Below are 55,430 nucleotides of genomic sequence, written 5' to 3' on the forward strand. Positions count from 1 at the left end.
ACGTACCTCGTGCGCCGCGGCGGCTCGCTCGTGCCGGGCCTCGGCGGCGACCGGCCGCTGCGCCCCGAGCCGACCGGCAGCTTCCCGGCCCAGGGCCTGCCCAGGGACCCGGCGCCCCGCCGGTAGGGTCTGAGCCCATGCGACGTTCCCGGGTGGTGGCCCTGCTTGCGGCCGGTGGGTTCGCGGTGGCCGGCTGCTCGGCACCCGGCCCGGCCGAGGTCACGTTCTACGCCGACGGCCACACGATCAACACCGCGCCGGTGCTGTCCTGCGACTACTCGCGGCAGCTGGCGCAGCCGTGCAGCGCCAAGGGCGACACGAAGACGCTGAAGGTCCGCCCGGGCAAGCCCGTGCAGATCTCCGTGCCCGGCGAGGTCGCGGACGCGCCGTGGCAGATCGTCTACGAGTACGTCACCCCGCAGGGCGAGTACAAGCAGAGCGACCCGATCCCGTTCACGTCGCTGGACCGCTACGCGTACACGGTCACACCGCCGACGCCCGCCGACCGCATCTCGGCGGTCGACGTGCAGAAGTACACGGCCGTGCTGAACTCCAGCACCGGTGAGTCCGGGCTGCTGCCCAGCGACGTGTGGGGTCTCCGGCTGGAGGCTTAGGGATCGAGGTCCCGAGCCACCGCGCGCATGATCTCGCCGATCTGCTTGGTGTGCTTGCGGTCCGGGTAGCGGTTGCGCCGCAGGTCCGGCTGCACCTTCAGCTCGAGGAGCTTGATCATGTCCTCGATCAGGCCGTGCAGCTCCTCGGCCGGGCGGCGACGAGCCTCGGCGACGGACGGCGGCGGGTCGAGCAGCCGGACGGAAAGCGCTTGCGGACCGCGGCGGCCGTCGGCGACGCCGAACTCCAGCCGCTGACCGGCCTTGAGCCCCTCGACGCCCTGCGGCAGCGCGGCCTTGCGGATGTAGACGTCGGCGCCACCGTCCTGCGTGACGAACCCGAACCCCTTCTCCGCGTCGTACCACTTGACCTTGCCGGTCGGCACTTCCCTCACCAATCCTTCTGCTGTCCCGCTCACGACGAACGCGCCCGGGGGCGTACCCAGGGCGCGCTCCTGAAAGGGTATCTCGCCACACGCCCTGGGGAGAAGTCGATACTCTGCCGTTCGGTACCGATCCGACTTCAGCCACGGCCGATGGCACTCGCACCAGCGGTTTCTTATCGCTGGGGGGGTCGGCCTACTTCCGGTCGGATCGGTACCGGCGGATACCCTCTGCGTCATGACGACCGCGACGAAGGAGGCCACCGTGGCCGCCCCCGGCAAACCGTTCCTGATGCGCCTCGGCATCGGCTTGTTCGGCATCGGCATGCTGGCCGTGCTCGCCGTGTTCATCATGTTCGCCGCCGGCCTGGAGAACCTGCCGATCTGGCTTTCGGTCGCCGCCGGTGTCGTCACCCCCCTCGGGCTGCTGCTGGGCCTGATCGCGCTGGTCCGCGAGGCACGCGCCAAGAACTAGGAGACGGCCGCGAAGGTCTTCTCGAACCAGTCCGGGAACTCGGTCAGCGACTCGAACACCACCTCCGCTCCTTCGCTCAGCAGGAGCGCGCGATCGCACGGCCCCGTCGTGACGCCGACCGCGATCGCGCCGGCGGCCAGCGCGCCGCGGATGTCGCCCGCGTGATCTCCGACATACACGCGGGCGTCGTGCGCCAGGAGCGCTTCGGCCTTCCGCGTGGACCACAGCTCGCCGACGACCTCGTCGACCTCCAGCCCGAGCGCGTCGACGTGCAGCTGCGCGTTGGGCCCGTACTTGCCGGTGACGACGAGCGTGCGGCCGCCGGCCCGGTGTACCGCGCGCAGTGACTCGACCGCGCCCGGCAGCGCGACCGTGCTCGGCACGACCATGTCGGGGTACAGCGCGCGGAACCGGTCGACGAGCCCCGGGATGCGTTCTTCCGGCGCCTCGAAGCCGCGCAGGATGTCGTCGAGCGGCGGGCCGAGGTTGGCCGCGAACGCGGCACCGTCGAGCGGCAGGCCGGATTCGGCGCCGAGCGCGTTCATCGCCGCGGCCATGCCCGGCCGCGCGTCGATCAGTGTCATGTCGAGGTCGAACCCCACCGTGATGCCCACGCCCGACACGTTAGCCGGAGGGTCCGACAGTTTTACACGAAAGACGATCATGTACAGCGTCTTGACAGCGGAGCGATCTGTGTCAAGGTGAGGGTGTGACCAGCTTCACTGACCGGACGAAGGCGTCCCTGCGGGAAGCGCTGCTGGACGCCGCCGCCGAACTGCTGCCGGACCGCGGGCACGCGGGCCTGCGGATGGCCGACGTGGCGGCGCGGGCCGGGGTGAGCAGGCAAACCGTCTACAACGAGTTCGGCAACAAGGCGGCGCTGACCCAGGCGGTGGCGCTGCGCACCGCGTCGGAGTTCCTCGACGGGATCCGGCAGCGGTTCGAAACGGCGGACGGGCTCCTCGCGGGCATCCACCACGCCGTGGTCTACACGATCGAGCACGCGCGGGAGAACCGCCTGGTCGCGGCGGCGCTCGGCACGGAAGCGGGCGAGGACCTGCTGCCCCTGCTCACGACCAGGGGCGAGCCCATCCTCACCGCGGCCGCCGACCTCGCCGCCGGGCACTACCGGGACTTCGAGCCCGGTCTCTCGGCGGAGTCCGCGGCCCTGCTCGCGGAGACCGTCGTGCGGCTTTCCCTGTCGCACCTGGTGCTCCCGACGCACTCCGCGACGGAGGCGGCCGACGCCGTCACCGCCGTGCTGGCCCCCGCCATCCGCCAATTCGTCCACAATGGAGTGACACGATGACCGACACGCTGCCCGAGCTGCGGACCGGCTTTTCCTCGCTGCGCAAGGGCGGGCTCAACTGGGACTCCTTCCCGCTGCGGCTGTTCGTCAAGGGCAACAAGAAGTTCTGGAACCCCGCCGACATCGACTTCAGCCGCGAACGCGAAGGCTGGGACACGCTCAACCCGGAGCAGCAGCGGAGCACGACGTACCTGGTCGCGCAGTTCATCGCCGGCGAAGAAGCCGTCACCGAGGACATCCAGCCGTTCATGCGCGCGATGTCGGCGACCGGCCGGTTCGGCGACGAGATGTACCTGACGCAGTTCTGCTTCGAGGAGGCCAAACACACGGAAGTGTTCCGCCGGTGGATGGACGCCGTCGGGCTGACGGCGGACCTCCACCCCTTCGTCGCCGAAAACCCGCACTACCGCAAGCTGTTCTACGAGGAGCTCCCGCGGTCGCTGCGCGCGCTGGAGGACGATCCCAGCCCGCTCAACCAGATCCGCGCGAGCGTGACGTACAACCACGTGATCGAAGGCAGTCTCGCGCTGACGGGCTACTACTCGTGGCAGCTGATCTGCACCCAGCACGACATCCTGCCGGGCATGCAGGAACTCGTCCGCCGCATCGGCGACGACGAGCGCCGCCACATGGCGTGGGGGACGTTCACGTGCCGCCGCCACGTGGCCGCGGACGACTCCCTGTGGGACGCGGTGCAGCAGCGGATGGGAGAGCTGCTCCCGCACGCGCTCAGCATGATCCAGTGGGTGCAGGACCAGTTCGAGGAACTGCCGTTCGACAACGACCCGCAGGAGATCATCCAGTACGCGGCGGACCGGGCGCAGCGCCGGCTCGGCGCGATCGAGTCGGCGCGGGGGATGCCGGTGGAGCAGATCGACCTGGACTACTCGCCGGAGCACCTCGAGGAAACGTTCGGCGAGGAAGACGCGAAGGCGATCGCCGAGGCGGCCGCGGCCGTCGGCTGACGTGCCTTTCGTGAAGGCCACCTTCAGGAAATTATAGTCCCTCAAGGTGGGGTGGATTCACATGATGGTCGCGACACGATCGTTTGCTGACCAGACAGTAGCGCTGCGAGGGCCTCGGCTGGTGTGCCAGTCGAGGGTCTCGCGTGGCCACCCATTGAGTTCGGCTGCAACCCGCCCCAGCTCGGTTGCGCTGCGCCGGGAGAGGTCCGTGCCCTTGGGAAAGTACTGCCTGAGCAGCCCGTTGGTGTTCTCATCGCTGCCCCGCTGCCACGGTGTGTGCGGATCACAGAATAAGATCTTCAAGCCCGCATCCACGGTGATCTTCCGGTGCTGCGCCACTTCTTTGCCCTGATCCTAAGTCAGCGACCCCCGCAGCATCGGCGGCAACGTCAGGACCACCTCCGTCATCGCCGCCGTGACAGTGGCCGCGTCCCGTCCGCCGTACAGGCGCAGCAACATCACGAACCACCCCGCCTGCCACAGCGTACTTGGGGGACAGCCAGCTTCGCCGGCTTATGTCACACGAGGGCCGTGACCGGCGCCAGTCAGGCAGGCGATCTGTTTCCGCTCGCGGGGGTCAGCCGGACCGGGCCTGGCTGGCGGGGTGCGTTACCGATCACCCGCCGGCCTGCCAGAACGGCACTTCTGGACTCGCGTCATCGCAACCTCGCCCTTCACCTGGGCGGTGTTGCACCTAGTCGAACATCGATCGACCGAAGCAGCACAAATCACTCTGTATCGATTGGGCTGTCTCCCACGACCGCACTACTTTCAGTAACTCCAACTTTTCGCTGGAAGCGACGTTCGGCGTCAACCAACAGCCCTTGACGAATCTGGACGAACTCGGCGATCTTGCGCTTTTCCAAGAGTCTCAGAGCTTCCCTGTTGAAGCTATGGGAACGGAGCACTCTGTCGTCAGCACCGGACAACTCGTCCTGAACCCAGCGCCAGAGGTATCCATTTGCCACATGAGGCGGGCGGATCATTCGATTCGCCGGATTCCCAGAAATTTCCTTGGGAATTGCTCCGACAATATGCCCTACGGCACTGGGTCCCTTTTTTGCTATCTCAAACCACGGGTCTTCGATAACCGTTCCGTCAACCTCACGAGGCTGCAGCGAAAGCATAACCAAAAGAAGAGCGCGAGTTCGCGCACTGCGCATGTCAAAGTTGGCAGGATACGGCAAGGCGCTGGCCTCGAGGTCAAAATTCTCAAGCGCCCCAGGGACACCGTTTTCCGCAATAGTGCGAAATTCCGCAACAAGTGAATTGACCCGAGACGGGTTGGCGCCCCCGAACCATCCGGAGAATGAGGAAACCCAAAACCAACGTTGCAGAAAAGCGTACTGTTTCTTTGTCGGCCTCGGAGCTTTGTCAAAGAACGCACTCAGAACCACCAACTGCATCGAGTACGGGAGAAGCCTGCTGATTTTGACACCCTCACCGTGAAGGAAATCCAAAGCAAGCCCCAGACTTGCCGTCGCACTCTTCACACCCTCATGCAGCTTCGCACCGAGATCCTTCCTTCTAGTGCTCGCCAACCTCGTCCAGTCGGTACGGTAAATATCTTCATCCAAATTGGCGAGAATTGCCCGCAAGATCGCCGTCCGATCGACGTCCCCAAAGTTCTTCTCACCAAGACCCATTAGGATCTCATCGATTTTCGAAGCAAGATCGAATTGTTCGGCGTCGCCATCTTGATTATACATGAGCGCGCTTACCATTTGATCAGCACTCATTGACTGGCCTTTTGAATTAAGGCGAGCGAAAATTTCGACCGCCTCGGAAAGGCCCGTCTGCCTGATCCGGATCACAGGAACACGGTAGTGCTGAAAAGCCCTGGCAACCCTACTCAACTCCTGAATTCGAGCTTCGGCCACCTGTCCCGATCCCTCAATCGCCTTTCGCGCGGTATCAACCGCCTCAAAGAACAGCAGCGTATCCAGCAGCGAAGTCAGCGGAAAAAGGACCCCAGGCTGATCCTCTGCCCGACCGTGCTGGAACCGGGAAGTCTGCATGTTCCACGCAAGGTTCCAACGACCGGAATCTTGGTCATTGTCGCCAGGGATACTTCCATCACGCGCAACCAATGCTCCGGCCAAAGTCGACAGACGCTGATGGCCGTCCAGCAAATAGCCGGCATGGCGATCGTCGCCAGTCGGAAAGCTAAACGGGCCCAAACGAGGCAAAGTGGCGATCGATACGTCAGTCTCCCAGACCAACAGGCTGCCGATCGGATACTGATTGTAAACAGAGTCGAGCAGGTCGGTCATCTGATCGCGACGCCACACAAACGGCCGCTGAAACCTCGGGATGCGAATCTTTCCCTTTGTCAGCTCATCCAACAGCTCCGACAAGAACATGACTTCGGGGCGCACCTCAACAACGGGGCCGCCCCTGTCAGCCGCGGTCATAGATTCCCCTCCAAGGTATCGAGCAGGCCGTTAAGCTCATTCTTTCCATCGCGATAATGCAGGTCATGCACTTCTATAGTGTGATAAAAGTTATTCAACAGATCCAAAACGAAATCCCCCAAGCCGAGCTTCACCATCGTGTTGGCGGGATAGATTTTTGAAACCGCAATCTCGCCGCCAGACAGCCCCTCTTTCATTGGGTAATGATCTCGCGCTTCACGACCAAGCGACGTGATCATCAAACCGGCAGGCCTTCGATCAACACGCTTTTCGCAGTAGGCAAGGAGCGCTCGATCAGGTATGTAGTTTTCTATTGTACGCTTGGAGAGAACATGTGAAATCACACCAAGTTTTTGAGCTTTACGCGACACTTCCACTGCATTATTCGCCGGGGCTCCAGGACTCTTTGCATCACTATCCGCCACGGCCATGACTCGCGGCAAGGTCCCTACAGGCCCAGCTTTTGACCGCTCCTCTACAACACGACTCAACGCCTTCGGGATCTCACCAATGCCGCCAGCATTGTACAGCTCCACATGCGGCGGATTGACGTCGAAGAATCGCTTCAGTGCCGGCCGCAACTTGGCCACCAGCATCCTCAGCCATGCACCATCGGTTTCGACATTTTCGAGAATTACCGTCAGTGGAAACGATACAAAGTTCGCCAATTTTTTCGGGTCACAATGACTACAGTTACTCATCGGAAATATCTTGAACTTGGCACTGACCGCCCTCTTGTACGACTGCTTCACGGAGTCCTCGTAGAGCCGCCATATTGAGCTCGGAATTATTTTTTCGAGCTCGCTGACCCGAGGTTCGACCAGGATGTTCCTTCCGCTCTCGACACTCTGGAGAACCCTGATGAGGTCCTTCACATTTTTCGGCAAGAAAATAGGACAGTCTGCAGAAAACCGCAAGAGCATCTCGGCCTACTCCATCTCACCTGAGGCCGATAAGCGAGACGTCACGATCGCCTCAGCTTCTTCGATATCATCCTCGAATATTCCGGCGGGCCAGTTGCGCGCGATTCCTTGGCGGTCTATGGCGACTTCATTGACACTATGATCACTGTCGACGAAGTAAATGCCCACATCAGATGGACTTATCAAACCTTCGGCTATACGACGCCTGATCCTCAATATGAAGTTTTCCGAATGAGTCTCGACGACAACTCGCGCTTTCTCCGATGTCCCGATCGCAAGATCCGCAAGTCCGCCATGAGCCGAAGGATGAAGATGCTCTTCGGGCTCTTCAACCACGACAAGACTGGTCCCTCCAGAATCAATGGCCGCGACGGCCATATTGGCAACCATGGTAAGCGCCGATTGCGTGCCTCGTCCTGCATGAGCGAGATTTACCGCGCCATTGCCTGTGTCAACAAGGAACCTGAAGGCAAACCCAGCACGATCAATCATGATTCGGGTTCCATCTAGGTTCTTGGCGAACCAATCTTCGACCGTATCCCTCACAGTCGCGCTGCTCGCAAGCACGTAGGGTACTTCGAATACGGAAGGTGAATTGGGTGCGCGCATCTGATACGTTGCATGGATGGCCGGTCGAGCTCCAGGGATATGCATCACCTGGTCCGAAATTTGTGCCAACTCTGCCTGCCTGGCGCGAAGTGCCGCATACCGCTCGCCACCTCTCTCACCCATGATCTTCTTCCAAGATTCATGCGACTCCGCAAGGCGACGCGAAGATTCGAATATCAAGGCTCCGTCGTCGACATCCACAAATACAGGTGCAACCATCTCTTGCCCAGAATATCCCACGATACGTTGCAGCTCGACACGAAGAGCCGAAGAGCCAAACTCAACACCAAGCATTATCGAGGGATGAGCCTGACTTGCACTCGCCACGTCAAGAAAAGAATTTCCGAAAGACAAAACAGGCGTGCGCAGTCGGAACATCTCAGCGCTTGACAGACTCGCCAGCGCAAAAATCGGCAACCGAGCAAGACTGGTCTTGCCGCTATTGTTCTTGCCGAACAGGACCGTCAGGCGCCGAAGCTCCACACGAACATGCTGGTCAAATGCCTTGTAGCCGCGGCATTCAATGGCTGTCAGAGCCACAGCAACCTCCGAATCGCGGCATCCATCCTCCTACCTGGCAGGCCGACCAGCATACAGCGCACCTCACGCAGCCGCACGAAGTTCTTCGAGATGTTTCGACCCTCAACCAGGTTAGAACTTGCTTTCGACGAGGCATTGGCCCTTATCAACCAGTGACTCGGAAGTCAACCGCCGAATTGCTGACCCTTGAGTCGGCCGGCACCGATCCGCCGGTCGCATTGAGAGCGATCTGTCTCATGGGATGCCTTGGAAGCACCTCCGCTCCCTGAGGTAAATCGAAGCGCCACCACGAGACCAGTCGCCAAGGCATGCGGCAGGTCAGTTGCGCAAAGCGTTGTCGCCCCACAGCCACATCAAGATTGCTCTCGGCGCAGATGGCGGAGGCCATCTGCGAAATGGAACGGCGCGGCAGTCAGCCGGAAAGAACCGGATCCGGTCATCTGCATGTTCAGATGATCTGAAACCGATCACACTAAGTGTGCTGCTCAAGGCACCCTCGCCGCACCGTCGTGACTGTCGTCGGCGCTCGTGGGAGGGCCACTTGAGCCGGTCGTCCGGCGCAGCGCCGTCCTCGACCGGGGTGCCGCCGCAGCAGTCCGCGAAGGCGATGGCCGCGGCTGACGTGCCCGTTCGCAAAAGGCCACCTTGAGGAGGTTGTAGTTCCGCAAAGCGGCCTTCACGATCTTTCAGGAACTCACCATTCCCAGCCGAGGATGATCGTCGCTTGCCTCCCTTCGCGCGGTTGCGAAGGGCCAACGCCCGGACGTCCCGAGTGGTTTAGGCGTGCTTCGCCGCGGCTGCGTTCTCCAGGCCCAGCAGGGTGATCGACTTCTCCCGCATCTCCACCTTGCGGACCTTCCCCGTCACCGTCATCGGGAACTCCTCGACGACGTGGACGTACCGCGGGATCTTGTACCGGGCCAGCTTGCCCTCGCAGAACTCCCGCACCTTCTCGGTGGTCAGCGGTTCGGCGCCGTCCCGCATCCGGACCCACGCCATCAGTTCCTCGCCGTACTTCTCGTCCGGCACCCCGATCACCTGCGCGTCCAGGATGTCCGGGTGCGTGTAGAGGAACTCCTCGATCTCCCGCGGGTACAGGTTCTCCCCGCCCCGGATCACCATGTCCTTGATCCGCCCGGTGATGTTGACGTACCCGGCGCCGTCCATGACCGCCAGGTCGCCGGTGTGCATCCACCGCGCGGCGTCGATCGCCTCCGCGGTCTTGTCCGGCTGCTCCCAGTACCCCAGCATCACCGAATAGCCGCGGGTGCACAGCTCACCCGGCTCGCCGCGCGGCACCGTCAGCCCGGTCTCCGGATCCACCACCTTGACCTCCAGGTGCGGCCCGACCCGGCCGACCGTGGAGACCCGGCGCTCGACCGAATCGTCCGCGCGGGTCTGCGTCGACACCGGCGAGGTTTCGGTCATGCCGTAACAGATCGACACCTCACCCATGCCCATCCGTTCGATGACCTGCTTCATCACCTCCACCGGGCACGGCGACCCCGCCATGATCCCGGTCCGCAACGACGACAGGTCGAACTCGCCGAAATCGGAGTGGTTGAGCTCGGCGATGAACATCGTCGGGACGCCGTAGAGCGACGTGCACCGCTCCGCCGCCACCGCCTCCAGCGTCGCCTTCGGATCGAACGCCGGCGCCGGGATAACCATGCACGCGCCGTGGCTGGTGCAGGCCAGGTTGCCCATCACCATCCCGAAGCAGTGGTAGAAGGGCACCGGGATGCACACCCGGTCCGCCTCCGTGTACCCGCACAGCTCCCCGACGAAGAACCCGTTGTTCAGGATGTTGTGGTGCGACAGGGTCGCGCCCTTCGGGAAGCCCGTCGTCCCGGACGTGTACTGGATGTTGATCGGGTCGTCCGCCGACAACCCCGCCTGCAGGTGCGCCAGCCGCGCCGGGTCACCGCCCGACTCCAGCAGGCCCTGCCAGGTTTCGCTGCCCAGGATCACGACGTGCTCGAGCGCGGCGCACTTCTCCCGCACCTCCTCCACCATCGCCGGGTAGTCGGAGGTCTTGAACGCGTCCGAAGCCACCAGCAGCCGGATCCCGGCCTGGTTCAGCACGTACTCCAGCTCGTGCGACCGGTAGGCGGGGTTGATGTTGACCAGGATCGCGCCGATCTTCGCCGTCGCGTACTGCAGGAACGTCCACTCCGCCCGGTTCGGCGACCAGATCCCCACCCGGTCGCCCTTGCCGATCCCCCGCGCGAGCAGCCCCAGCGCCAGCGCGTCCACCTCGGCGGCCAGCTCCCGGTAGGTCCACCGCTTCCCCGCGGCCCGGTCCACCAGGGCGTCCCGGTCCCCGAACGCCGCCACCGTCCGATCGAAGTTGTCCCCGATCGTGTCCCCGAGCAGCGGCACCTCGGAGATCCCCGAGGCGTAGCTCGGCAGGGCGGGCGCGTCAGGCATGGTGCCTCCTGAAGTCGACGGTGACTGCCGCCGAGTCTAAGAACCGCCGTAGCCGGTAGCCAGTCGCCGGGAAGTTCCGCTTCGGCGGCCACGATCGGTGGCAGGATTCCACTCGGAAGAGGGAGGGAATCCGATGCGAAGAATCCTGGCTCTGCCTTCGGTGGTCCTGGTGCTCGTGCTCGCCGTGGCCACCCCGGCGCCGGCGGCGACCCGCGTGATCGTGCTGCCCGGCGCCACGTCCGCCGAAGGGATCACCCCGGCCGGCGGCGGCACCCACTACACCGGCGACCTCATCGCCGGCACGATCTTCCGCGAGGACGTCAAGCGGGGGACAGCCGAGCGCTTCATCGAAGCGCCACCCGGGCAGATGGCGGCCGGGGTGGACCTGGACCGGCGCCACGACCTGCTGTTCGTCGCCGGCGGCAAGGGCGGCAAGGCCTACGTCTACAACGTGCGCACCAAGGCGAAGGTCGCGGACTTCACCTTCGGCGACCCGCAGACCTCCTACGTCAACGACGTGGCGGTGACCCCGTACGGCGCGTGGTTCACCGACTCCTACCACCCGCAGCTGTTCTTCGTGCCGAACGTCGGTGGCGTGCTCGGCACCCCGCGCACCCTGCCGCTGAGCGGGCCGGGGGCGGGCGGCTCCCCCGACACCTTCTTCATGAACGACATCATCGCCACGCCGGCCGGCGACGCCCTGCTCGTGGCCGCCACGACGCCCGGGAAGGTGTACAAGATCAACCCGGCCACCGGGGTCAGCGCGGAGATCGCGGGCGTGACCGCGCCCAGCGTCGTCAGCCTCGTGCTGGACGGCCGCCGGCTGTGGGCGGTGCAGCTCGACGACACGATCAGCCGGTGGTGCCTCGACGGCGACCTGAGCCGCGGCACCGCGGCCGGCACGATCACCGATCCGCTGTTCGACCAGCCGGTTTCGGCGGCGAAGGTCGGCGATCGGCTGGCCGTCGTCAACTCCCACATCTTCAGCGGTTACCCGCCCACCAGCCCGACCTACGAGGTCCTTCTCGTCGACGCGTGACTGGTAGGGTCCGGACGGACTTCGAGGGGGCGATCGATGGCCGGCCAGGGGTTTCGCGACGAGCTGACCCAGTTGCTGCAGGCGCGCTACCCGCTGCTGGTCGTCGAGACGCACGAAGAGCAGCGGGTGCTGCGGGAGATCCGCGCGGTCGCGGAGGACCAGCAGCGGCTGCGGACGCCGCGCCGGGTGTACGTCTGGTCGTCGACCACCGGGCTCGCGCCCGCGGGTGGCCCGCCGATCAGCGACACCCGCACCGCGGCCGCCGCGCTCGAGCGGGTCTACGGCTGGGGTGAGCCCGCCGTGTTCGTCTTCGCCGACCTGCACCCGTCGCTGGTGTCCGAAGGCGGGCACCGGCCCGACCCGGACGTCGTGCGCCGGCTGCGCGAGCTCGCGGCCGCGTTCAAGACCCGGCCGGTGCCGCTGAGCCTGATCCTCGTGTCGCCGTCCCTGCCGGTGCCGCCGGAGCTGGAGCACGACGCGACCGTCGTCGACTTCCCGCTGCCCGACCAGCGCCAGATCGGCGAGCTGCTGGACGGCATGGTCGCCGCGCACCGGCAGAACGTCCGGATCAGCATCGACCGCGACGACCGGGACATGATCGTCGCCGCGGCGCGCGGGCTGACGCTGCCCGAAGCCGAGAACGCGTTCGCCAGGGCCCTGGTCGAGGGCGGCGGGCTCGACCCCAGCGACCTCGAGCTGATCCTCGCCGAGAAGCGCCAGGCCGTCCGCCGGTCCGGGATGCTCGACATCGTCCCGGCGGAGACGAGCTTCGACGCCGTCGGCGGGCTGGACCGGCTCAAGCGCTGGCTGACCAAGCGCACCGGCACGTGGACGCCCGCCGCGTCGGCGTACAACCTCGCGGCGCCGAAGGGCCTGCTGCTCACCGGCGTGCCCGGCTGCGGCAAGAGCCTGTCCGCGGTGTGCGTCGCGAACATGTGGCGGCTGCCGCTGCTGCGGCTGGACCTCGGGCGCGTCTTCGCCGGGCTCGTCGGCTCCAGCGAGAAGAACATCCGCACGGTCATCCGCACCGCGGAAGGCATCGCGCCCTGCGTGCTGTGGGTCGACGAGATCGAGAAGGGCCTCGCGGGCGCGGGCGGCGGAGGTGACGGAGGCACCGCGCGGCGCGTGTTCGGCACGTTCCTGTCCTGGATGCAGGAGAAGTCGGCGCCGGTGTTCGTGATGGCGACCGCGAACCAGGTCGGCTCGCTGCCGCCGGAGTTCCTGCGCAAGGGCCGGTTCGACGAGATCTTCTTCGTCGACCTGCCCTCGGCGCCCGAGCGCGCCGCGATCTGGCGGATCCACCTGGCCAAGCGCGTCACCGACGCGTTCGTGGCCAGCGAGCTGCCGCTGGACGACGCGCTGTTCGCCGAGCTCGCCGACGTCAGCGCGGGCTACAGCGGCGCCGAGATCGAGCAGGCCGTGCTCTCCGGGCTGGTCGACGCGTTCGCCGAGAAGCGGCCGCTGCGCCGCGACGACCTCGTTCGCGCGGTGAAGTCGACCGTGCCGCTGTCGGTCACCCAGGCCGACGAGATCCTGGCCATCCGGAACTGGGCGGAGACCCGGGCCGTCGCCGCGACGGACACCACCGCCAAGGTCGACACCGCCGCCCGTGTTTCGGCGCCGCCGCCGGAGTCCCCGAGGGGAAGGACGATCGACGTATGACGCACCGGGTGACCGTCACCATCGCCAAGGACGGCTCGATCAGCGCCGAAACGCACGGCGTGACCGGGTCCAAGTGCCTCGACTACATCCCGCTGCTCGAGGACCTGCTCGGCGCGGAAACGGTGTCGTCGGAGTTCACCGAGGACTACCGGCGGACCGCCGCCGAGGTCGAGAACACGGCGACGCAGCAGCAATGGAACTCCTGAACCTGCACCGGATCGTCGACGTCACCGCGGCCGAAGGTCCCGGTCTGCGGTGCGCGGTGTGGACGCAGGGGTGTTCGGTGCGCTGCCCGGGCTGCTTCAACCCGCAGACGTGGACGACGCGCGGCGGGACACCGATGCCGTGGCCGGACCTGGTTTCGCACGTGCTCGCGATTCCCGGGATCGAAGGCGTCACGCTGCTCGGCGGCGAGCCGTTCGACCAGCCCGAGCCGCTGGGCCACTTCGCTTCCGCCGTGCGCGAAGCGGGGCTTTCGGTGATGACGTTCACCGGGCACGTCCTGGCGGACCTGCCGCCGTCGGAGCTGCTCGACTCGACGGACCTGCTGGTGGACGGACCGTTCCTGGCGGACCGGCCGGAGCCGTCGCGGCCGTGGGTGGGGTCGGTCAACCAGCGGTTCCACTTCCTGACCGATCGCTACGACGAGTCGATCTTCACCACGCCGAACCGCCTGGAACTGACGATCGCCCCGGACGGCGCGATCGAGCTGAACGGGTTCGCCACCACCGAAGTACTGGAAGCGCTGCTCGAAGGGGATCACCGATGAGTGTCACGCTGAAGCTGCGAAGCGAAGCGCTGGCCCAGCTCAACGCCGCGACGATCGCCGCGCACGCGCAGGCGCAGCCGGGCGTCGTCACCGTGCGGACCCGGATGCGGCACCGCGACCTGCTGGCCCGCGCGCTCACCGGGCTGCGGGCGCAGGTCACCGACGACGGCAACTCGGTCGTCGCCGCGTGGGAGGGCCGCCGGATCACGTTCGTCTACGGCCCCGAAGGCGTCCAGCTGGCCCACGTCGACGGTCCCGGCCTCGCCGAGGCCGAAGCCCAGCGGCTGGTGCTGTCGGTCGACGAGGCGTACGCCGCCCAGGTGCAGCAGGCGGTGCTCGCGCGGCTGAAGGCGCGCGCGGCTTCGAACGGCATGGTCGTCGAATCGGAGCGGGTGAACGCCGACCAGTCGATCAGCGTCACGCTGGCCGCCACGTCGTGACCGAGGTCAGGGTCGGGCTGATCGAGTTCGGCAAGGCGCTCAACGACTCCGTCACCCTCCCCGGCCTCGGCGAGCTCCCGGGCGGCCAGGTCAGCGCGGGCCGCGCGGTCCGCGGCGCCCGCGCGCGGCTGCGGCGGGGTGATCTCGTCCTCGCGGACAACCTGCGCCTCGGGATCATGGTGCGGAAGAAGTTCTTCTCCAGCGACGTCGAGGCGGTCACGGACGCCGGGTTCCTCAAGGACGTCTTCGTCGCCGTCGGGCGGCGCGACCTGGCGAACGGCGACTCGCTGGAGCTGTACACCGACGACGCCGTCGGCCCGGACACCGGCCGTCAGGACGGCGTCGGTTCGGTGCTGGCGCCGGGTTTCGACCAGCTGACGGGGTTCCACGCTTCGGTGGTCGTCCGTGAAGGGGTGCTGCGCTTCGGGGCGTTGGTCTCGCTGGTGCGGGGCGGGCGCCCGGCCGGCGAGCCGATGCGGGTGCTCGGGCTGTTCGGCCCGGCGGGTCCGCTCGAGGAGCTGCCGCCGGGGCCGCCGGGCACGGTGCTGCTGGGCTTCCAGTGCGACGTACCCCCGCTGGCCGGCGACGCTTTGGTGGCGTTCCAGGAGCCCGCGCACGACTTCCTCGAGCGGCGCGAGGGGGCCGTGCTGGTGCACGGCGTCAGCGACCTGGGCAACGGTTCGGTGGTGGCGGCGGTCGAGGTGCCGGAGGGGCGCAGCGCGGCGTTCACCACCGGGTCGCCGGCGCGGGTGCTGCGGCCGATCGGGACGACGTTCAACGAGCGGAGCACGGTCGTTTCCCCGGACCTGCGGATCCTGTCGCTGGCGAGGGACGGGGTGGCGGTGCGGTCCAGCGGGGGGACGCGGGTGTTCACGGTCGGGTTGGCGACGCGGGACCTGCGGGAGAACGATCTGATCGAGGCGTACGTCCCGGCTGCGATGCCCGCTTTGGCTCCGCCTCCTGCGCCCGCCCCGGTGTCGGTGGACGTGAACACGGCTTCCGGCCCGGAGCTGGCGTCGTTGCCGGGACTGTCGCCGTCGCGGGTGACGACGGCGTTGGAGCTGCGCCGGCGGCAGGGCGGCTTCCCCGACGTGGAGGCGTTCGGCGTCGCGATCGGCTTGCAGCCGCACGAGATCGTCCGCCTGCGCGGACGGGCGACGGCCAGTCGGGTGGCAGCGCCCGAGACGGGCGTGCGCCAGCTCGACATCTGAAGCGGCGGGTGGCGGTTCCGCTACGCTCGGGGACGTGCCGGAGGAATTCTCACTGGGCCTGACGGAGGTCGACACCGCGGTCCGGCGCACCGGTCTCCCGGCGAACTGGCACCCGTTCGAAATCCGCAGCGCGGGCCGGACCCTGACCGAGCACGACCGCATCGCGGCCGAAGCCTGGGAGTCGATGCGGGCGCGCGGCCTGGCCGGCCCGGACAAGCTGGACATCGAGGTCGAGCAGACGCTCAGGGCGTGGACCCAGCCGGACGTGCTGATCATCGTCCGCGCGGCGGAGGACACCCGCCAGGTCTTCTACCGCGCGGCGGTCGGCCACGGGCTGGGCGTGTTTTCGGAGCTTTCAGGCGACGAAATCCTGTTCGCCCAGACCCGCCCGGACCGGTTGGTCGACCTGCTGGTCGGGATGCTGCCGGCGTACGGGCCGGTGCCGCTGGCGGAGCTGACGTTCGTGGCCCCCGGGTCACCACGCGAGGCGGCGCTGGCGGCGGAGTTTTCGGCCTGGCCCCTGCACCGCTACGGCACGGTGGAGCTGTCGGTCCGGTCTTCGGGAGCGCTGAAGCCGGTGGGGACGGTGACGTTCGTGGACAACGACGGCGGCCGGTTCCTGATGTTCAGCGAGTCGCTACCCGACGGTTCGTCCCGGGTGACGTTCACCCCTTCGGATGGTTCTCACCTGCGGGCTTGGCTGCTGGAGCGTGGCAGGAACCACTGACGCCGGCCGTTCGTCACTAGTACAGTGCGAAGGGACCACGCAGGGTGGTGCCGGACGACGGGGAGGGCGTCATGAGCGGTTCGCAATTCGGCGCACCGGGCTCGTTCACACCACCACCGGCGGCTGGGGACGCGGGCTCGAACTTCCTGTCGGGCATCGTCGACGGCCCGATCGATTCGGCGGCCGCGCAGCGGGTCAGCACGGGTGGGAGTCATCTGAAGGGCCTCGCCGAGAGCGGTCAGTTCGCGGTGAACGAGGAAGGGTTCCAGGCGTACATCAAGGCCTGCGACTTCTTCATCGACGGCTACGACAAGATGCTCCGGGACGTGCATGTTCTCGCTGGCGCCGCCCGCATGGGCGGCAGCACCTACGCCAAGACAGTAGCCGAGTTCAACGCGATAGCGGCCGACGGCGATCCGCAAGCGTTGATTCCCAACCTTCTCCTTATGAAACGCGGCGTCGAAGACGCACGTGAGGCGATGGTGATCGCACGAAAGAACTATCGCGAAACCGAAGATGCCCACGCCGTGGCGTTCGCTGACCTGAACAAGAATCTGCAGGAAAAGTGACTTCTCACCGCATCACCGCGATCTTGACCATTGCCGTCTGTGCGGCGCTGGCCCTGGCCGCGTGTACCAGTCAGGTCGGTGGCCAGGCAAACCCGAGTTCAACCGCCGCCGGTACCGATCCGTCCAGTGCAGCTACATCCGCGGGTGCCCCGGACGATCCGTTCGCGTCCATGAAACCGTGCTCGCTCCTGGACCAAGCGCTCGCCGGCCAAGGTTTCCCGACTGCGGTCCCGACCGTCGCCGACGCGAAGGAAAGTTGCGCTGCAACCAAGCCGAGGGCAGGCGACGTAAACCCGGTCGACCTGGCGCTTTCGCTTCAACCTGGCCGAGGTTACAAGAACAACGTCAGCAACCCGAGCCAGGCAAGTGAGGGAAAGGTCAACGAGCGAGCGGCGGTTGAAGTGCGCGAGCCCCAGCAATCGCCCGGGCAGTGCGGCATCTGGCTGGACGTAAAACCGAAGTCCCGGGCCCTGGTACTGGTGACCTCAGGGTCGGACACGGCCAACGCCTGCAAGCTCGTCGAAGGATTCGCGGAGAAGATCGAGCCACTGCTGCCGAAGACCAACTGATACGGAGTCCAGCCATGAGTCAGCCGCACCGGGCGCAGCATCGCCAGTCCGAGGGTGACTACTACGCGGAAACCGCCCAGATGCTCGAAGGTCACGGGGCCGACGGCCAGCGGCTCACCCGGCAGGCCGCGTCGGACTATTCGGTCGCGCAGGGGAAGCTCCTGCAGGAGGGGCAAACCCTCCGTTCCGGGGCACCGGTGCCGGACGAGAACTACGCGAGCCAGCCGCACGAAGTGCTGTACGACATGGTCCACAACAACTTGGACCTCGAAGACCTCAACGACCGCAGCCGGGTGGCCAACGTCTACGGCAACTGGCTCGCCGACGCCTCCAACCAGTTCCGCGACGCGGCCACGGCGGCGGGCGGCTCCTGGCAGGGACCCGCTGCCGACCAGGCCAACGGGTTCTTCCAAAGCACCGCCGGGCACACGGAACAAACCGGCACCGCGATGCAGCTGGCGTCCAACCACTACTCCCAGCAGTCCGCGGCAGCCCACTACGCCAAGACCAACATGCCCGAGCCCACCGGCTTCAACCAGCAAGCCGAGCTCGACAAGGCCAAGCAGCAGTACAACAACGGCGACCTCGTCGGCATGAGCGGCACCATGGCCGGCATCCAGGCCAAGCAGCAACAAGCCGACGCCGCCCATCAGCAGGCCGTTCAAGTCCTGCAGAACCTCGACGGCACCTACCACGAAACCGCCAGCTCCCAGCCCACCTACGCGCCGCCGCCGCAGCTTGGGCAGGGCGACTCCACCTCGGTCAGTGGGTTCCACGGGACTAGCGGGACCGGTGGGGTCGGAGGGACCGGTGGAACCGGCTTCACCGGCACAGGCACTGGACCCGGTGGCACCAGCGGCAGCTACGTCCCCGGGAGCACGACGGGGACCGCGCCCGGGACGCCGCCGGCTTCCTTCGTCCCGCCCGGGGCCACCAGCGGTACCGGCGGGCCCGGGAACTTCGCCGGCAACACCAACTTCCGCTCCGCGCCCGCCGCGAGCTCCTTCACGCGCATGACTCCCGACGGGCTCGCCATGCCCGGGACCACCGCCGGTGGCACTCCCGGCGGCGGAGACGTCACCCGCGGCAGCAAACCGGGGCGTGCCGGGAGCGGGTTCGCCGGGTCGCGGGTGTCCGGCAGTGCGGGGAGCGCCGGGAGCGTGCCCAAGGAGATACCCGGTGAGGGCAAGGGCAGCGGTGCCGGCAAGAGCGGTGAGCGGCTCGAACGCGGGGCCACCGCCGCCGCGGCGGCCAAGGGGAAGGGCGGTGCCGGAGCCGCCGGAGCGGCTGGCGCCGGCAAGAAGAAGGAAGACGACAAGGAGCACAAGAACAAGTACGCCGTCGAGGACGAAGTCTTCGACCTCAAGCCCGAACGCGGGCCCGACGGCGAGAAGATCGTGCGGCCGACCATCGGGGAAACCCCCTAGATTTCCCCCATCCGGCGGGCTGAGCCGGGAGGCGGCGCACCCACCCTCGCTACATTGGGGTCATGCGCTTCTTCATCGTCGACGCCTTCACCGACCGGGCCTTCGCCGGGAACTCCGCCGGGGTCGTCCTGCTGGACGAGCCCGCCGACCCGACCTGGATGCAGGCCGTCGCCGCCGAGATGAAGCACGCCGAGACCGCTTTCGTGGTGACGACGGCGCCGGGCGCCAAGTCGCTCAGGTGGTTCACCCCCGAGGTCGAGGTCGCCCTCTGCGGCCACGCCACCCTCGCCACCACGCACGTGCTCGGCGGCGAGCAGGTCTACACCACCCTCAGCGGCGAGCTGCGCGCCAACGCGAAGGACGGCTGGGTCGAGCTGGACTTCCCCTCCGACCCGCCGTCGGCCACCGACGACGACCTGGCCGGAATCCTCCCCGGTGTCGAGATCGAGTACGCCGGACGCGGCGTCGAGAACCTCTTCGCCGTCCTCCCCGACGCCGGAACGGTCAAAAACCTGGAACCCGACCTCGAAAAGCTGAAGCACACCTGGACCGGACGGTTGCTCGTCACCGCGAAGGGCGACGAAACGGACTACGTGAGCCGCTTCTTCGGGCCCGGCGTCGGCATCGACGAAGACCCCGTCACCGGCTCGGCGCACTGCATCCTGTCGCCGTACTGGTCCGAGAAGCTCCAACGCACCGAGCTCGTCGGCGCACAGGTCTCGGCGCGCGGCGGGATCGTCCGGACGCGCCAGGACGGCGACCGCGTCCACCTCGCCGGCCAGGCCGTGACCGTCCTCAGCGGGGAGCTGCACGTCTGATGCGCGTCCTGCTGAACATCATCTGGCTCGTCCTGTGCGGCTTCTGGATGGCGGTGGGCTACCTGATCGCCGGCGTCATCTGCTGCATCCTGATCGTCACCATCCCGTTCGGGCTGGCGTCGTTCCGGATCGCGAACTACGCGTTCTGGCCGTTCGGGCGCACGGTCGTCGACCGGCGGGACGCGGGCGCCGCGTCCTGCCTCGGCAACGTCATCTGGTTCGTCTTCGCCGGGTGGTGGCTGGCGCTCGGGCACATCTTCACGGGCGTCGCGCTGTGCATCACGATCGTCGGCATCCCGCTCGGCGTCGCGAACTTCAAGATGATCCCGGTGTCGCTGGTGCCGCTCGGCAAGGAGATCGTCGAGCTCCCCTGATCACGACTCCGGTTCGTACGGCAGCCGCACCACCAGGCAGGGCCCGCCGACGAACAGGCCGCCGTCCACGCCCAGCGCCTTGCCGCCGGCGTAGAGGAACGGGCCCTCGATCTGCGTCGGGTGGATCCCCAGCTGGTCGGCGATGACGCTGTGCCCGTGCACGATCCGGGACCCGCCGAGCGCGTCCATCAGCTTCTGGGCGTTCTCCTCGCCGTCCGGGCCGCGGAAGGCGTAGCGCGTCGTCATCCGGCGCCAGACGTCCCACCAGGCCTCGAGGTCCGAGCCCGTGAGGATCTCGCCCGCGGACTCGTTGATCTCCTCGATCGTCGAGCCCCAGTCGAGGTACTCCAGCGTGTCCGAGTGCAGCAGCAGGTGGTCGGCGGCGAGCGCGGCCAGCGGCCGCGCGGCCAGCCACTCGATGTGCTCCGGGGTCAGCCGGTCCTGGTCCGACAGCAGGCCGCCGTTGATCTCCCAGCTGCGGGCGAAGCTGCGCGGCCCGAAGTCGGACGGCACCGGCTCGTCGCCGAAGTGGTACATCCCCAGCGCGAGGATCTCGTGGTTGCCCAGCAGCGTCTGCACCTGGCCGCCGGCCTCGGCCGCCTGCGCCTCCAGCCGCATGACCAGGTCGATCGCGCCGACGCCGTCGGGCCCGCGGTCGACGAAGTCACCGAGGAACCACAGCTGGTCCTCGCCCCCTGACCAGTTGTCCTCGTCGTCGACCAGGCCTTCGGCGCGCAGTGCCTCGGCCAGTTCGTCACGGTGGCCGTGCACGTCGCCCACAACGTAGGTGGACTTGCTCATCCGGTGACGATAAGCCCTGCGCGCACCCGGCCCACCGTCAGCCTTCGCCGAACGGGTCGGTGGTTCGCCCGATCAGGTCGGCGATCGAGTCGAGCACGAGGGTGGGGCGATACGGATAGCGTTCGGCCGACTCCTGCGTGGATATGCCGGTGAGCACCAGGATGGTCTGCAGGCCGGCCTCGATGCCCGAGTGCACGTCGGTGTCCATCCGGTCGCCGATCATCAGCGTCGACTCCGAGTGCGCGCCGAGCCGGCGCAGCGCCGAGCGCATCATCAGCGGGTTCGGCTTGCCGACGTAGTACGGCGAGCGCCCGGTGGCCTTCTCGATCAGCGCCGCGACGGACCCGGTGGCCGGCATCGAGCCCTCGAGGCTGGGGCCGGTCGCGTCGGGGTTCGTCGCGATGAACTTCGCGCCGCCTTCGATCAGCCGGATCGCGCGCGTGATGGCGCTGAAGCTGTACGTGCGGGTCTCGCCCAGCACGACGTAGTCGGGGTCGCGCTCGGTCAGCACGTAGCCGACCTCGTGCAGCGCCGTCGTGAGGCCGGCCTCGCCGATGACGTACGCCGAGCCGTTCGGCCGCTGCGACGAGAGGAACTTCGCGGTCGCCAGCGCGGAGGTCCAGATCGACTCCTCCGGGATGTCGAGCCCGGTCCGCTCGAGCCGGGCCCGCAGGTCGCGCGGGGTGTAGATCGAGTTGTTCGTCAGCACCAGGAAGTCGATGCCGTTCGCCTTCAACTCGGCGAGGAACTCGTCGGCCCCGGGGACGAGGTGCTCCTCCTTCACCAGGACGCCGTCCATGTCGGAGAGGTACGTCCACCGGCGTTCGCTCATGCGCGGAACCTATCACGCGCGTGAGGCACCTGCGGCGTCCGCCGAAAACGGCTACAGTTGAAATTGCCGGTATTGCGAGGGGAGTTCGCGGGCCGGTCACCGAGGGGGTTCGGGGGAATACCATTCAACGGCGTCCGCGCGTTCCGCGGCGCCGCGATTCTTCCTGCCCCCTGTCCGCAAAAGGGGAGATCGCATGACCGAAATCATCGAGCGCCCGGTCGACGCCACGCCGATCGCCGCGCCGAACTGGGGGCTCACCAAGTTCCTCGACCCGCTGCGCGTTCCGCCGGTGTACCGGCCGCATTCGTGGGGCGGCCAGGACACCATCACCATTCCGATGATCACGAAGCGCCAGCGGCTGCACTCACAATTGCCGCCGAGCACCTTGTGGACGTACGCGGGACATTTCCCGGGTCCGACGATCGAAGTGCGCAGCGGCAAACAACTGCGGATTTCGTGGTCGAACGAAATCGACGGCGAGTTCCCGCTCGTCGCCGTTCAGGGCCCGGTGGCGGACGGGCCGACCGGCCGTCCCGGCCGTGAGCTCGACCGGCCCGGTTACTCGATCATCGAGGGCGTCGCGGACCTGCCGGCCTGGACGGTCGTCCACCTCCACGGCGCCCGCACGAACGCCGGCAACGACGGCTGGGCGCACAACGCCGGGCTCAACGGCACTTCGCAGCTCACCGAGTACCAGAACCGCCAGCCGGCGATGCCGCTCTGGTACCACGACCACGCCATGGCGATCACGCGCTTCAACGTCCACACCGGCCTGGCGGGGATGTACCTGGTCCGCGACGACGAAGAGGACGCGCTCGACCTGCCGCACGGCGACCACGAGATCCCGCTGGTCATCACCGACCGGAACCTCGACACCGACCCGGCGACCGGCGCGCTCACCGGGCAGCTGCTGTTCAAGGTGCCGGTGGTGCCGAACGGCCCGATGATCCCGTTCACCGGGCCGTTCAACCTGGTCAACGGCGTGATCTGGCCGCACCTCGACGTCGACGCGCGGTGGTACCGCTTCCGGCTGCTCAACGCGGCCAACTCGCGGTTCTACACGCTCAACCTGGTCGACGAGAACAACGCGCCGGTCAACGACGCCGTCCGCCTGATCGGCACCGACGGCGGCCTGCTGCCCGCGCCGGCGCCGCTGCCGTCCGGCGGGCTGACCGTCGCCCCGGCCGAGCGGTTCGACGTCCTGATCGACTTCAGCCGGTTCAAGGGGCGCAAGCTCAAGCTGCGCAACGCCGACCCGCGGCTGGGGACGGTCGAGCCGGACCTGGTGGAGTTCCGGGTCGACGGCCGCGCCAAGCACGACCCGTTCCGGCTGCCGGAGAAGATCTCGACGTCGTACGTCCGGCTGCGGCACGGCTCGACGCTGCCGGAGGACCACGACCACGTCTGGGTCGCGCTGCTGCTGAACAAGGCGGGCCACCCGGAGATGTGGGACCTGGAGCAGGTCGAGGCGGACCCGGGCGGCGAGGGGATCATCCAGCTCCAGGACCCGAACGGCGGGCTGAAGACGTTCCGGATGATCGGCCGGATCTTCGACGACACCACCGGCATCTTCATCGACCACGACCGGTGGGCGGTGTGGAACATCGTGCACGTCGCGAACGGCGGGCCGGCGCACCCGGTGCACATCCACCTGACCGAGTTCCAGGCGCTCTTCCGGCGGAAGTTCACCACGACGTTCGACCAGGCCACCGAGCGGACGAAGACGCCGATCGACGGCTTCACCGACGTCCCGCTGGAGAAGTACGAGGAGGGCTGGAAGGACACGATCATCGTGAACCCCGGCCAGTGGGTGAGCGTCGCCGGGCAGTTCGGCGGCGGCACCGGCCAGTTCATGTACCACTGCCACATCCTCGACCACGAGGACGAGGGCATGATGCGGCCGTTCGTCGTGCACCCGCCGGAGGTGGCGAAGTTCCACGTCCACCCGGGCGGCGGCCACCACCACGACGGCTGACCCGCGGGGTTCAGGAGGTCGCGGCCGGGTGGATCGCCACGGTCGCGGCCTTCACCGAGAGCGTCACCGCCGAGCCGGGCTCCAGCGCGAGCTCGGCCACGGCGGCCGGCGTCAGGTCGGCGGTCAGGCCGTGCGCCCAGCCGTCGCCCTCGGCGCGGACCCGGATCACCGGCCCGTGCGGTTCCAGCGCCGAGACGACGGCGTCGGCGGTGTTGCGCGGGCTGCCGCGGTGCTCGCCGTCGTGCGGGTAGACGGCGACGGCGTTCGGCGGGAACACCGCCACCGCGGGCTCGCCCGGCACCACGTCGGCCGCCGGGATCCCGCTCACGACCTCGCCCGCCGCGGTCCGCAGCCCGTCGGGGACCGCGGTGCCGGCGACCAGGTTGAGACCGGCGATCCGCGCGGTGAACGCCGTCCGCGGCGCCGAAAGCACTTCGCGGGTCGGGCCGCGTTCGACGACGCGGCCACCGTTCATCACCGCGACGTGGTCGGCGAGTGCGAGCGCGTCCAGCGGGTCGTGCGTCACGAGCACGGTCGTCGGCCCGGTCTTGAGCACGCGCCGCAGCAGGCCGCGGATCGCCGGCGCCGCGTCGACGTCGAGGGCGGCGAACGGCTCGTCGAGCAGCAGCAGGTCCGGTTCCGCGGCCAGCGCCCTGGCGATCGCGACGCGCTGGGCCTGGCCGCCGGACAGCTGCCCGGGCCGCCGGTCCGCCAGCGAGACGGCGTCCACTTCGGCCAGCCAGTAGTAGGCGCGCTCGCGGGCGGCGCGGCGGCCGGCACCGGTCGAGCGCGGTGCGAAGGCGACGTTGTCCGCCGCGGACAGGTGCGGGAAGAGCAGCGCGTCCTGGGAGAGCAGGCCGATCCCGCGGCGGTGCGGCGCGACGCCCGCCAAGGCGCGCCCGGCCACGGTGATCTCCGCCGCCGTCGGCGTGATCAACCCGGACAAGCAGCCCAGCACGGTCGACTTGCCCGAGCCGTTCGGGCCGAGCAGCGCGAGCACCGTCCCGGTGGGCACGTCGAGGTCGACGTCCAGCGAGAACGTGCCGCGGACGGCCTCGATCCGGGCGGTCAGGCTCACCGCAGGCCGCCTTCCCACGAGCGCGGGCGCGCGACCGCGATCACGACGACCGCCACGACGATCAGCAGCAACGAAAGGGCGACCGCGCTGTCGATGTCCACTTCGGCCTGCGTGTAGACCTCCAGCGGCAGCGTGCGGGTGACGTCTTCGAGACTGCCGGCGAAGGTGATCGTGGCGCCGAACTCGCCGAGCGCGCGGGCGAAGCTGAGCACGACGCCGGAACCGAGCGCGGGCAGCAGCAACGGCAGCGTGACCCGGCGGAAGACGGTCCACGGGCGCGCGCCGAGCGTCGCGGCGACCTGCTCGTAGCGGTCACCGGCGTTCCGCAGCGCGCCTTCGAGGCTGACCACGAGGAACGGCATCGCGACGAACGTCTGCGCGATCACCACCGCGCCCGTGGTGAACGGCACCGACTCCCCGGTCAGCGTGGTGATCAGCATGCCGAGGAAGCCCTTGCGGCCGAGCAGGTAGAGCAGCGCGAGGCCGCCGACGACCGGGGGCAGCACCAGCGGCAGCAGCACCACCGAGCGCAGCAGCCGGACCCCGCGGAACCGGGCGCGCGCCAGCACGACGGCCAGCGGTACGCCCAGCAGCACGCAGGCCACAGTGGACAGCGCCGCCGTGATCAGCGACAACCGCAGCGCGTGCCACGACGACGGCGTGGCGACCAGCGACGGCAGCCGCGTCAGGTCCGAGCGGACCAGCAGGCCGACGACCGGCAGCACGACCAGCGCCAGTGCCAGGGTGGCCGGGATCGCGAGCACCCACGGGACGCGCGAACGGCCGGCCGGGACGGATCCCGGCCGGCCGTTCGCGAGACGCTCACTGCGCAGGGCCGAACCCGACCTTCGTCAGCTCGTTCTTGCCCTCGGTGCCGAGGACGAACTCCTCGAACTGGTGCGCCAGCTCGGCCTGGCCGCCCTTGACCGCGGCGATCGGGTAGGCGTTGATCGCCTGCGCGGCCTCCGGGAAGTCGACCTTCTCCACCTTGCCCGCGGCGGAGGTGGCGTCGGTGACGTAGACGAGGCCCGCGTCGGCGTCCCCGGACGCGACCTTGTTCAGCACCTGCTTGACGTCCGACTCCTCGCTCTTCGGCTTGAGCGTGACGCCGGTGCTCTGCTCGACCTTCTTGGTCGCCGAGCCGCACGGCACCTGCGGCGCGCAGGTCACGACGGCCAGGCCGGCCTTGTTCAGGTCAGCGAAGGACTTGATGCCCTTGGGGTTGCCCGGCGCGACGGCGATGGCGAGCTTGTTCGTGGCGAACACCGTCGCCTGGCCGTCGATCACCCCGCCCTGGTTCGCCTTGTCCATGTTGGCCTGGTCGGCGGAGGCGAAGACGTCGGCCTTCGCGCCGTTGGTCAGCTGCTGCACCAGGGTGGACGAGCCCGCGAAGCTGAACTTCACGGTCACGCCGGAGTGCTGGGCTTCGAACTCCTTGCCGAGCGCGGTGAACGACTCGGTGAGCGACGCGGCCGCGAACACGGTCAGCGTGCCGCCGCCGGCGTTCCCGGCCCCCTTGGGCGCGGGCGCGGTGACCGACGACCCGCCGGTCTGCGTGCTGGGCTCGTCCGAGCTGCTGCAGGCGCCCGCGAACAGGGCGACGGCCGCGACGGCGAGAGCAAGCTTCTTCATCGACTTCCTTCCGGTGTCTCCACCACAACCGTGGTCGCTTTGACCACTGCGACCGCGAGCACTCCGGGGCGCAGGCCCAGCTCGCGGACGGCTTCCGTACTCATCAGGGACACCACCCGGTGTGCCCCGCACTGCAGTTCCACCTGCGCCATCACCTTGTCGGCGACGACCTCGGTGACCAGCCCGACGAACCTGTTCCGGGCGGAGCGGCCGACGGTGGAGGGGTCTTCGGGGCCGGAGGCCTGCGCCCGGGCGAACCCGGCCAGCTGGGCACCGTCCACGACCTTGCGGCCGGCGGCGTCGTCGGTGGCGGTCAGCTGACCTGCGCGCACCCATCGACGCACGGTGTCGTCGCTGACCCCGAGCAGGCGTGCGGCCTCGGACAACCGAAATTGCGGCATGCCGCAGACATTATCTCCGCAGTTGAGGAAAAGCTACGCGGGGCGGGCATTGTCGAGGATTTCCGCGCGCAGCTGTTCGAGCATGACATTCTGATAACGCTCGATGGCTTTTCGCTCGGTCGGGGAGAACTGCGCCAACGTCTCGCGAAGAGCGTCGAAGGCCGACTCGAAGAGCGGCGCGAAGCGCTCCTCGGCCCCCGGCACGACCGCCACGAGGACCTTGCGGCGGTCCTCCGGATCGCGGACGCGGCGGACCAGCCCGACCTTCTCGAGCCGGTCGATGACGCCGGTCACCGCGCCGGTCGACAGGCCCGTCAGCTCGGCGATCCGCCCGGCGGTCAACGGTCCGCCCGATTGGATGACCAGGTCGAACGTCTTGTGGTCGGTGCCGGACAAGCCCATCCGTTCGGCGATCCTGGCGTGCCGGAGGACCGTCAGCGTGCTGCTCTGGCGGCCCAATTCCGCGAAGCGGAAGAGCTCATCGTCGGTGACCGGGTAAGTCTTTTCCGTCACAGGCCCTCTTAGTTCGGCAACTGAACCACTCACTCGTCAAAGTATCGTAGCGACCCGCTCACTTCGCCCGTTCCGGAGCTACGCTGTGCGTAATGACGGCAGTGGATCTCGGGTTTCCTCGCGTCCCCGGTACACGAGGGTCATCTCGCGTGCCCAGGCCCGAGAACCCGCAACTCATCGACACCTTCGGCCGGGTGGCCACCGATCTCCGGGTTTCCCTGACGGATCGGTGCAACCTGCGCTGCACCTACTGCATGCCCGCGGAAGGCCTCGACTGGATGCCGGGCGACCAGGTGCTGACCGACGACGAACTGATCCGCCTGATGCGGATCGCCGTCGAGCGGCTCGGCATCACCGACATCCGCCTCACCGGCGGCGAACCGCTGCTGCGGCCGGGCCTCGAGGACCTCGTCGCGCGGGTCACGGCGCTCGAGCCGCGGCCGAAGCTGTCCATGACGACCAACGGGATCGGCCTGGCGCGGCGCGCCACGGCGCTCGCCGAGGCCGGCTTGAACCGCATCAACGTCTCGCTCGACACCATCGACCCGCAGCTGTTCGAGAAGATCACCCGCCGAGACCGGCTTTCGCACGTGCTGGCCGGCATGGCGGCGGCGCGGGACGCGGGGATGTCGCCGGTGAAGGTCAACGCGGTGCTGATGCGCGGCGTCAACGAGGCCGAAGCCGTGCCGCTGCTGAAGTTCTGCCTGGCCGAGGGCTACCACCTGCGCTTCATCGAGCAGATGCCGCTGGACGCCCAGCACGGCTGGAACCGCGGCGAGATGATCACCGCGGCGGAGATCCTGGAGAAGCTGGGCAGCGCCTTCGAGCTGACCCCGTTCCCGGTCGCCCGCGGCGGCGCACCGGCCGAGCGCTGGCTGGTCGACGGCGGCCCCGGCGACGTCGGCGTGATCGCCTCGGTGACCAGGCCGTTCTGCGCGGCGTGCGAGCGAACGCGCCTGACGGCCGACGGCGCGGTCCGTTCGTGCCTGTTCAGCAACGACGAGACGGACCTCCGCTCCCTCGTGCGCGCGGGCGCGCGCGATGAGGAGGTGGCGGACGCCTGGCGGGCCACGATGTGGGGCAAGCTCGCCGGCCACGAGATCAACGACGCCGGATTCGCCCAGCCGATCCGGCCGATGAGCGCGATCGGCGGTTGAGATGACAACCCTGACCATCGTGGTCCGCTACTTCGCGGCGGCCCGCGCCGCAGCGGGGGTCGATGAGGAGAAGGTGCAGTTGCCTTCGGGAGCCTCGGTCGCCGACGCGGTGACCGAGCTCCGGCGGCTGCACCCGGAGGGCTTGCCGCGGGTCCTGGACGCGGTCAGCTACCTGCTGGACGGAATCGCGGTGCGCGACCTCGGCCGGGCGCTGACGGATGGGGCGGAGCTGGACGTCCTGCCCCCCTTCGCCGGGGGCTGAGGCTTGCTGGGGTCTTGAGGCCCCGCCGGGGGCGGGATGGGCTGAAGGGACCGCCCCGGGCCGCTTTGGCCGAGCACGCATGTTGGCGCCGGCCGAGTGCCCCTTCCGAGCGGGCGGCCGCTGATTCGGCCAGAGGCCCGCTAGAGCCCCGGCAGGTCGCTGGCCGCGCTCGCAAGCCCCGCTCGGCATTCCGCCGGGCCGCCAACCCGCCCGGGGCCGCTCGCCCCCGGACTCGGGCCTGAGCCGACCAGGTGCGCACATGGCCTCGTCCGGCACGCCGTTCGCTCCCTCCACCTGCCGCCCACCTGCGGGTGCGAGTTCACCCCTGCCGTCTTTCCCCTGCCGCTCGGGCGCCGCGGCCGACCGCTCGCCGACCTCTTCTCCGAGGCTCGGCGTGGCGCGTCATCAAATCCGGGTGTTCGCGAGAAGCTGATCCCCGCCCGCCGCAACGCCATCCGGTGACCCGTTTCGCCTGGTCGGTCGCGGTGCGTGGCCCTATTAAGGGGTCACCGGCGTCTCAAGCGGCTTCGGCCGTGTGTTCAAACCCCACTAACAGGTGGGACTAGTGTGACTCCTGGGGCAACTGGGACCGGATTGTCAAGTCTGGCGCACTCCCGGCTCCGGCCATAAGATGCGCGCTTCAATCGCCGAGCGGACGACGCGAATGGTCCATTCGCTGCGCGAATCACGTGATGCAAGCCTCACGATCCGTGTTTTATCTCGGCTAGGAAACGGGCAGATAACGGCCCTCTGACCTGCACAAACAGGCGTATCGACCGAGGTTGCGTGCTGTTACTGTGACGTAGGTCACGCCCCGAATAATTTCCGATCACGCCGATCGTTACGTACCGTCGCTTTTCGGTTGGCCCCGACCAACCAGCACGACCGGGAATCCGTAGCGCCTAGCCCTGTCCAGCGGATCCCCGGACCCATACCCCGAGCGAAAGCATTTCCGGACAGGGACGAGGGGACGAGGAAGACGCGCCGTGCGTCGGACTCGCCTGCCGGCCTGAGACGGCCGGCGCCAGGACCCCGATCCTGACCCTCAGCACCGGCTCGTAGGCGCAGGGAAACCGAGAAGCATTCAGATGTCTTACCGAGGCAAGCACCGCAAGATGTCCGCTGCCACCCGCACCGTCGCTCGCGTCGCCATCGCGGGCATCGCGGTCGGCGCTCCCCTCGCGATCGCCGCGACCCCCGCGTCGGCGACGAACTGGGACGCGATCGCGCAGTGCGAGAGCGGCGGCAACTGGAGCATCAACACCGGCAACGGCTACTACGGCGGCCTGCAGTTCACGCAGAGCACCTGGAAGGCCTACGGCGGCACCGGCAACGCGCAGAACGCGTCCCGCGAGCAGCAGATCGCCGTGGCCGAGCGCGTCCTGCAGGGCCAGGGCATCGGCGCCTGGCCGGTCTGCGGCAAGAAGGGTGGCGGCTCGTCGGCCCCCAAGGCCAGCGCGAAGACCAACACCACCAAGAAGGTGACCCCGAAGAAGAGCACGACCGCCCCGAAGGCGGCCGCTCCGAAGGCGGCCCCCGCGGTGTCCGGTGTCAGCAGCTCGAACCCGGCCGGTGACTACACCGTCGTGGCGGGCGACAGCCTGTCCAAGATCGCCAAGCAGTTCAACGTCCAGGGCGGCTACGCGAAGCTGCAGGAGCTGAACGCGAAGTACATCCCGAACGCGGACCTGATCCTCGTCGGCCAGAAGATCGCCACCAAGTGACGATCGCGCAGCGATGCGTAAGTCCGGCCTAGCGCCGTGACTCCACCCAGCCCTCCACCGCCGATCCCCCGGGCGGTGGAGGGCTGAGTGGTTCCCGGGTCACCGAGCCCGGATCCGGGCGGCCTCCGCCCGCTGCATGCGCTCGCCCTTCCGCAGGACCTCGATCACCAGCGCCAGCTGCTCGGGCGCGTAGTCCTCGAGGATGGCGCGGCCCGCGCGCTCGATCGGCGCGTAGATCTCCTCCAGCAGCTCCGCGGCGCCCGGCGTCAGCTCCACCACCGCCCGGCGGCGGTCGTCCGCGTCCGTCCGGCGCGTCAGGTGCCCCGCCCGCGTCAGGCGCTGGATCGCCGTCGTCGTCGCCGCGGGGCTCAAGTTCGCTTCCGTGGCCAGCCGGCCCGCCGTCAGCGCGCCCGCCGCCGCGACCAGGCCGATGATCCGCAGGTCCGTGCGGTTCACCCCGAACGCCGCCGCCGCGGCTTCGTCCACCACGTCGTTCGCCGCGCCGAAGTCCGACGCCGCGTGGGCCGCCTCGGTGACCAGCAATTGCTTCGACACTCGAAAGAGTCTACCTTGGCGAGCAACTATTTCGATCGTCGAAAGGTTTTTCCGCCATGCGGACCCGTCCCGCCCTGCCGCGCTGGCTCCGGCCCGCCAACCGCGTCGTGCGCCTCCTGACGCGGCTGGGGCTGCGCCTGGGCACCATCCACGTCCTGACCGTCCCCGGCCGCCGCTCGGGCGCGCCACGGCCCACACCGGTCTCTCCGCTGACCGTCGGCGGCCGCCGCTACGTCATCGCCGGCGTGCCCCAGGGCGACTGGGCGCGCAACGTCCGCGCCGCCGGCCGGGGCGAGCTCGCCCACGGACGCCGGAAGGAGGCCGTGACGCTCGAAGAGGTCGCCGACCCCGGCGTCCGGGAGCAGGTCATGCGGGCGTTCCCGCGCGAGGTGCCGCACGGGGTGCCGATGTTCGTGAAGCTGGGCCTCGTCGACGGCGCCGACCCGGACGGGTTCGCCGCGGCCGCCGGGCGCGTGGCCGTGTTCCGGATCAGGGCGAGTTGACCCACTCGTCGGTGCCGTCGGTGAAGTGCTGGTGCTTCCAGACCGGCAGCCGCGCCTTGACCTCGTCCACGAGCTCCGCGCACGCCGAGAACGCCTGGCCGCGGTGCTCCGCCGCCACGGCGCACGCCAGCGCGACGTCGCCGATCGTCAGCGGCCCGACGCGGTGGCTCACCGCCACCGCGCGGACGCCGGTCCAGCGCGCCGCCAGGTCGGCGACGACGTCCGCGATCACCTCGCCCGCGCTCGGGTGGCCCTCGTAGGTCAGGTCGCGCACGCCCTTGCCGCCGTCGTGGTCGCGGACGACCCCCGCGAAGGTCACGACCGCGCCCGCCGCGTCGTCCTCGACCAGGCGGGCGTGCTCCTCGACGGACAGCACGTCCTCGGTCACCAGTGCCCGCGCCACGCGGACCGCCGGGCCGGCCGCCACGGGCCGCGGGTGGTCGCCGCCGGCCAGCTGGTCGACGGCGTGGTCCAGGATGCCGTCCAGGACGCCCAGGCCGTCCTTGACGCCGCCGCTGGAGCCCGGGAGGTTGACGACCAGGGTCCGCCCGGCCACGCCCGCGACACCGCGCGACAGCACCGCCGTCGGCACCTTCGGCAGCCCGGCCGCGCGGATCGCGTCCGCCACGCCCGGCAGTTCGTGGTCCAGGACGGCGCGGGTGACGTCCGGAGTGCGGTCGGTCGGCGAGATGCCGGTGCCGCCGGTGGTCAGCACGACGGCGACGCCGTCCGCGAGCGCGGCCCGCAGCGCGACCCCCACCGGCTCGCCGTCCTCGACGACGACGGGCGCCGGCACGTCGTACCCGCGGCCGGCCAGCCAGGCGACGATCACCGGCCCGGTCTTGTCCTCGTAGACGCCCTTCGCGGCGCGGTTGGACGCCACGATCACGCGCGCGGTGCGCTTCACGGCCGCTCCCAGGTTCCGGTCTTGCCGCCGTCCTTGCGGAGCAGGCGGACCTCGTCCAGCGTCGCCGCCGGGTCGACGGCCTTGATCATGTCGTGCAGCGTCAGCCCGGCGACCGCCACGGCGGTCAGCGCCTCCATCTCGACGCCGGTGACGTCGGTGGTCTTCGCCGTGGCGCGGATCCGGACCTCGGCCTCGCCCAGCTCGAACTCCACCTTGACCCCGGACAGCGCGATCTGGTGGCACAGCGGGATCAGCTCGGGCACCCGCTTGGCGCCCATGATCCCGGCGATCCGCGCGGTGGCGAGGGCGTCGCCCTTCGGGAGGCCGTCGGTCGCGAGCAGCCGGAGCACCTCGGCGGTGGTCCGCACGGTCCCGGCCGCGAGCGCGGTGCGCGCGGTGGCGGTCTTGCCGGAGACGTCGACCATCCGGGCGGCGCCGGTCTCGTCGACGTGGCTGAGTTCACTCACACGGCGAGGCTACTTCCGGCGCCGGCGGGCTGGGCGGCGCGACCCTCGATTCAGAACCTCCGAGGCCTCCGCAACGGCAAGCGAGTCGCGCTGATCGTGCCCGCCCCGCACGCGAACGGCGTCGCGGTGTGCGCGGTGTTCGACCGCTGGGCGGGCAAGCTCGACGTCGACGACCGCTTCGACGAGAACGTCACGATGACGATGACGTCGCCGTTCCCGCTGGTGACGGCCGAGGCCGGCTGGTGAGCTAGGTCCTGAGCACCACCCCCAATCCCGCGGCCACCCGCAGCCGATCCGCCGCTGCCGGACTTGGGCGGGACGGCTCCGCTGCGCATGCCTTGTCCTGCGCGGGACGCACGCCCGTGGCCAGGAAGGCCGTCACCGTGTTGTTCGCGCAGCTGTTCGTGCTGAACAGGTACGTGCCGTGGCCGCCCTGGTCGGCGGTTACCAGGCGGGCTCGGTTGCCGAACGCTTGGCGTAGCCGGCGGGCGCCCGTCAGGGGTGTTGCCGGGTCGCGGAGGTTCTGGGCCAGCAGCACATTCGACGGACCCCGGTCGCCGATGTGGACCGGGGGCTCCGCCGGATCCGACGGCCAGTACGCGCAGGGCCAGACGTTGGCCGCGGCCGGGCCGAACATCGGGTGGTGGAAGCGGTCCAGGGCGACGTTCTTCTGGTACGTCCAGACCGACTCCGGCCAGTCCGAATCGCCGCAGACCACGTACAGCTGGCTGGACAACAGGTTCTCGATGCCCGGCGGCGTGCCACCGGGCGGGGAGGGGATCGGCTGGTTCCCGTCCAGCGCCTGCCAGGCCGTGGCCAGGTACGGGAGGGTCGCGTCGTTGTACAGCATGCCGAAGGTGAGCTGGCGGAACAGCTTGCCGTCGACGCCCTGCGGGTTCGGGGTGGTGTCCAGCTCGCGGGCGAGGGCGAAGTACTTCGCCGTCACCTGGGCCGGCGTGGTACCCAGGCCGTTCTCCGGGTGCGACGCGGCGTACGCGGCGAAGTCCGGGAAGCGGTCGTCGAAGCCCTGGGCCAGCAGGCGGGAGCCGGTGACGTCCAGGCCGCCCGGCGACGTGTTGCTGTCCAGCACGATGCGGTCGCTGCGCTGCGGGAACAGCGTCGTGTACACCGCGCCGAGGTACGAACCGTACGAGACGCCGTAGTACGACAGCTTCGGCTCGCCCAGCGCCGCGCGGATGCGGTCCATGTCGCGGGCCGTGTTCGCCGTGGTGACGTACGGCAGCATCCACGCCGTCCGCGACGTGCCGCACTGGTGCGCGATGCCCTTCACGTACTCGGCGCGCGCTGCCACGTCGGCCGGGTTCAGGGCGTACGGCGGGACGTTGCTCGACTGCTGCGCCGGAGCCAGGTCGCACGTCACCGGGGTGCTGTGGCCGACGCCGCGCGGGTCGAAGCCGATGACGTCGTACGCGTCCAGGACGCTCTGCGGCAGCCCGGCCAGCTTCAGGACCGCCGGCAGGTCGAGCCCCGGCCCACCGGGGCCACCCGGGTTGGTCGGGAGCACACCCCGGCGCGCCGCCGGGTTCGTGCTCTTCAGCCGCGAAACGGCGACCTCGATCTGCCTGCCGTCCGGTTTCCGGTAGTCCAACGGGACTTCGAGCGTCGTGCACTCCAGGCCCGGCAGGGTCACGTCGGCCGGGCACACGCCCCACGTCGACGTGCTCGCCTCCGCCACCGCGGGCGCCAGCGTCACGGTCAGGGCCGCCACCACGGCGACCAGCGAACTCCTCGACATGCGATCTCCCCCTGTGAGTCGCATCTCAGCCTAGGGAAGGGAAGGACCCCGGTCGTCCCTCCGAAGAACGATTCCGGGGTCCTCCGAAGTGAGGACTCAGCGCTGCTCGGCGCGCACCGCCTTGCGGACGGCCTCGGCGACCGCGGGCGCCACCGCGCTGTCGAACACGCTCGGCACGATGAACGACGCGTTGAGCTTGCCGTTGTCCACGACGTCGGCGATCGCGTCGGCCGCGGCGAGCAGCATGTTGTCGTCGATGTTGTGCGCGTGCGCGTCGAGCAGGCCGCGGAAGACGCCCGGGAAGGCCAGCACGTTGTTGATCTGGTTCGGGAAGTCGCTGCGGCCGGTCGCCACGACGGCCGCGTGCTGCTGCGCCTCCAGCGGGTCGATCTCCGGGTCCGGGTTGGCCAGCGCGAACACGACGGCGTCGTCCTTCATCGTCGCCACCTGCTCGGCGCCGAACAGGTTGGGCGCCGAGACGCCGATGAAGACGTCCGCGCCGACGAGCGCCTCGTGCAGGGTGCCGCTGACCTGCTCCTTGTTGGTGTGCGACGCGATCCAGGCGAGGTTGTCGTCGAGGTTGCCGCGCTCGGAGTGGACGATGCCGTCGATGTCCGCGGCGACGATGTCACCCGGGTTCTTGCGCAGGAGCAGCCGGATGATCGCCGAGCCGGCCGCGCCGACGCCGCTGACCACGATCTTGCAGTCCTCGATGTCCTTCTTGACCACGCGCAGGGCGTTGCGCAGCGCGGCGACGACCACGATCGCGGTGCCGTGCTGGTCGTCGTGGAACACCGGGATGTCGAGCTGCTCGCGCAGGCGCTTCTCGATCTCGAAGCAGCGCGGCGCGGCGATGTCCTCGAGGTTGATGCCCGCGTACACCGGGGCCAGCGCCTTGGCGATCATGATGATCTCTTCGGTGTCCTGGGTGTCCAGGCAGACCGGCCACGCGTCGACGTCGGCGAACTTCTTGAACAGCGCCGCCTTGCCCTCCATCACCGGCAGCGCGGCGGCCGGGCCGATGTTGCCGAGGCCGAGCACCGCGGACCCGTCGGTGAGCACCGCGACGGTGTTGCGCTTGATGGTCAGCCGGCGCGCGTCCTCGGGGTTGTTCGCGATCGCCTGGCAGACGCGGGCGACGCCCGGGGTGTAGGCGCGGGAGAGGTCGTCACGGTTGCGGAGCGCGACCTTGGGCGTGACCTCGATCTTGCCGCCGAGGTGGATCAGGAACGTCCGGTCGGAGACCTTGCGGACCTTCACGCCGGGCAGCGAGTCCAGCGTCTGGGTGATGTCGTTCGCGTGGTTCTCCGACAGCGCGTTGGCGCTGATGTCGACCACGATCGAGTCCGAGTGCGACTCGACGACGTCGAACGCGGTCAGCACGCCGCCGACCCGCCCGACGGCGGTGGTGAGGTCACCGGCCGCGCTGGACGAAGCCGGGGCCTCGACCCGGACGGTGATCGAATATCCGGGACCGGGAACCGGCATGGCACTTACCCCCGCATGGGAAAGGTGGCTGGGACGGGTGCGAACCTACTCCCGTGACCGCCCTCACGAGGGGCCGATACCGGTACTGACCAGTAACTATGCGATCAGCGGTTGATCTCGGTCTCGGGGTGCACGTAGGGCACCGAGTCGAGCGGGAACGTGATGTCGCCGAACGGCGACAGCGAGCCCTGCCGGTCGGACGCGAGCTCGGTCACGGGGTGCTCGCCGGCCTCGCCCGGCCAGGTCGGGTCGACGCCCTTGTGCTTCTTCTCGCCCTTGGCCACAACGTCCTCCACAGCCGTTCTCCGTCTTCCGGGGAACAGTCTGCCTGAGCCCGGGCAGGTTGTCGCAACCGCCCGGTACCCTGGTCTTCTATGCCCGCGACCTCCTTGGCGGACTGGCTGCGCGCGGAGTCCGACGGCGCACTCACCGAGCTGCTCCGCACGCGGCGCGACCTGTCCACGCCCCCGCCATCCGACAGCACGGTGCTGGCCACCCGGGCCGGCACGCCGGGCTCGGTCGCGCGCGCCTGCGAAGACCTCGACAGCTTCACCCTCGCCGTGCTCGAAGCCTGCTTGCTGGCCGGCGCGGACCGCGATCCGGTGCCGGTCGAAGACGTGGCGAAGCTGGTCGGCACCGACGTCGCCGAGCCGCTGGCCCGGCTGCGCAAGCGGGCGCTGGCCTGGGGCGCGGACGACGCCGTGCGCGTGCCGCCCGCGGCCAGGGAGGCCCTCGGGCCGTTCCCGGCCGGGCTGGGCGCCCCCGCGCCGTCGCTCGCCGGCGAAGACCTCGAAGCGCGGCTCGCCGAGCTGCCCGACGACGAACGCGGGGTGCTCGCCGCCCTCGCCGCCGGGCCGCCGATCGGGCGGACCCGCGACGCCGGGCTCGACCTTTCGCTCGAGAAGGCCGCGACGCCGGTGCAGAAGCTGCTGGCCCGCGGGCTGCTGCTGCGCCGCGACGACCAGACCGTCGAGCTGCCGCGCGAGCTCGGCATCGCGGTCCGCGGCGGGGCCTTCGCGCCCGGGTCGCTCACCGAGCCCGAGCTGCCGGTCCACCCGCACCAGCCGTCCACTGTGGACAAGGCGGCGGCCGGTGAGGCGATGGAGTTCCTGCGCCACACCGAATCCCTGCTCCGCGCGTGGTCGGCGACGCCGCCGCCGGTGCTCAAGTCGGGTGGCCTCGGCGTGCGCGAGCTGAAGAAGCTCGCGAAGGACCTCGAGATCGACGAGGCCCAGGCGACCCTGCTGGCCGAGCTGGCCGTGGGCGCCGGGCTCGTCGCGGACAGCGAGACGACCGCGCCCGAGTGGGTGCCGACGACGCTGACCGACTCGTGGCTCGCGTCGCCGACCGCGCAGCGCTGGATGACGCTGGCCCAGGCGTGGCTGGAGCTGCCGCGGCTGCCGGGGATGGCCGGCGGGCGCGACGCCAAGGACAAGCCGGTCGCGCCGCTGTCGGAGGAGCTGCGCCGCCCGCTCGCCCCGGTCGCGCGGCGGCGGGTCCTGGCCGCGCTGGCCGACCTGCCCGAGGGCGCCGGCGTGAAGAGCGTCGACGAGCTCGTCGCGGTGCTGGCCTGGCGGGCGCCCCGGCGCGGCGGGCGGCTGCGGGACGAGACCGTGCGCTGGACCATGTCCGAGGCGAGCGCGCTGGGCCTGGTCGGGCTCGGCGGCGTCACGACGGCGACGCGGGCGCTGCTCGCCGAAGACCGGCCGGGTGCCGTCGAAGCGATCCTGGACGCGCTCCCCGCGCCGGTCGACCACGTGCTGCTGCAGGCCGACCTGACGGTGGTCGCGCCGGGCCCGCTGGAGCCGGAGCTGGCCGCGGAGATGGCCGCCGTCGCCGACGTCGAATCGGCGGGGCACGCGACCGTCTACCGGATCACCGAGACGTCGGTGCGGCGCGCGCTGGACACCGGCCGCACCGCCGACGAGCTGCACGCGCTCTTCAAGGCGAAGTCGGCGACGCCGGTGCCGCAGGGGCTGAGCTACCTGGTCGACGACGTCGCCCGGCGGCACGGGCGGCTGCGCGGCGGGGTCGCGGCGTCGTTCCTGCGGTGCGACGACGAGGCGTTGCTGGCCGAGGTGCTGGCCAACCCCGTCGCGGCGGAGCACGACCTGCGGCTGATCGCGCCGACCGTCGTGATCAGTCCCGACCCGCTGCACGAGGTGCTCGCCGGGCTGCGCACGGCCGGGTTCGCCCCGGCCGCGGAGGGTCCCGACGGCCGGGTCGTCGACATCCGCCCGGGCGGCAGGCGGCTGCCCGCGAAGGCACGCGCGGCCCGCCGGAGCCCCGGTGAGCAGGCGGTCCTGACCGAGGACCAGGCCACCCGGATCGTGTCCAACCTGCGCGCGGGCGACGCGGCTTCGGCCCGCCGCCGCGGCTCGGCGGTGCGCGCGCCGGTCGGGGGCGGCGCGGACACGTCGGCCACCCTCGAGCTGCTGTCCCGGGCGACGCTGGAGCGCCGTGAGGTGTGGATCGGGTTCGTGGACTCCCGCGGCACCGCCAGCCAGCGCGTGATCCGGCCGGTGCGCGTCGGCGGCGGGATCCTCGAAGGCGAGAACAACGAGCGGTACTCCCTCCACCGGATCACCTCGGCGGCGATCGTCGAAGACTGAATCCGGTGAATCCCCACCGGGCCGTCGCCGCAGGTGGTAAGCCTGGTCCATGAAGTGGGGAACGCGCGTGACCGCGGTAGCCGCGGCGACGATCGTGGGTGGGGCGGGATTCGCCGGTGCGGCGGACGCGGCCGGGCCGCCGGTCTACTCGAAGTACACCGTCAACGGGACGACGCACATCGCGAAGCCGGGCGCCGACCTGAAGCTGGGGCCGGGCCGGTTCGACATGTACACGCAGATCGGCTCGTACACCTTCTACGGGACGATCACGCTGCCGCCGGTGAAGGTGACCAAGGTGGTGCCCGGCGTCGGCGCGGTCAGCGGCACCGTCACGCTCGGGCCGGGCAGTGCCGAAGGCTCGGTGTTCAGCGGCTTCAGCGGCTCGGCGACCTGGCCGGTCAAGCTGTCGGACGTGCGCGTGAACGGCGTCCCGTACGACGTCGGGGCGTCCTGCGGCACCGCCCAGCCGGTGACGACGGAACTCGTCGCGGACGGCTTCGTCACGGGCCAGGGCGGCCGGCTGACCTCGACGTACGCGATCGGCGAGTTCGCGAACTGCGGGGCGGCGACACCCCTGCTCAACTCGGCGGTGCCGGGGCCGGGCAACACCCTGGCCCTCGACCTCACCGCGGGCTAGAGGGCGCGCAGGCCCGCGAGCACGCGTTCCATGAACTCGCGGGACGAGCGGTCGCCGAGGATCAGCTCGGTCTGGTGGATCAGCACCAGACCGATGTCGGCCATGTCGCCGACCAGGATCTTCACCACGCCCAGCGGCAGCCGCAGGTGGGCGGCGATCTCCGCGACCGACCGGGTGTCCAGGCACAGGTCGCAGATCCGGCGGTGCTCGACCGACCGGACGCCGCGGTACCGGCGGCCGTCGTCGGACGTCGAGACCAGTGCCTCCAGCGCCAGGTTGTGGTCGGACCGCGTGCGCCCGCCGGTGCGGGTGTACGGGCGGACCCGCGAGTTCGCCGAGGCGACGGGCACCGGGCTCGCGACGCGGGCCGGTTCGTTCCAGGCCGGCTCCTCCCACGGCTCCGGCTGCGGGATCCAGCGGGTCTCCGGGTCCGGCGGGGGTGTCCACGACGGCGGGGGCGCCACCGGGGGTCGCGGAGCGGGCGGACGCGGGGCGGGCGGCCGGGGCGGAGCCGGGGGCCGCGGCGGTGCGGGCGGCCGGGCGCCCCGGGGCGGGGTCCACGCCGGTTCCAGCGCCGGGGGCTCCGGCTGGTAGGTCTCGCCGTCCTGCCACTCGGGCTCGGCGGGGTCGTAGCCGTCTTCGGCGTACTGGGGCGGGTCCGTGTAGGCGTGACCGGTGTACTCGCGCGGCGGCACGGCCTGGTGGTCGTCCCCGGCGTGGCGGCGGTGCCCGCCGGTGTACTCGTCCGCGTACCCCTGGCGGCCGTCGTACTCCTCGTCGGCCGCCGACGAGCCCCACTCGCGGGTGTCCTCGTCGGTGTAGCCCTGCTGGTCCGGCTTCGGCCGCGCCGGCTTGCGCTTGGGCATGATCATCGACAGCGTCGACATGTCGAACTTGCTGGGCGAATCGAAACCCTCGCGCTCGGTGCCGCGGTGCAGTGCGTCCCAGCCGCTGGAGTCCGGATCGTCGAATCCCGAAATCCTCATCTCGTCCTACCCACGCACGCCGCCCTGGAGCTGCGCGCGCAGCTCGGGGGTGATCTGCTGGCCGACCCGCTCGACGAGCAGGGTCATCTCGTAGGCGACTGTGCCGATGTCGCACGTCGGCGCGGCCAGCACCGCCAGCGACGAACCGTCCGAAACGGACATCAAGAACAAGTAGCCGCGCTCCATCTCCACCACGGTCTGGTTGACGCCGCCCGCTTCGAAGCAGCGCGCGGCCCCGAACGTCAGGCTGATCAGCCCGGACGCCACGGCGGACAGCTGCTCGGCGCGCTCCTGCGGCAGCCCTTCCGACGGCGCGAGCAGCAGCCCGTCCGCGGACACCAGGACGGCGTGCGCCGCGCCCGGTACCCGGCGTACGAAGTCCGTGATGAGCCAGCCGAATGTGCCCTGGCCGGAAGCCGTCACTACTGCCCCTCCTTGCTCGCGCGGCGTCGCGTGCCGCACCCCGGAGCGTCCGGCACGGCCGGTCGACGACGCCACGGTAAAGCGTATTCGCACCGCCGGTGGTGTCGAGTCCACCACGGGCCGGCCGCAGCGCACCCTACGTGTGCGCACGGCCGCGCTCCGCGCCGGCCCGGACGGGGTCACGCTTCCGGGCGGCACCCGGCGACGCCGGTCCCGCACCGCCACCGCGAGGTGTCGGCGCAGGTCAGCCGGGGTGCCGGTGGCCAAGCCGCGCGGCCCCGCCTCCGGTCGCCGCGGACCGGCGTGGCCGGCCACTGCTCCGGACGGCAGCACCACTCCCCGAAGTGGGTGAAGCACGCGGAGTTCACTCCAACGGCCGCATCCGGTTCGGGGCGTCATCCGCTATCCCGCGCGCAACGCCGAATCGTGCGCGATCGCGTGCTGGACGACGGAGATCAGCACCTGCTTGGCCGAGTCGCGCTCGCGCGCGTCACACGCCATGATCGGGACCGACGGCGCGATGGTCAGCGCGTGCCGGACGTCCTCGATCTGGTGGTGCAGCAGCCGGTCGAAGCAGTTGATCGCCACGACGTAGGGCAGCTTCCGGTTCTCGAAGAAGTCGATCGAGGGGAACGCGTCGGCGAGCCGCCGCGTGTCCACCAGCACGACCGCGCCGATGGCGCCGACCGCGAGGTCGTCCCACATGAACCAGAACCGGTGCTGACCCGGCGTGCCGAAGACGTACAGCACGAGGTCCGAGTCCAGGGAGATGCGCCCGAAGTCCATCGCCACGGTGGTGGTGGTCTTGTTGGGCGTGGCCGAGGTGTCGTCGTGCCCGACGCTGGCCTCGGTCATCATGGCCTCGGTGGTCAGCGGGTCGATCTCGGAGATCGCCCCGACCAACGTTGTCTTCCCCGAACCGAACCCGCCGGCGACCACGATCTTGGCCGACGAGGTCGGACCCGTCACCTGCGGCGCGTTCGCGTCGGAGTCAAATTCTCCGAAGCCCACTGAGCACCCTTTCCATGAACTCGATACTCGGGCGGTCGCCCACGGTCGGGCTGCTGGAGTGCACCAGCACCAGCCCGAGGCCCGCCACGTCACCAATCAACACCCGCACCACGCCGAGCGGCAGGCGCAGCAGCGCCGCCACCTCGGCCACCGACCGGGTGTCGACGCACAGGTCGCAGATCGACCGGTGCTCGGGCACCCGGACCCGGTCGAGCATCCGGCCTTGTTCGCTGGTCGAGATCAGCGCCTCGATGGCCAGGTCGAGCGTCGCCTTCGTCCGCCCCCGGGTCCGGAAGTACGGCCGGACCAGGCCGGACGTCTCCATCTCCGTCGGCGCCGGCTCGTCCACGTACTCCTGGTGGGCCTGGCGCGGCAGCGCCGCGGCCAGCTCACCGGAGTCCGGTCCGGCCCCGAAGTCCCGCTCGGTGCTGTACGCGGCGAACTCGTGCGCGTCGTACAGCGGTCCGCTCGAACCGCCGAACAGCTCCGCGCCCGGCCCGCCGAGCAGCCGGTCGCGGTACTCGGTGCCGCCCGCGATCGGCCGGATCGGTTCTTGCCCGGCGTTGCTGTCGGTCAGCCAGTTCGGCGGCTCCCGCACGGGGTCGCTGTCGGATGCCTGCACCCGCCTCGCCCGCCATTCGCGGTCGACGCGGTCCCGGAACGACTGCCAGTCCTCCCGGCCGTCGTCCGGTTGATCGGACCACCCGCCGGAGAAGTCGTCACCGAGCCGGCCATCACCCCTCAAGCGCCCGTCGTCCACGGCTCTCTCCTCGGTTCCCAGGTCCTCAGCGGCGGACGGCCGCGCCCTGCAGTTGCGCCCGCATCTCCGGAGTCAGCTGCTGGCCGACCCGCTCCACCAGCAAGGTCATCTCGTAGACGACCAAGCCGATGTCACTCTCCGGCGATCCCAGCACCGCCAGACACGAACCGTCGGAAACCGACATGAGGAAGAGGAAGCCGTTGGCCATCTCGACCACGGTCTGCGCCACCGTGCCGCCCTCGAAGACCTTGGCCGCACCGCGTGCGAGGCTGGTCAGCCCCGACGCCACCGCGGCCAGCTGGTCCGCCCGGTCCTTCGGCAGCCCTCGCGAGGCCGCCAGGAGCAGGCCGTCGGCCGACACCACGACCGCGTGGGCCGCGCCGGGCACCCGGTGCACGAAATCCGTGATCAGCCAAGCGAAGCTGCCGGCATTGTTCGCCTTGGCATGCGCCTGGCCGTTCGGCTGCGCGGAGCCACCCGGCTGCATTGCACCCGCCCGTGTCACTTTCACTCCTCACTGCTGTCTGTGGTGTTGCCACTCACCGGAACCTCGTCGCCCGGTCGCTCCTTCAGCGCATGGCGCCCCGAGGTGTACCCACGTTGGAAGCTTGCCATCCGGTTCCGCGCCGCGGACGCCGAGCGGGTGATCGCACCCGTTCCGGGCATGCCCGCCGTGGCATCCGCGAAGTTGTTCTGGGCCGGCGCGTCGGGCGTGGAACTCGAACCGCCGATCGACCCAGGCACCAGGTAGGCGTTCGGGATGCGCTTGGGCAGCCCGGCCGTGGTGATCTCCTCGTTCTTGGACTCGAGCAGCGACTGCGCCGCCTGCCAGCCGTCGTCGGAGGCGCTGTGCCAGCCGTCGTCGGGCGGGAGGAGCGGGTGCCGGGTGGCCGCGGTCGGCTGCAGTTCGTCCACGGGTTCCGGGACGGGCTCGTCGCGGCCGGTGAGGGGCGGCAGGTTCGGGTCCTCGACCTCGTCCTGCGCACTCCGGTGGCTCTGGTGGCCCTGGTCGCTCTGCGGCGGCACCGGGTCGGCAGCCGCGTCGTCGCCCTCACTGAACCAGCGTGACAGCACCGACTGGTAGATGGGCAGCCGCCGGGTGGGTACATCGTCCTCGAGCGCCGACGGACCGACCTCCACCGCGGGGGGCGGCGCCGGGGGTGGTTCCTCCGGCGGGACGAACTTCGGCTCGCGCTTGGGCAGCACCAGCGGCGCGAACTGGGTGTCGCCGGCCCGCGAGCTGGCCCCGTCGCCGTTCGACGACGGCGTCAGCGGCGCCAGGTCCTCCGCGGTCGGCCAGGCCGGCACGTCGGGCTTCGGCAGCTCGGGCGACAGGAACGGGCCCGCCGCGCGGCCGCCGCTGACCAGGTCGTCCAGGCTGATCGGCTGGTCCAGCGGGACCAGCCCGCCCTGGTTCGCCACCGGCTCGTGCTTCGGCGGGGCCGGCGGCGGTGGCGGGGGTGCCGACTGCGGCGGCGGGGTCGGCGCGAACGCCTGCGTCTGGTCGAAGTCCGAGCGCGCGGCCGGGATCGGGATGCTCGGCATCGACATGGACGTCTCGGACCGGCCCGGCGGCGGCGGGGTCTGCCGCGACATGCCGGGGCGGAGGTGGGTCAGCAGCTCCGCCGGGACGACGACCCGGGCGATCACGCCGCCTTCGATGTCCTCGTTCTCGCGCAGCCGGACCTCGATGCCGTGGCGCTTGGCCAGGCGCGAGACCACGTACAGACCCATTCGCCGGGTCACCGACACGTCCAGGTCCGGCGGCTCGGCGAGCCGCGCGTTGACCTCGGCCAGCCGCTCGTCGCTCATGCCGACACCGTGGTCGGTGACCTGGATGGCGAGCGCCTTGCGGCGGGTCACCACGGCCCGGACGATGACCTTCGTCTCCGGCTCGGAGAAGTACGTCGCGTTGTCGAGCAGCTCCGCGAGGACGTGCACGAGGTCGTGGATCGCGAGGCCCTGGACCGCGACGTCGGGCACGATGCCGACCTCGATCCGGGCGTACTGCTCGATCTCGGACACCGCGGCGCCGATGACGTCGGCGGCGGGCACCGGCTTGGGCACGGACTTGGCCAGGCCGGCGCCCGAAAGCACCAGCAGGGACTCACCGTTGCGCCGCAGCCGGGTGGCCAGGTGGTCGAGCTCGAACAGGCTCGCCAAGTGGTCCGGGTCCTGCTCGTCGGCCTCGAGGCGGTCGATGACGCCGAGCTGGCGTTCCACCAGCCGCTGCGACCGCCGGGAGAGGTTCACGAAGATGCCGTTGACGTTCTCGCGCAGGAGGGCCTGCTCGGCGGCCATCTTGACGGCCTGTTCGTGGACGATGTCGAACGACCGCGCGACCTCGCCGATCTCGTCGCGGGAGGTGACGGGCACCGGCTGGACGGCCTTCTTGGAGGCGCCGACCGGGTCCGGGTCGTCGAGGATCGCCTGCACGGTTTCCGGCAGCCGGGTGTAGGCGACGTCCAGCGCGCTCCGGCGCAGCACCCGCAGCGGGCGCAGCATCAGGCGGGCGACGACGAGCATCAGCGCGATCGCGGCGGCCAGCGCGGCGAGCACCACGGCACCGCCGACCCACGCCGAGTTGACCGCCGCCGTGGCGAGGTCGTCCGCGCGGGTCTTGAGCTGGGCCAGCAGGTTCGACTCGACCGCGTGCAGCTTGTCCGCCGACACGGTGCTGTCCTTGCCGAGCGCCGTGGTGTCGATGCTCGGCGCCTGGTCCAGCTGGGCGAAGGCGAACGCCGCGGTCTGGATCCGGCGGCGGTCGTCGACCTCCGGGCCGGAGTAGGTGTCGTTGTAGAGCTGGCGCTGGTCGTCGTCGGCGTTCGCGAGGAAGGCCTGGACCGAGGCGTCCGCACTGGAGGCCGACGCGCGCGTCTGGTCCAGGAGGTCGCCGGGGAAGCTGCCGCGGAACGCGGCGATCTGCAGCTCGGCGTCGGAGCGGGTGGTGAACTCCTTGGCCTCGCTGATCGCCTGCGTGCTCGTGCCGAGGCGCAGCACGTCCCGGTCGGTGACCGCGGTGGTCACCTCGCGGCCGAGCTCGATGAGCGAGTCGAGGATGCCCGAGTAGGCCGTCATCACCGTGATGTCGGGAAGGCCGTTCTGGGCGTTGAACGCCGCGCGCAGCGGGCGCAGGGCGTCGAGGCGCTGGATACCGCGGGTGTAACGGTCCTTGGTCGCCTGGTCGTCGTAGTTGAGCGTCGACGCCGCCGAGCGCAGGTCCGTGACCTCGCGGTCGACCTTCGCGATCTGCGAGTCGAGGCCGGTCTGCAGCAGCGAGTTGTTGGACGAGATCCGGGCGACGGCCAGCGAGCGCTCGTTCTGCAGCTCGTGGACCACCGTCGTGACCTTGACGGCGAACGCCACCTGGTCGGCCGTCCGCTGGAACTCCGCCGCTTCCCGGGCGTCGTCGACCACGCGCAGTGCCCCCAGCACCGCCGCGGTCAGGGTCGGGATGATCAGGACCGCGGCCAGCTTGGAGCGCAGCCGCCAGTCGCGCATGCCGGAAAAGAACCCGGCCTTCCGGCCCGGACTGTCTCCGGGCGACTGCGCGGGGGCCCCTCCTACCCCCGCGGCGTCTTCGTTCGGCACCGCCGCACCACCATCATCGTTCGTGCTCGTGAAACCTTGGTCGGTCCAGCGCCCGCCCGGGCGCATCGCGTTCTCGTCAGCCACTCGTCTGCACGCTCCCGGCGCTCAAGCGCAGCGGCAGGTCGGAACGAGCCCAGCGCGAGACGGTACCCGTACGGGTGAAAAGATCGTCTTCGGTGGGTGTTCCTGAACCCCGTCCGACTGGACGGAATCGGTTCAGCTCGAGCATCACGGTCGGGTCCCTGCGCTGGTCTCGCATCGGTCTGTTGGTTCGGCCTAGCCCACCGGCGCGGCGGCTGTGCCCGGCCAGGCAGTGGCCTCTACGGGGACGAATCTCTCAGGAAAAGCACAGCGTGCCCTGGTAAACCGGGGATCGACTTGATCGGCCATCCAGGGACTCTCTCTCACTACATCGGAGGTTGATACCTCCCCGCAGGTGCAGAGGGTAGCGAACGCCCGGGGAAGATGTAACCCTCCCGACAGGACGCGCTCGATGTTGCACAGCGTTCGCTCAGTCGGCACACAGCTGGACATCCCTTATTCAGGAACTGGGCCCTACGCTGGGTGAACGCTTACGGCGAGTGGAGCAGTGGGTCTAGACCAGAGGCCAAAAGAGTGACGTGCGCCACCCTCTCGGGTATTGATCCCACCCGTTGTGAGCAACCTGTCACGTTCTCTACAGTGACCCGCGTACTCCCGAGAATGAGTTACCTACTTCCCCGGGATTCGGTCCATCAACCGTCACTTTCTTCACCCAAGGAGCAGGCCTTGCTTGGAAACGCCATGAGCAGTGGCCGGGTTCGCACTCGCCGCGCCGCGCTCGGGCTCGCCCTCACCGTCGCGGCGGCGACAGCCCTCACGGGCTGCAGCGCCCTCGGCTCGGACGACTCGAACGCCTCGTCGAACGGGGGCGGCCTGGAGAAGTCGAAGATCAAGGTCTCGATCATGCCGACGACGGACCTCGCGCCGTTCTGGCTGGCCTTGGACGGCGGCTACTTCAAGGCCGAGGGCCTCGACGTCGAGCAGATCGTCGCCAAGAGCGGCCAGGAGTCGATGACGAAGGCGCTCTCCGGCGAGGCCGACATCGCCCTCTCGACCTACACGCCGTTCTTCGTCGCCAAGAGCAAGGGCGCGGCGGACATCCAGCTCGTCGCCGACGGCACGTCGGTCAACGCGAAGAGCAACGCCATCGTCACCGTGCCGACCTCGAACGTGAAGACGGTCAACGACCTCGCCGGCAAGCGAATCGCGATCACTGCGATGAACACCGCTTCCGACATCCTCACCAAGTCCGTCATGAAGGACCACGGCGTCGACTTCAGCACGGTCAAGTGGACCCTGGTCCCGCTGCCGAACATGGCGGCGGCGCTGAAGGACAACCAGGTGGACGCGGCCTACATGCCGGAGCCGATGCTCTCGCAGTCGGCGAAGACCGTCGGCGCGACGCCGGTCATCGACATCAACACCGGTGCCAGCCAGGACTTCCCGCTGACCGGCTACGGCGCGACGACGAAGTGGGTCCAGTCGAACCCGAAGACCCTCGCGGCCTTCCAGCGCGCCATGAAGAAGGCCACCAGCGACGCGATCAACGACCGCTCGAAGGTCGAACCGCTGCTGGTCAAGTACGCGAAGATCGACGAGGACACGGCCAAGCTGCTCACCCTGCCCGGCTACGGCTCCACCTTGGACGCCCGGCGCCTGCAGCGGGTGCCCGACCTGCTGCTGCAGATGGGCGTCATCACCAGCAAGGTCGACGCCGCGCCGATGATCGCGCCGCAGGCGACCAGCTGAGAACCTTGTTCCGCCGTCGGCCGGCGCGAAGGTCACCGCAGGATCGCAGCTGGCGGTCCGTCGCGCCGGCCTAACCAAAATAAGGTTCTGACGTGAAAAAACTGCTCCGCGGCCTGGCCGGCCTGGTCGGCTTCCTCCTGCTCTGGGAGGTCGTCGTCCAGGTCGGCCTGGTCAGTAAGACGTTCACCCCGCCGCCGAGCGTCGTCCTGGTCACCGTCGGCGACCTGCTGGGAGACCCCGAGTTCATCCGCGACATCGTCGCGACGATGCTGGCCTGGCTGATCGCGGTCGCCATCGCCATCGTCGTCGGCGTACCCGCCGGGCTGCTGCTGGGCAGCGTCCCGGTGCTGCGCACCGCCACCGCCGCGATCGTCGAATTCCTCCGCCCGATCCCGGTCACCGCGCTGGTGCCGCTGGTGCTGCTGGTGATCGGCTCCGGTCCGGACGCGAAGATCACCCTCGCGGTGTACGCCTCGCTGTGGCCGATCATGTTCAACACCATCTACGGCATGGGCGAGATCGACCCGGTGCTGATGGAGACCGCGCGGGCGTGCGGGACCAGCCGGTTCCGCATCCTGTCCTCGGTCGCGCTCCCGCAGACCGCGCCGTTCGTCTTCACCGGCGTCCGGCTGTCGGCGACCATCTCCCTGATCGCCGTCGTCAGCGTGGAGTTCCTGGCCGGCTCCCAGGTCGGTCTCGGCAGCTTCATCCTGGTCGCCAGCACCGGTTCGATCCGGTTCGACCTGGTGCTCGCCGGTACCGTGGTCGCCGGGGTGCTGGGCTACCTCATCAACGAAGGGCTCGAACAGCTGGGCAAGCGGCTGTTCCGCTGGAGCAGCGTCGACCGGGAGGCGATCGCGTGACCGCGGCAACTCTTTCCGGCCGGGTCGGCCGCCGGGCCGCCCGCGGCGCCGTCGCCGTCGTCCGCAACTGGCTGCTCTTCGCGATCCTCGTCGTCGGCTGGGAGTTCGCCGCCCGCGCGGGCGGCAGCAAGTTCTTCCCGCCGCCGACGGAAATCGCGGCCACCGCCGCGAAGCTGTGGTTCACCGGTCCCGCGTCGCACCTCTTCCTCACCGACGCCGTCTTCGACAACGTCTTCCCCAGTCTCGGCCGGATGCTCGGCGGCTGGGGACTGGCCGCCGTCGTCGGCGTCGCGCTCGGGATCCTGGTCGGCCGGTCCGACACGGCGATGGACTACGTCGGCCCGCTGTTCGCGTTCTTCCGCTCGATCCCGCCGCCCACGCTGATCCCGGTGTTCGCGGTGCTCTTCGGGCTGAGCTCGGGCATGCAGATCGGGTCGATCATCTTCGGCGCGGTGTGGCCGGTGCTGCTCAACGCGGTCGACGGCGTCCGCTCGGTCGACCAGGTGAAGGTGGAGACGGCGCGGTCCTTCCGCACGCCCCGCCGGTACTGGGTCGGCTTGGTCGTCCTGCCGGCCGCGGCCCCGAAGATCTTCGCCGGCCTGCGGGTCAGCCTGTCGATCTCGCTGCTGCTGATGGTCGTCTCCGAGCTCGTCGGCGCGTACAACGGGATCGGCCGGGCGCTGCTGAACGCCCAGCAGGACTTCGACTTCCCCATCATGTGGTCCTGGCTGGTGCTGCTGGGCATCCTCGGCTACGTCTTCAACACGATCTTCCTGGTCGCGGAGCGGCGGGTGCTGGCCTGGCAGCCGACCCGCCTCGGCCGCGACTGACGCTGGAAAGGCCTCTCCCCATGTCCACCATGCTCGAAGTTTCCGGCCTCAGTCACCGGTACGGCACCGGTGCCAAGGCGCACACCGCGGTCAACGAGCTGTCGTTCACCGTCGAAGCCGGGCAACTGGCCAGCATCGTCGGCCCGTCGGGCTGCGGGAAGTCGACGCTGCTGCGCTGCATCGCCGGGCTGACCCCGCCGACCGACGGCACGGTCAGCCTGCACGGCGACCGCGTCGACGGCGTGCCGGACGACCTCGCCGTCGTGTTCCAGGACTACAGCCGCTCGCTGTTCCCGTGGCTTTCGGTGCAGAAGAACGTCGAGTTCCCCTTGCGCTGGCGGCCGATCTCGCGGGCCGAGCGGCGGCAGCGGGCGGCCGAGGCGCTGGAGCAGGTCGGCCTGTCCGCGGTCGGCGGGAAGTACCCGTGGCAGCTCTCCGGCGGCATGCAGCAGCGGGTGTCGATCGCCCGCGCGCTGGCCAGCCGCCCGGCGCTGCTGCTGATGGACGAGCCGTTCGCGTCGGTCGACGCGCAGACGCGGTTCGAGCTCGAGGACCTGACCCGCCGCGTGCAGCGCGAGCAGGGCAGCACGATCCTCGTCGTCACGCACGACATCGACGAGAGCGTCTACCTCTCCGACCGGGTGCTGGTGCTGTCGAAGTCGCCGGCGTCGATCGTGGCGGACCTGCCGGTCGGACTGCCCGCCGAGCGCGACCAGATCACCACGCGCGAGTCGGCGGAGTTCGTGACGCTGCGCGGCGAAGTGGCCCGGCTGCTGCACGGCGGTACCCCGGCGGAGGCTGCCACGGCCGCGTCGGACGCCGCAGAATGGGACCTGGCCGAGCGGGCCTCGGACGTGACGGAGACCAAGACCGGGAGCTGACACCGCAGGGGGGACCATGGCGAGGGCGGTACTGGCCGGACTGCTGGCGTTGCTGCTGGCGGGTTGTTCGGCGCTGAGCGGCTCCTCGCCGCCCTCCGCGGCCCGGGAAAAGCTGCGGGTGTCGATGATGTCGACCATCGACACCGCCCCGTTCTGGCTGGCGAAGGACGGCGGGTACTTCGAGCGCGAAGGCCTCGACGTCTCGACGACCGAGGCCGCGACCGGGCAGGCGTCCCTGACGAAGCTGGTCAGCGGCGAAGCGGACATCGCGTATTCGAGCTACACGCCGTTCTTCGTGGCCCGCAGCAAGGGAACCGCGGACATCCGGCTGGTGGCGGACGCGTCGTCGGCCGGCCCGCGGTCGACGGGCGTGGTGGCGCTGCCCGCGTCCGGTATCCGCTCGGTGGCCGATCTGGCGGGCAAGCGGATCGGCATCTCGGCACCCAACACGATCGCCGACACGCTGACGAAGTCCGTGCTGGCCGACAACCACGTCGACGCCGCGGGCGTCAAGTGGGTCCCGCTGCCCCTGCCGAACACGGTGGCGGCGCTGAAGAACGGCGACATCGACGCGGGCTTCCTGACCGAGCCGTTCATCACCCAGGCTTCGCGGGCGGCGGGTGCGGTGCTGGTGGCCGACACCGGCACGGGGTCCACAGTGGACTTCCCGACCGCGGGCTACGGCGCGCTGGGCTCGTTCACGTCGGCTTCCCCGCGAGTGGTGGCGGCGTTCCAGCGCGCCATGGCGGCGGCGACCCGGGACGCGGCGGCGGACCGGAAGAAGATCGAGCCGCTGATGGTGAAGTACGCGAAGATCGACGCGGCCACCGCGGCGAGCACCGGGCTGCTGACGTTGAAGTCCACTGTGGACGCCCGGCAGCTGCAGCGGGTCCCGGACCTGCTGCTGAAGACGGGCGTCCTGGCCAAGCCGGTGGACGTCGCGGTGATGGTGGTGCGCTAGAGCTCCGCGGAGTCGGGGAAGACGACGTGGCGATCGGTGTGCCGGTCGAACAGCCGCCACTGCTCGACGTTCGGGCCCGCGCACGCCGGGAAGACCTCGACCAGGAGGGGACCGCTGAGTTCCAGCGACAACGTCCCCGCGCGCCCGAGGGCCGCGGACTCGACGAAGCACTCGTGCTCCGCGGCCATCCCGGTCAGCTGCCGGGCGAAGCGGTCGTACTTCGTGCGGTACTCGTCGAACGCCGTCTCCGCGTCCCCGGTGTCCCGGTAGTACATGTCGACCGAGCCGAACAGGATCCGGTCGCGGTGCGTCACCCGGAACGGGCACTGCGCGTGGAGCCGCTTTTCGACGTCCTCGCCCTGGAAGACGACGATGGCGATGTTCAGCGTCCGCCTGAACTCGGTGACCCGGCACCCGGGTAGCAGCGCCACCGCCGCTTCCAGCTCTTCCGTTGTCGACAAGTCAGTACAGCGTCCGGTCCGACGGCGCCACCTTGACGTGCACCAGGGTCGGGCGCGGGTCGGCCAGCGCCGCCGTCAGGCCGGGGGCCAGGCCGGCCGGCTCGGTGATCGTCACGCCGTGGCAGCCCATGCTCGCCGCCAGTGCCGCGAAGTCGATGCCGCCCAGTTCCGTGCCCGGGAGCTTCGCGCCGCCGATCGTTTCGCCGAGGATGCGGACCGCCGCGTACTCGGTGTTGTCCATGATCAGGATCGTCACCGGGAGTTCCTGGCGCGCGGCCGTCCAAAGGGCCTGGATGCCGTACATGCTGGAGCCGTCGCCCACGACGCCGACGACCTTGCGGTCCGGGCGGGCGAGGGCCGCGCCGACCGCGCCCGGGACGCCGTAGCCGAGCGTGCCGCTGGCCATCGTCAGGAAACCCGTGTCCGTCGCCGTGATCGGCAGGTGGTCGTGCAGGATGCCGCGGTGGCTCGGCGTCTCCTCGACGACGATCGCGTTGTCCGGCAGCACCTCCGCCAGCGTCGAGTAGACGAGCTCGCCGGTGAGCTTCTCGCCGCCCGGCTTCGCGGGACGCTCCAGCGGCTTCGGCGCGGGCCGGGCGCTGCGCTCGATCACGTTGAGCAGCGCGCGGATGCCGAGCTTCGGCGTGGCGCGGATGCCGGTGCCTTCGTAGGCGCGCGCGAGGATCTGCTCGTCGTCGCTGACGATGAACAACGGCGGCAGCTGAGCTTCCCCGCGCCCGCGGTCGACGTGGTAGGTGAAGGCGGGCGCGCCGAGCACGACGACGAGGTCGTGCGCCGCGAGCTTGTCCGAGACCGCGCCGCGTTCGGGGTCCAGGAACCCTTGGAACAGCGGGTGGTCCTCGGGGAACGAGCAGCGGTAGGACATCGGCGCGACCCACACGCCGGCGTTGAGGCGTTCGGCGAGCGCGACGGTTTCCACGACCGCGCCGTCCTGGTCGACGGCTCCCCCGACGACGATCGCCGGCCGCTGCGCGGCTTCGAGCGCGGCGACGAGCTCGTCGACGGCTTCGGGATCCGGTGCGAAGCCCCGGATGCGCGGCCGGGAGACGATGGGCCGCTCGGTGGTGGCGGTCCAGTCGTCGGCCGGGACGGACACGAAGACCGGACCGGACGGCGCCTGCGTCGCGACGTGGTAAGCGCGCGCCAGCGCGGCCGGGACGTCCTCGGCGCACGCCGGCTCGATCGACCACTTGACGTACGGCTTCGGGAACTCGGGGGCTTCCATCGCGCCGAGGAAGGGGTCGTGCGGCAGGAGCGCGCGGTTCTGCTGGCCGGCCACGATGATCAGCGGCGTCCGGTTGCGGTAGGCGTTGAAGAGGCTGCCGAGCCCGTGCCCGACGCCGCCCGCCGAGTGCAGGTTGACCAGCACGGCCTGGCGCGTGGCCTGCGAATAGGCGTCGGCCATCGCCACGACGGCGGATTCCTGCAGGCCCAGGACGTAGTCGAAGTCGTCCGGCCAGTCGGTGAGGAAGGGGACCTCGGTGGTGCCGGGGTTGCCGAACACCGTCGTGAGGCCCAGTTCGCGGAGCAGTTCCCGGGTGGCGTCCAGCACCGTGCGCTTGATCATGCCACCAGGCTAACGCTTAGCGTTGCGAAGAAAAGCCCCCGAATGCAGCCAGGGCCGCGGCGGAGCGCCGCGGCCCTGGGTCGGTCGTCCGGGTTCAGCCGATCAGGCCCGACAGCCCGGCGCCCTTGAACGAGCCCCAGCCGGTCACCTGGTCGTACTTCGTGCCGGCGGTGAAGCCGGTCGTGCCGTGCAGGGAGTTGTTGCCGGTCGTCACGTCGTGGAAGCCCGTGGCGTAGGACGAACCGTTGCCGATCGAGTAGAACGTCGGGTTCAGGTTGCCGAGGCCGCCGCCGTGGACCTGGTTCTGCAGCGTCGCGAAGGCCGCCCACAGCGGGGCCGCGCCCGACGTGCCCCAGACCGTTTCCCACGAGCCCGCCGTGTAGATGTAGTAGCCCGAGCCGCTCGCCGCGTCCGCGGAGACGTCCGGCACCTTGCGGTTCGTCGTGCTCTGCGAGGACTGCCACGACGGCGCCGCGAACACCGTCGAGATGCCGCCGCCGGTCGAGCCGTTCGACGCGCCGTCGTTCCAGGCCGTCTCGCTGCTGTAGGTGTTCGACGACGTGACCGTCAGCTGCGTGCCGCCGACGCCGGTGACGTTCGGGCTCGAGGCCGGGAAGTCGACCGCCTTCGCCGTCGAGCCGGTCTGGCGGTAGCAGTCGGTCGTGCCGTCGTCGCCCGCGGCCGCGAAGTACGAGATGCCCTCCGCGGTGCCGGTCGCGATCGCGTTGCTGACGCTCTTCGCCGCGCTCGACCCCTCGGCGGACTCGCAGGCGCCCCAGGAGATCGAGACGACGTTGACCGTGTGGTCGGACGCGATCTTCTGGTACATCGCGAGCTCGCCCGCGCTGGAGTTCGGCGCCTCGTAGACGTAGTCGCCGGCGGCCGCGGCCAGCGCGTGCACGACCTCGATGTCGAGCTCGACCTCGATCTGGCCGTCGCCCGGCGACGAGTCGTAGTTCGCGCCGCTGACCGGCACCGTGGTCACCGAGCCCGCCGAAAGGCCGTACGTGCTGTCGTACTTGGTGATGTTGGCCTTCTGGTAGCCGTCGAACTCGACGAAGCCGACCTTGACGCCGCTGCCGGTCGCCGAGAGGCCGCTGGTGCCGTAGGCGGTCTTGAGCACCGGCGGCGTCACGGCCTTGACGACGTTGGGCTTCACGGCGGCCTTCGACGAGTGGGTGCGCACCGCGTGGTCGTCGAGGCCGACGACGCCGCCCACGACGTCCGAGACGCCGGCGGGCAGGGCAGGCGCGGCGTCGTTGGCGAAGAAGTCGCGGCCGGAGACCCGGTCGTGGTAGGTCCCGATCCGGGTGCGGAACGCCGATTCGAGCTGCGCCGCCGAGCCGGTGAACGTGATCGCCTGCCGGTTCCCGGAAACCTCGATCCCGGTCGCGCCCGATTTCCCGAGGAATGAGACGGCCTTGTCGACGTCGGCCTGCGTCGGACCGAACCTCGCGGTGAACTGCGCCGGGGTCAGAAACCGGTGGTATTGCGGCGAAGCGGGGTTCTGCACGTCGGCGAGGAACTTTTCCAGCGCCTGCTGGTCGTGCAGTTTCAGCGAAAGCGCCGCGGTGATCGGCCGGTCGGCCGCGGCGTCGCCGGTGCGGACGCTGTCGACCAGTGGAGCGGCGTTGTCAGCCAGCGTGACCAGGGGTTCCGACGCCGCGGCGGCCGGGACGGCCACGGCGAGGCCGAGCAACGCAGGCAGCGGCACAGCGGC

At 69.7% G+C, this 55,430-nt stretch carries 58 protein-coding genes and 1 pseudogene (2 of these 59 cut by a window edge); 30 read left to right on the top strand and 29 right to left on the bottom strand.

Annotated features, from left to right (window positions below):
* On the top strand, positions 1-126 hold the 3' end of the coding sequence (locus tag AB5J73_RS07400; RefSeq protein WP_370968951.1) for an MFS transporter. 1,809 nt of this gene lie to the left of the window's left edge; the window shows 126 of its 1,935 coding nt (coding positions 1,810-1,935); its start codon lies beyond the left edge, outside the window; its stop codon occupies positions 124-126.
* Positions 127-137: 11 nt separating this feature from the next.
* Positions 138-614, top strand: coding sequence for a DUF2771 family protein (locus AB5J73_RS07405; protein WP_370968952.1), 477 nt, complete (start codon positions 138-140; stop codon positions 612-614).
* Here AB5J73_RS07405 and AB5J73_RS07410 read toward each other — a convergent pair.
* Positions 611-997, bottom strand: a complete 387-nt coding sequence (locus tag AB5J73_RS07410) for a cold-shock protein (RefSeq protein ID WP_086861937.1) — start codon at positions 995-997, stop codon at positions 611-613. The two genes, AB5J73_RS07405 and AB5J73_RS07410, sit on opposite strands and share 4 nt — an antisense overlap.
* Positions 998-1,232: 235 nt before the next feature.
* Here AB5J73_RS07410 and AB5J73_RS07415 point away from each other — a divergent pair, with 235 nt between their 5' ends.
* Entirely contained in the window at positions 1,233-1,469 is a 237-nt protein-coding gene (locus AB5J73_RS07415) for a hypothetical protein (RefSeq protein ID WP_370968953.1), read from the top strand.
* Here AB5J73_RS07415 and AB5J73_RS07420 read toward each other — a convergent pair.
* Positions 1,466-2,083 carry an HAD family hydrolase gene (locus AB5J73_RS07420; RefSeq protein ID WP_370968954.1) on the bottom strand — a complete coding sequence of 206 codons (618 nt, stop codon included), beginning with the start codon at positions 2,081-2,083 and terminating at the stop codon, positions 1,466-1,468. The two genes, AB5J73_RS07415 and AB5J73_RS07420, sit on opposite strands and share 4 nt — an antisense overlap.
* Positions 2,084-2,178: 95 nt before the next feature.
* Between AB5J73_RS07420 and AB5J73_RS07425 the strand changes: the two genes are divergently transcribed.
* Both AB5J73_RS07425 and AB5J73_RS07430 read left to right on the top strand, forming a co-directional pair.
* Positions 2,179-2,778: a TetR/AcrR family transcriptional regulator gene (locus tag AB5J73_RS07425; RefSeq protein WP_370968955.1), complete on the top strand. Its 600-nt coding sequence runs from the start codon at positions 2,179-2,181 to the stop codon at positions 2,776-2,778.
* Positions 2,775-3,743, top strand: a complete 969-nt coding sequence (locus tag AB5J73_RS07430; protein ID WP_370968956.1) for a R2-like ligand-binding oxidase — start codon at positions 2,775-2,777, stop codon at positions 3,741-3,743. The genes AB5J73_RS07425 and AB5J73_RS07430 overlap by 4 nt, the downstream gene beginning before the upstream one ends.
* Positions 3,744-3,800: 57 nt before the next feature.
* Here the strand turns inward: AB5J73_RS07430 and AB5J73_RS07435 are convergent.
* The 5 genes and pseudogenes from AB5J73_RS07435 to AB5J73_RS07455 form a co-directional block, all read right to left on the bottom strand.
* A pseudogene (locus AB5J73_RS07435) lies at positions 3,801-4,085 on the bottom strand (IS30 family transposase); the annotation flags it as partial.
* 386 nt (positions 4,086-4,471) lie between these two features.
* A complete protein-coding gene (locus tag AB5J73_RS07440; protein WP_370968957.1) occupies positions 4,472-6,157 on the bottom strand; it encodes a DUF262 domain-containing protein in 1,686 nt (561 codons plus the stop codon).
* Positions 6,154-6,909, bottom strand: a complete 756-nt coding sequence (locus AB5J73_RS07445; protein ID WP_370968958.1) for a hypothetical protein — start codon at positions 6,907-6,909, stop codon at positions 6,154-6,156. The genes AB5J73_RS07440 and AB5J73_RS07445 overlap by 4 nt, the downstream gene beginning before the upstream one ends.
* 177 nt (positions 6,910-7,086) lie before the next feature.
* A complete protein-coding gene (locus AB5J73_RS07450) occupies positions 7,087-8,229 on the bottom strand; it encodes an AAA family ATPase (RefSeq protein WP_370968959.1) in 1,143 nt (380 codons plus the stop codon).
* 777 nt (positions 8,230-9,006) lie between these two features.
* Positions 9,007-10,659, bottom strand: coding sequence for an AMP-binding protein (locus AB5J73_RS07455; RefSeq protein WP_370968960.1), 1,653 nt, complete (start codon positions 10,657-10,659; stop codon positions 9,007-9,009).
* Positions 10,660-10,792: 133 nt separating this feature from the next.
* On the opposite strand from AB5J73_RS07455, the gene AB5J73_RS07460 reads away from it, so the two are divergent.
* From AB5J73_RS07460 to AB5J73_RS07515, 12 genes are all read left to right on the top strand, one after another.
* Entirely contained in the window at positions 10,793-11,698 is a 906-nt protein-coding gene (locus AB5J73_RS07460; protein ID WP_370968961.1) for a hypothetical protein, read from the top strand.
* Between the two features lie 36 nt (positions 11,699-11,734).
* Entirely contained in the window at positions 11,735-13,360 is a 1,626-nt protein-coding gene (locus AB5J73_RS07465; protein ID WP_370968962.1) for an AAA family ATPase, read from the top strand.
* Positions 13,357-13,566 carry a DUF2997 domain-containing protein gene (locus AB5J73_RS07470; RefSeq protein ID WP_370968963.1) on the top strand — a complete coding sequence of 70 codons (210 nt, stop codon included), beginning with the start codon at positions 13,357-13,359 and terminating at the stop codon, positions 13,564-13,566. Before AB5J73_RS07465 ends, AB5J73_RS07470 begins: the two co-directional genes overlap by 4 nt.
* Positions 13,554-14,129 (top strand): 4Fe-4S single cluster domain-containing protein, encoded by a 576-nt coding sequence (locus tag AB5J73_RS07475; protein WP_370968964.1) that lies wholly within the window; start codon positions 13,554-13,556, stop codon positions 14,127-14,129. Before AB5J73_RS07470 ends, AB5J73_RS07475 begins: the two co-directional genes overlap by 13 nt.
* A complete protein-coding gene (locus AB5J73_RS07480) occupies positions 14,126-14,569 on the top strand; it encodes a hypothetical protein (RefSeq protein WP_370968965.1) in 444 nt (147 codons plus the stop codon). Before AB5J73_RS07475 ends, AB5J73_RS07480 begins: the two co-directional genes overlap by 4 nt.
* Entirely contained in the window at positions 14,566-15,780 is a 1,215-nt protein-coding gene (locus tag AB5J73_RS07485) for a helix-hairpin-helix domain-containing protein (protein WP_370968966.1), read from the top strand. The genes AB5J73_RS07480 and AB5J73_RS07485 overlap by 4 nt, the downstream gene beginning before the upstream one ends.
* 34 nt (positions 15,781-15,814) lie before the next feature.
* Entirely contained in the window at positions 15,815-16,507 is a 693-nt protein-coding gene (locus AB5J73_RS07490) for an ESX secretion-associated protein EspG (RefSeq protein ID WP_370968967.1), read from the top strand.
* A gap of 71 nt (positions 16,508-16,578) precedes the next feature.
* A complete protein-coding gene (locus tag AB5J73_RS07495; RefSeq protein ID WP_370968968.1) occupies positions 16,579-17,076 on the top strand; it encodes a hypothetical protein in 498 nt (165 codons plus the stop codon).
* Positions 17,073-17,645: a DUF3558 family protein gene (locus AB5J73_RS07500; RefSeq protein ID WP_370968969.1), complete on the top strand. Its 573-nt coding sequence runs from the start codon at positions 17,073-17,075 to the stop codon at positions 17,643-17,645. Before AB5J73_RS07495 ends, AB5J73_RS07500 begins: the two co-directional genes overlap by 4 nt.
* Before the next feature lie 14 nt (positions 17,646-17,659).
* On the top strand, positions 17,660-19,072 hold the full coding sequence (locus tag AB5J73_RS07505; RefSeq protein WP_370968970.1) for a hypothetical protein: 1,413 nt from the start codon (positions 17,660-17,662) through the stop codon (positions 19,070-19,072).
* 62 nt (positions 19,073-19,134) lie between these two features.
* The gene (locus tag AB5J73_RS07510) at positions 19,135-19,890 is read left to right on the top strand and encodes a PhzF family phenazine biosynthesis protein (protein ID WP_370968971.1); all 756 of its coding nucleotides are present in this window, start codon (positions 19,135-19,137) and stop codon (positions 19,888-19,890) included.
* Positions 19,890-20,264 (top strand): YccF domain-containing protein, encoded by a 375-nt coding sequence (locus tag AB5J73_RS07515; RefSeq protein ID WP_370968972.1) that lies wholly within the window; start codon positions 19,890-19,892, stop codon positions 20,262-20,264. Before AB5J73_RS07510 ends, AB5J73_RS07515 begins: the two co-directional genes overlap by 1 nt.
* Here the strand turns inward: AB5J73_RS07515 and AB5J73_RS07520 are convergent, their stop codons facing one another.
* Positions 20,265-21,065: a metallophosphoesterase gene (locus tag AB5J73_RS07520; RefSeq protein WP_370968973.1), complete on the bottom strand. Its 801-nt coding sequence runs from the start codon at positions 21,063-21,065 to the stop codon at positions 20,265-20,267.
* A 37-nt stretch (positions 21,066-21,102) separates the two neighbouring features.
* A complete protein-coding gene (locus AB5J73_RS07525) occupies positions 21,103-21,897 on the bottom strand; it encodes an HAD-IIA family hydrolase (protein WP_086860844.1) in 795 nt (264 codons plus the stop codon).
* Between the two features lie 193 nt (positions 21,898-22,090).
* Between AB5J73_RS07525 and AB5J73_RS07530 the strand changes: the two genes are divergently transcribed.
* Positions 22,091-23,872 (top strand): multicopper oxidase family protein, encoded by a 1,782-nt coding sequence (locus tag AB5J73_RS07530; protein WP_370968974.1) that lies wholly within the window; start codon positions 22,091-22,093, stop codon positions 23,870-23,872.
* A gap of 10 nt (positions 23,873-23,882) precedes the next feature.
* Here the strand turns inward: AB5J73_RS07530 and AB5J73_RS07535 are convergent, their stop codons facing one another.
* Genes AB5J73_RS07535 through AB5J73_RS07555 form a run of 5 tightly spaced genes read right to left on the bottom strand, consistent with a single transcriptional unit; the run spans position 23,883 to position 27,496 of the window.
* Positions 23,883-24,950, bottom strand: a complete 1,068-nt coding sequence (locus tag AB5J73_RS07535) for a sulfate/molybdate ABC transporter ATP-binding protein (protein WP_370968975.1) — start codon at positions 24,948-24,950, stop codon at positions 23,883-23,885.
* Positions 24,947-25,714 (bottom strand): ABC transporter permease, encoded by a 768-nt coding sequence (locus AB5J73_RS07540; protein ID WP_370968976.1) that lies wholly within the window; start codon positions 25,712-25,714, stop codon positions 24,947-24,949. Before AB5J73_RS07540 ends, AB5J73_RS07535 begins: the two co-directional genes overlap by 4 nt.
* 58 nt (positions 25,715-25,772) lie before the next feature.
* Positions 25,773-26,582 (bottom strand): molybdate ABC transporter substrate-binding protein, encoded by an 810-nt coding sequence (modA, locus tag AB5J73_RS07545; RefSeq protein WP_370968977.1) that lies wholly within the window; start codon positions 26,580-26,582, stop codon positions 25,773-25,775.
* Complete coding sequence (locus AB5J73_RS07550) at positions 26,579-26,983, bottom strand: molybdopterin-binding protein (RefSeq protein ID WP_285476866.1); 405 nt, start codon at positions 26,981-26,983, stop codon at positions 26,579-26,581. The genes modA and AB5J73_RS07550 overlap by 4 nt, the downstream gene beginning before the upstream one ends.
* Before the next feature lie 33 nt (positions 26,984-27,016).
* The gene (locus AB5J73_RS07555; RefSeq protein WP_370972995.1) at positions 27,017-27,496 is read right to left on the bottom strand and encodes a MarR family winged helix-turn-helix transcriptional regulator; all 480 of its coding nucleotides are present in this window, start codon (positions 27,494-27,496) and stop codon (positions 27,017-27,019) included.
* Between the two features lie 149 nt (positions 27,497-27,645).
* Between AB5J73_RS07555 and moaA the strand changes: the two genes are divergently transcribed.
* The 3 genes from moaA (at position 27,646) to AB5J73_RS07570 (ending at position 30,639) form a co-directional block, all read left to right on the top strand.
* Entirely contained in the window at positions 27,646-28,653 is a 1,008-nt protein-coding gene (gene moaA, locus AB5J73_RS07560) for a GTP 3',8-cyclase MoaA (protein ID WP_370968978.1), read from the top strand.
* A 1-nt stretch (position 28,654) separates the two neighbouring features.
* Positions 28,655-28,915: a MoaD/ThiS family protein gene (locus AB5J73_RS07565; RefSeq protein ID WP_370968979.1), complete on the top strand. Its 261-nt coding sequence runs from the start codon at positions 28,655-28,657 to the stop codon at positions 28,913-28,915.
* A 1,088-nt stretch (positions 28,916-30,003) separates the two neighbouring features.
* Positions 30,004-30,639: a transglycosylase family protein gene (locus AB5J73_RS07570; protein ID WP_370968980.1), complete on the top strand. Its 636-nt coding sequence runs from the start codon at positions 30,004-30,006 to the stop codon at positions 30,637-30,639.
* 99 nt (positions 30,640-30,738) lie between these two features.
* Here the strand turns inward: AB5J73_RS07570 and AB5J73_RS07575 are convergent, their stop codons facing one another.
* Positions 30,739-31,194, bottom strand: coding sequence for a MarR family winged helix-turn-helix transcriptional regulator (locus tag AB5J73_RS07575; protein ID WP_370968981.1), 456 nt, complete (start codon positions 31,192-31,194; stop codon positions 30,739-30,741).
* 56 nt (positions 31,195-31,250) lie between these two features.
* On the opposite strand from AB5J73_RS07575, the gene AB5J73_RS07580 reads away from it, so the two are divergent.
* Entirely contained in the window at positions 31,251-31,697 is a 447-nt protein-coding gene (locus AB5J73_RS07580) for a nitroreductase/quinone reductase family protein (protein WP_370968982.1), read from the top strand.
* Here AB5J73_RS07580 and AB5J73_RS07585 read toward each other — a convergent pair.
* Together AB5J73_RS07585 and moaC are read right to left on the bottom strand one after the other, a co-directional pair.
* The gene (locus AB5J73_RS07585; protein WP_370968983.1) at positions 31,684-32,604 is read right to left on the bottom strand and encodes a molybdenum cofactor biosynthesis protein MoaE; all 921 of its coding nucleotides are present in this window, start codon (positions 32,602-32,604) and stop codon (positions 31,684-31,686) included. The two genes, AB5J73_RS07580 and AB5J73_RS07585, sit on opposite strands and share 14 nt — an antisense overlap.
* A complete protein-coding gene (moaC, locus tag AB5J73_RS07590) occupies positions 32,601-33,071 on the bottom strand; it encodes a cyclic pyranopterin monophosphate synthase MoaC (protein WP_086861427.1) in 471 nt (156 codons plus the stop codon). Before moaC ends, AB5J73_RS07585 begins: the two co-directional genes overlap by 4 nt.
* Positions 33,072-33,167: 96 nt before the next feature.
* Between moaC and AB5J73_RS07595 the strand changes: the two genes are divergently transcribed.
* Positions 33,168-33,317 (top strand): hypothetical protein, encoded by a 150-nt coding sequence (locus tag AB5J73_RS07595; RefSeq protein ID WP_370968984.1) that lies wholly within the window; start codon positions 33,168-33,170, stop codon positions 33,315-33,317.
* 1 nt (position 33,318) lies between these two features.
* On the opposite strand, the gene AB5J73_RS07600 is transcribed toward AB5J73_RS07595, so the two are convergent.
* The 3 genes from AB5J73_RS07600 to AB5J73_RS07610 all read right to left on the bottom strand — a co-directional run bounded on the left by AB5J73_RS07600 (position 33,319) and on the right by AB5J73_RS07610 (position 36,599).
* Positions 33,319-34,827 (bottom strand): alpha/beta hydrolase, encoded by a 1,509-nt coding sequence (locus tag AB5J73_RS07600; protein ID WP_370968985.1) that lies wholly within the window; start codon positions 34,825-34,827, stop codon positions 33,319-33,321.
* Between the two features lie 96 nt (positions 34,828-34,923).
* On the bottom strand, positions 34,924-36,315 hold the full coding sequence (locus tag AB5J73_RS07605; RefSeq protein WP_370968986.1) for an NAD-dependent malic enzyme: 1,392 nt from the start codon (positions 36,313-36,315) through the stop codon (positions 34,924-34,926).
* A 104-nt stretch (positions 36,316-36,419) separates the two neighbouring features.
* Positions 36,420-36,599: a hypothetical protein gene (locus tag AB5J73_RS07610; RefSeq protein ID WP_160697456.1), complete on the bottom strand. Its 180-nt coding sequence runs from the start codon at positions 36,597-36,599 to the stop codon at positions 36,420-36,422.
* A 90-nt stretch (positions 36,600-36,689) separates the two neighbouring features.
* Between AB5J73_RS07610 and AB5J73_RS07615 the strand changes: the two genes are divergently transcribed.
* Positions 36,690-38,927 carry a helicase-associated domain-containing protein gene (locus AB5J73_RS07615; protein WP_370968987.1) on the top strand — a complete coding sequence of 746 codons (2,238 nt, stop codon included), beginning with the start codon at positions 36,690-36,692 and terminating at the stop codon, positions 38,925-38,927.
* Positions 38,928-38,994: 67 nt separating this feature from the next.
* On the top strand, positions 38,995-39,564 hold the full coding sequence (locus tag AB5J73_RS07620; protein ID WP_370968988.1) for a hypothetical protein: 570 nt from the start codon (positions 38,995-38,997) through the stop codon (positions 39,562-39,564).
* Here AB5J73_RS07620 and AB5J73_RS07625 read toward each other — a convergent pair.
* From AB5J73_RS07625 to AB5J73_RS07650, 6 genes are all read right to left on the bottom strand, one after another.
* Positions 39,561-40,550, bottom strand: coding sequence for a DUF742 domain-containing protein (locus AB5J73_RS07625; RefSeq protein ID WP_370968989.1), 990 nt, complete (start codon positions 40,548-40,550; stop codon positions 39,561-39,563). The genes AB5J73_RS07620 and AB5J73_RS07625 overlap by 4 nt on opposite strands.
* A 6-nt stretch (positions 40,551-40,556) precedes the next feature.
* On the bottom strand, positions 40,557-40,973 hold the full coding sequence (locus AB5J73_RS07630; RefSeq protein ID WP_247017874.1) for a roadblock/LC7 domain-containing protein: 417 nt from the start codon (positions 40,971-40,973) through the stop codon (positions 40,557-40,559).
* 402 nt (positions 40,974-41,375) lie between these two features.
* On the bottom strand, positions 41,376-41,984 hold the full coding sequence (locus tag AB5J73_RS07635) for an ATP/GTP-binding protein (protein WP_086861435.1): 609 nt from the start codon (positions 41,982-41,984) through the stop codon (positions 41,376-41,378).
* On the bottom strand, positions 41,965-42,744 hold the full coding sequence (locus AB5J73_RS07640) for a DUF742 domain-containing protein (RefSeq protein ID WP_370968990.1): 780 nt from the start codon (positions 42,742-42,744) through the stop codon (positions 41,965-41,967). The genes AB5J73_RS07635 and AB5J73_RS07640 overlap by 20 nt, the downstream gene beginning before the upstream one ends.
* Before the next feature lie 25 nt (positions 42,745-42,769).
* Complete coding sequence (locus tag AB5J73_RS07645; RefSeq protein WP_003085376.1) at positions 42,770-43,231, bottom strand: roadblock/LC7 domain-containing protein; 462 nt, start codon at positions 43,229-43,231, stop codon at positions 42,770-42,772.
* Between the two features lie 20 nt (positions 43,232-43,251).
* Positions 43,252-46,401, bottom strand: coding sequence for a nitrate- and nitrite sensing domain-containing protein (locus AB5J73_RS07650; protein ID WP_370972998.1), 3,150 nt, complete (start codon positions 46,399-46,401; stop codon positions 43,252-43,254).
* 717 nt (positions 46,402-47,118) lie between these two features.
* Between AB5J73_RS07650 and AB5J73_RS07655 the strand changes: the two genes are divergently transcribed.
* From AB5J73_RS07655 to AB5J73_RS07675, 5 genes are all read left to right on the top strand, one after another.
* Entirely contained in the window at positions 47,119-48,126 is a 1,008-nt protein-coding gene (locus AB5J73_RS07655; RefSeq protein ID WP_370968991.1) for an ABC transporter substrate-binding protein, read from the top strand.
* Positions 48,127-48,218: 92 nt separating this feature from the next.
* Positions 48,219-48,989 (top strand): ABC transporter permease, encoded by a 771-nt coding sequence (locus AB5J73_RS07660; protein WP_370968992.1) that lies wholly within the window; start codon positions 48,219-48,221, stop codon positions 48,987-48,989.
* Positions 48,986-49,819: an ABC transporter permease gene (locus AB5J73_RS07665; RefSeq protein ID WP_370968993.1), complete on the top strand. Its 834-nt coding sequence runs from the start codon at positions 48,986-48,988 to the stop codon at positions 49,817-49,819. The genes AB5J73_RS07660 and AB5J73_RS07665 overlap by 4 nt, the downstream gene beginning before the upstream one ends.
* A gap of 20 nt (positions 49,820-49,839) precedes the next feature.
* Positions 49,840-50,700 carry an ABC transporter ATP-binding protein gene (locus AB5J73_RS07670; protein ID WP_370968994.1) on the top strand — a complete coding sequence of 287 codons (861 nt, stop codon included), beginning with the start codon at positions 49,840-49,842 and terminating at the stop codon, positions 50,698-50,700.
* A gap of 16 nt (positions 50,701-50,716) precedes the next feature.
* Positions 50,717-51,661: an ABC transporter substrate-binding protein gene (locus AB5J73_RS07675; RefSeq protein ID WP_370968995.1), complete on the top strand. Its 945-nt coding sequence runs from the start codon at positions 50,717-50,719 to the stop codon at positions 51,659-51,661.
* Here AB5J73_RS07675 and AB5J73_RS07680 read toward each other — a convergent pair.
* From AB5J73_RS07680 to AB5J73_RS07690, 3 genes are all read right to left on the bottom strand, one after another.
* Entirely contained in the window at positions 51,658-52,122 is a 465-nt protein-coding gene (locus AB5J73_RS07680) for a hypothetical protein (protein WP_370968996.1), read from the bottom strand. The genes AB5J73_RS07675 and AB5J73_RS07680 overlap by 4 nt on opposite strands.
* A gap of 1 nt (position 52,123) precedes the next feature.
* Positions 52,124-53,710, bottom strand: a complete 1,587-nt coding sequence (gene mdlC, locus AB5J73_RS07685; protein ID WP_370968997.1) for a benzoylformate decarboxylase — start codon at positions 53,708-53,710, stop codon at positions 52,124-52,126.
* Positions 53,711-53,804: 94 nt separating this feature from the next.
* Positions 53,805-55,430 carry the 3' portion of a protease pro-enzyme activation domain-containing protein gene (locus tag AB5J73_RS07690; protein WP_370968998.1) on the bottom strand. It continues 24 nt past the right edge of the window, so the window shows 1,626 of its 1,650 coding nt (coding positions 25-1,650); the start codon falls outside the window, past its right edge — the gene reads right to left on this strand; the stop codon is at positions 53,805-53,807.

This window comes from Amycolatopsis sp. cg9, from assembly GCF_041346945.1.
In the GTDB taxonomy this organism is placed as follows: Bacteria; Actinomycetota; Actinomycetes; order Mycobacteriales; family Pseudonocardiaceae; genus Amycolatopsis.

What these genes read in the sequence shown, in the direction of transcription:
- AB5J73_RS07405 (WP_370968952.1), top strand. Translation starts at nt 138, where the DNA reads ATGCGACGTTCCCGGGTGGTGGCCCTGCTTGCGGCCGGTGGGTTCGCG.
- AB5J73_RS07415 (WP_370968953.1), top strand. Translation starts at nt 1,233, where the DNA reads ATGACGACCGCGACGAAGGAGGCCACCGTGGCCGCCCCCGGCAAACCG.
- AB5J73_RS07430 (WP_370968956.1), top strand. Translation starts at nt 2,775, where the DNA reads ATGACCGACACGCTGCCCGAGCTGCGGACCGGCTTTTCCTCGCTGCGC.
- AB5J73_RS07440 (WP_370968957.1), bottom strand. Translation starts at nt 6,157, where the DNA reads ATGACCGCGGCTGACAGGGGCGGCCCCGTTGTTGAGGTGCGCCCCGAA.
- AB5J73_RS07455 (WP_370968960.1), bottom strand. Translation starts at nt 10,659, where the DNA reads ATGCCTGACGCGCCCGCCCTGCCGAGCTACGCCTCGGGGATCTCCGAG.
- AB5J73_RS07460 (WP_370968961.1), top strand. Translation starts at nt 10,793, where the DNA reads ATGCGAAGAATCCTGGCTCTGCCTTCGGTGGTCCTGGTGCTCGTGCTC.
- AB5J73_RS07465 (WP_370968962.1), top strand. Translation starts at nt 11,735, where the DNA reads ATGGCCGGCCAGGGGTTTCGCGACGAGCTGACCCAGTTGCTGCAGGCG.
- AB5J73_RS07470 (WP_370968963.1), top strand. Translation starts at nt 13,357, where the DNA reads ATGACGCACCGGGTGACCGTCACCATCGCCAAGGACGGCTCGATCAGC.
- AB5J73_RS07475 (WP_370968964.1), top strand. Translation starts at nt 13,554, where the DNA reads ATGGAACTCCTGAACCTGCACCGGATCGTCGACGTCACCGCGGCCGAA.
- AB5J73_RS07480 (WP_370968965.1), top strand. Translation starts at nt 14,126, where the DNA reads ATGAGTGTCACGCTGAAGCTGCGAAGCGAAGCGCTGGCCCAGCTCAAC.
- AB5J73_RS07495 (WP_370968968.1), top strand. Translation starts at nt 16,579, where the DNA reads ATGAGCGGTTCGCAATTCGGCGCACCGGGCTCGTTCACACCACCACCG.
- AB5J73_RS07505 (WP_370968970.1), top strand. Translation starts at nt 17,660, where the DNA reads ATGAGTCAGCCGCACCGGGCGCAGCATCGCCAGTCCGAGGGTGACTAC.
- AB5J73_RS07510 (WP_370968971.1), top strand. Translation starts at nt 19,135, where the DNA reads ATGCGCTTCTTCATCGTCGACGCCTTCACCGACCGGGCCTTCGCCGGG.
- AB5J73_RS07515 (WP_370968972.1), top strand. Translation starts at nt 19,890, where the DNA reads ATGCGCGTCCTGCTGAACATCATCTGGCTCGTCCTGTGCGGCTTCTGG.
- AB5J73_RS07520 (WP_370968973.1), bottom strand. Translation starts at nt 21,065, where the DNA reads ATGAGCAAGTCCACCTACGTTGTGGGCGACGTGCACGGCCACCGTGAC.
- AB5J73_RS07525 (WP_086860844.1), bottom strand. Translation starts at nt 21,897, where the DNA reads ATGAGCGAACGCCGGTGGACGTACCTCTCCGACATGGACGGCGTCCTG.
- AB5J73_RS07530 (WP_370968974.1), top strand. Translation starts at nt 22,091, where the DNA reads ATGACCGAAATCATCGAGCGCCCGGTCGACGCCACGCCGATCGCCGCG.
- modA (WP_370968977.1), bottom strand. Translation starts at nt 26,582, where the DNA reads ATGAAGAAGCTTGCTCTCGCCGTCGCGGCCGTCGCCCTGTTCGCGGGC.
- AB5J73_RS07550 (WP_285476866.1), bottom strand. Translation starts at nt 26,983, where the DNA reads ATGCCGCAATTTCGGTTGTCCGAGGCCGCACGCCTGCTCGGGGTCAGC.
- AB5J73_RS07565 (WP_370968979.1), top strand. Translation starts at nt 28,655, where the DNA reads ATGACAACCCTGACCATCGTGGTCCGCTACTTCGCGGCGGCCCGCGCC.
- AB5J73_RS07570 (WP_370968980.1), top strand. Translation starts at nt 30,004, where the DNA reads ATGTCTTACCGAGGCAAGCACCGCAAGATGTCCGCTGCCACCCGCACC.
- AB5J73_RS07580 (WP_370968982.1), top strand. Translation starts at nt 31,251, where the DNA reads ATGCGGACCCGTCCCGCCCTGCCGCGCTGGCTCCGGCCCGCCAACCGC.
- AB5J73_RS07600 (WP_370968985.1), bottom strand. Translation starts at nt 34,827, where the DNA reads ATGTCGAGGAGTTCGCTGGTCGCCGTGGTGGCGGCCCTGACCGTGACG.
- AB5J73_RS07605 (WP_370968986.1), bottom strand. Translation starts at nt 36,315, where the DNA reads ATGCCGGTTCCCGGTCCCGGATATTCGATCACCGTCCGGGTCGAGGCC.
- AB5J73_RS07615 (WP_370968987.1), top strand. Translation starts at nt 36,690, where the DNA reads ATGCCCGCGACCTCCTTGGCGGACTGGCTGCGCGCGGAGTCCGACGGC.
- AB5J73_RS07625 (WP_370968989.1), bottom strand. Translation starts at nt 40,550, where the DNA reads ATGAGGATTTCGGGATTCGACGATCCGGACTCCAGCGGCTGGGACGCA.
- AB5J73_RS07645 (WP_003085376.1), bottom strand. Translation starts at nt 43,231, where the DNA reads ATGCAGCCGGGTGGCTCCGCGCAGCCGAACGGCCAGGCGCATGCCAAG.
- AB5J73_RS07650 (WP_370972998.1), bottom strand. Translation starts at nt 46,401, where the DNA reads ATGCGCCCGGGCGGGCGCTGGACCGACCAAGGTTTCACGAGCACGAAC.
- AB5J73_RS07655 (WP_370968991.1), top strand. Translation starts at nt 47,119, where the DNA reads ATGAGCAGTGGCCGGGTTCGCACTCGCCGCGCCGCGCTCGGGCTCGCC.
- AB5J73_RS07670 (WP_370968994.1), top strand. Translation starts at nt 49,840, where the DNA reads ATGTCCACCATGCTCGAAGTTTCCGGCCTCAGTCACCGGTACGGCACC.
- AB5J73_RS07675 (WP_370968995.1), top strand. Translation starts at nt 50,717, where the DNA reads ATGGCGAGGGCGGTACTGGCCGGACTGCTGGCGTTGCTGCTGGCGGGT.
- mdlC (WP_370968997.1), bottom strand. Translation starts at nt 53,710, where the DNA reads ATGATCAAGCGCACGGTGCTGGACGCCACCCGGGAACTGCTCCGCGAA.